The 57,671-nt window shown below is 61.8% G+C and carries 47 protein-coding genes and 1 pseudogene (1 of these 48 running past the window's edge); 26 read left to right on the forward strand and 22 right to left on the reverse strand.

Translation table 11 applies throughout. The features are described 5' to 3' along the window. The 4 genes from uvrA to metG all read left to right on the forward strand — a co-directional run. On the forward strand, nucleotides 1-1,743 hold a 1,743-nt coding region (gene uvrA, locus Q0K02_RS06775; RefSeq protein WP_294486487.1), incomplete at its 5' end, for an excinuclease ABC subunit UvrA. A 2-nt stretch (nucleotides 1,744-1,745) separates the two neighbouring features. Continuing rightward, nucleotides 1,746-3,197, forward strand: coding sequence for a DUF4139 domain-containing protein (locus Q0K02_RS06780; RefSeq protein WP_294486490.1), 1,452 nt, complete (start codon nucleotides 1,746-1,748; stop codon nucleotides 3,195-3,197). Between the two features lie 619 nt (nucleotides 3,198-3,816). Next, on the forward strand, nucleotides 3,817-5,007 hold the full coding sequence (gene ricT, locus Q0K02_RS06785) for a regulatory iron-sulfur-containing complex subunit RicT (protein ID WP_294486493.1): 1,191 nt from the start codon (nucleotides 3,817-3,819) through the stop codon (nucleotides 5,005-5,007). A gap of 77 nt (nucleotides 5,008-5,084) precedes the next feature. Beyond that, nucleotides 5,085-7,037, forward strand: coding sequence for a methionine--tRNA ligase (gene metG, locus Q0K02_RS06790; RefSeq protein WP_294486495.1), 1,953 nt, complete (start codon nucleotides 5,085-5,087; stop codon nucleotides 7,035-7,037). A gap of 199 nt (nucleotides 7,038-7,236) precedes the next feature. Here metG and Q0K02_RS06795 read toward each other — a convergent pair whose 3' ends face one another. The 11 genes from Q0K02_RS06795 to Q0K02_RS06845 all read right to left on the reverse strand — a co-directional run bounded on the left by Q0K02_RS06795 (nucleotide 7,237) and on the right by Q0K02_RS06845 (nucleotide 19,181). Continuing rightward, complete coding sequence (locus tag Q0K02_RS06795) at nucleotides 7,237-8,400, reverse strand: iron-containing alcohol dehydrogenase (protein WP_294486497.1); 1,164 nt, start codon at nucleotides 8,398-8,400, stop codon at nucleotides 7,237-7,239. Between the two features lie 547 nt (nucleotides 8,401-8,947). Next, the gene (locus Q0K02_RS06800) at nucleotides 8,948-9,709 is read right to left on the reverse strand and encodes an SDR family oxidoreductase (RefSeq protein ID WP_294486501.1); all 762 of its coding nucleotides are present in this window, start codon (nucleotides 9,707-9,709) and stop codon (nucleotides 8,948-8,950) included. Between the two features lie 45 nt (nucleotides 9,710-9,754). Then, complete coding sequence (locus Q0K02_RS06805) at nucleotides 9,755-10,567, reverse strand: sugar phosphate isomerase/epimerase family protein (protein WP_294486504.1); 813 nt, start codon at nucleotides 10,565-10,567, stop codon at nucleotides 9,755-9,757. After that, nucleotides 10,564-11,607, reverse strand: coding sequence for an L-idonate 5-dehydrogenase (locus Q0K02_RS06810; RefSeq protein WP_294486508.1), 1,044 nt, complete (start codon nucleotides 11,605-11,607; stop codon nucleotides 10,564-10,566). Before Q0K02_RS06810 ends, Q0K02_RS06805 begins: the two co-directional genes overlap by 4 nt. Before the next feature lie 78 nt (nucleotides 11,608-11,685). Further along, nucleotides 11,686-13,590: a 5-dehydro-2-deoxygluconokinase gene (gene iolC, locus Q0K02_RS06815; protein WP_294486511.1), complete on the reverse strand. Its 1,905-nt coding sequence runs from the start codon at nucleotides 13,588-13,590 to the stop codon at nucleotides 11,686-11,688. A gap of 154 nt (nucleotides 13,591-13,744) precedes the next feature. Next, on the reverse strand, nucleotides 13,745-15,025 hold the full coding sequence (locus tag Q0K02_RS06820) for a TRAP transporter large permease (RefSeq protein ID WP_294486514.1): 1,281 nt from the start codon (nucleotides 15,023-15,025) through the stop codon (nucleotides 13,745-13,747). 3 nt (nucleotides 15,026-15,028) lie between these two features. Then, complete coding sequence (locus tag Q0K02_RS06825; protein ID WP_294486517.1) at nucleotides 15,029-15,535, reverse strand: TRAP transporter small permease; 507 nt, start codon at nucleotides 15,533-15,535, stop codon at nucleotides 15,029-15,031. Nucleotides 15,536-15,589: 54 nt separating this feature from the next. Continuing rightward, the gene (locus Q0K02_RS06830; RefSeq protein WP_294486519.1) at nucleotides 15,590-16,603 is read right to left on the reverse strand and encodes a TRAP transporter substrate-binding protein; all 1,014 of its coding nucleotides are present in this window, start codon (nucleotides 16,601-16,603) and stop codon (nucleotides 15,590-15,592) included. 484 nt (nucleotides 16,604-17,087) lie between these two features. Beyond that, nucleotides 17,088-17,849: a DeoR/GlpR family DNA-binding transcription regulator gene (locus tag Q0K02_RS06835; protein ID WP_294486522.1), complete on the reverse strand. Its 762-nt coding sequence runs from the start codon at nucleotides 17,847-17,849 to the stop codon at nucleotides 17,088-17,090. Then, nucleotides 17,846-18,532 carry an HAD hydrolase-like protein gene (locus tag Q0K02_RS06840; RefSeq protein ID WP_294486525.1) on the reverse strand — a complete coding sequence of 229 codons (687 nt, stop codon included), beginning with the start codon at nucleotides 18,530-18,532 and terminating at the stop codon, nucleotides 17,846-17,848. Before Q0K02_RS06840 ends, Q0K02_RS06835 begins: the two co-directional genes overlap by 4 nt. A 235-nt stretch (nucleotides 18,533-18,767) precedes the next feature. Next, nucleotides 18,768-19,181, reverse strand: a complete 414-nt coding sequence (locus Q0K02_RS06845; RefSeq protein ID WP_294486528.1) for a DsrE family protein — start codon at nucleotides 19,179-19,181, stop codon at nucleotides 18,768-18,770. 1,045 nt (nucleotides 19,182-20,226) lie between these two features. On the opposite strand from Q0K02_RS06845, the gene Q0K02_RS06850 reads away from it, so the two are divergent. Continuing rightward, complete coding sequence (locus tag Q0K02_RS06850) at nucleotides 20,227-21,699, forward strand: carbon starvation CstA family protein (RefSeq protein WP_294486531.1); 1,473 nt, start codon at nucleotides 20,227-20,229, stop codon at nucleotides 21,697-21,699. 130 nt (nucleotides 21,700-21,829) lie between these two features. On the opposite strand, the gene Q0K02_RS06855 is transcribed toward Q0K02_RS06850, so the two are convergent. The 5 genes and pseudogenes from Q0K02_RS06855 to asnS all read right to left on the reverse strand — a co-directional run bounded on the left by Q0K02_RS06855 (nucleotide 21,830) and on the right by asnS (nucleotide 25,754). Further along, nucleotides 21,830-22,501 carry an adenylate kinase gene (locus Q0K02_RS06855; RefSeq protein WP_294486535.1) on the reverse strand — a complete coding sequence of 224 codons (672 nt, stop codon included), beginning with the start codon at nucleotides 22,499-22,501 and terminating at the stop codon, nucleotides 21,830-21,832. A 215-nt stretch (nucleotides 22,502-22,716) separates the two neighbouring features. Next, entirely contained in the window at nucleotides 22,717-23,241 is a 525-nt protein-coding gene (locus tag Q0K02_RS06860; RefSeq protein WP_294486652.1) for a YkgJ family cysteine cluster protein, read from the reverse strand. Continuing rightward, nucleotides 23,215-23,601, reverse strand: a pseudogene (locus tag Q0K02_RS06865) (CoA-binding protein); the annotation flags it as partial. The gene Q0K02_RS06860 and the pseudogene Q0K02_RS06865, both read right to left, overlap by 27 nt. Nucleotides 23,602-23,778: 177 nt before the next feature. Then, nucleotides 23,779-24,372 (reverse strand): TrmH family RNA methyltransferase, encoded by a 594-nt coding sequence (locus tag Q0K02_RS06870; protein WP_294486655.1) that lies wholly within the window; start codon nucleotides 24,370-24,372, stop codon nucleotides 23,779-23,781. Then, nucleotides 24,369-25,754 carry an asparagine--tRNA ligase gene (gene asnS / locus Q0K02_RS06875; RefSeq protein ID WP_294486538.1) on the reverse strand — a complete coding sequence of 462 codons (1,386 nt, stop codon included), beginning with the start codon at nucleotides 25,752-25,754 and terminating at the stop codon, nucleotides 24,369-24,371. The genes Q0K02_RS06870 and asnS overlap by 4 nt, the downstream gene beginning before the upstream one ends. A gap of 473 nt (nucleotides 25,755-26,227) precedes the next feature. Here asnS and Q0K02_RS06880 point away from each other — a divergent pair, with 473 nt between their 5' ends. Further along, the gene (locus tag Q0K02_RS06880; protein ID WP_294486541.1) at nucleotides 26,228-26,689 is read left to right on the forward strand and encodes a YccF domain-containing protein; all 462 of its coding nucleotides are present in this window, start codon (nucleotides 26,228-26,230) and stop codon (nucleotides 26,687-26,689) included. Further along, nucleotides 26,686-27,156: a metal-dependent hydrolase gene (locus Q0K02_RS06885; RefSeq protein WP_294486544.1), complete on the forward strand. Its 471-nt coding sequence runs from the start codon at nucleotides 26,686-26,688 to the stop codon at nucleotides 27,154-27,156. Before Q0K02_RS06880 ends, Q0K02_RS06885 begins: the two co-directional genes overlap by 4 nt. A 55-nt stretch (nucleotides 27,157-27,211) precedes the next feature. Here the strand turns inward: Q0K02_RS06885 and Q0K02_RS06890 are convergent, their stop codons facing one another. Both Q0K02_RS06890 and Q0K02_RS06895 read right to left on the reverse strand, forming a co-directional pair. Then, nucleotides 27,212-27,634 carry a hypothetical protein gene (locus Q0K02_RS06890; RefSeq protein ID WP_294486547.1) on the reverse strand — a complete coding sequence of 141 codons (423 nt, stop codon included), beginning with the start codon at nucleotides 27,632-27,634 and terminating at the stop codon, nucleotides 27,212-27,214. 44 nt (nucleotides 27,635-27,678) lie between these two features. Beyond that, complete coding sequence (locus Q0K02_RS06895; protein ID WP_294486552.1) at nucleotides 27,679-28,281, reverse strand: TetR/AcrR family transcriptional regulator; 603 nt, start codon at nucleotides 28,279-28,281, stop codon at nucleotides 27,679-27,681. 142 nt (nucleotides 28,282-28,423) lie between these two features. Between Q0K02_RS06895 and Q0K02_RS06900 the strand changes: the two genes are divergently transcribed. Further along, complete coding sequence (locus Q0K02_RS06900; RefSeq protein ID WP_294486554.1) at nucleotides 28,424-29,167, forward strand: MipA/OmpV family protein; 744 nt, start codon at nucleotides 28,424-28,426, stop codon at nucleotides 29,165-29,167. 385 nt (nucleotides 29,168-29,552) lie between these two features. Here Q0K02_RS06900 and Q0K02_RS06905 read toward each other — a convergent pair whose 3' ends face one another. Together Q0K02_RS06905 and Q0K02_RS06910 are read right to left on the reverse strand one after the other, a co-directional pair. Then, entirely contained in the window at nucleotides 29,553-33,209 is a 3,657-nt protein-coding gene (locus Q0K02_RS06905; RefSeq protein WP_294486559.1) for an FAD-binding and (Fe-S)-binding domain-containing protein, read from the reverse strand. A gap of 98 nt (nucleotides 33,210-33,307) precedes the next feature. Then, nucleotides 33,308-34,681 (reverse strand): M23 family metallopeptidase, encoded by a 1,374-nt coding sequence (locus Q0K02_RS06910; RefSeq protein WP_294486561.1) that lies wholly within the window; start codon nucleotides 34,679-34,681, stop codon nucleotides 33,308-33,310. A gap of 256 nt (nucleotides 34,682-34,937) precedes the next feature. Here Q0K02_RS06910 and pgsA point away from each other — a divergent pair, with 256 nt between their 5' ends. From pgsA to Q0K02_RS06960, 10 genes are all read left to right on the forward strand, one after another. Next, the gene (gene pgsA / locus Q0K02_RS06915) at nucleotides 34,938-35,528 is read left to right on the forward strand and encodes a CDP-diacylglycerol--glycerol-3-phosphate 3-phosphatidyltransferase (RefSeq protein WP_294486564.1); all 591 of its coding nucleotides are present in this window, start codon (nucleotides 34,938-34,940) and stop codon (nucleotides 35,526-35,528) included. A gap of 24 nt (nucleotides 35,529-35,552) precedes the next feature. Further along, complete coding sequence (locus Q0K02_RS06920) at nucleotides 35,553-35,909, forward strand: septum formation initiator family protein (RefSeq protein WP_294486657.1); 357 nt, start codon at nucleotides 35,553-35,555, stop codon at nucleotides 35,907-35,909. Between the two features lie 13 nt (nucleotides 35,910-35,922). Next, entirely contained in the window at nucleotides 35,923-37,269 is a 1,347-nt protein-coding gene (locus tag Q0K02_RS06925) for a hypothetical protein (RefSeq protein ID WP_294486566.1), read from the forward strand. Nucleotides 37,270-37,287: 18 nt separating this feature from the next. After that, nucleotides 37,288-38,055 carry a hypothetical protein gene (locus Q0K02_RS06930; protein ID WP_294486569.1) on the forward strand — a complete coding sequence of 256 codons (768 nt, stop codon included), beginning with the start codon at nucleotides 37,288-37,290 and terminating at the stop codon, nucleotides 38,053-38,055. 156 nt (nucleotides 38,056-38,211) lie between these two features. After that, entirely contained in the window at nucleotides 38,212-39,219 is a 1,008-nt protein-coding gene (gene fbp / locus Q0K02_RS06935) for a class 1 fructose-bisphosphatase (RefSeq protein ID WP_294486572.1), read from the forward strand. A 280-nt stretch (nucleotides 39,220-39,499) separates the two neighbouring features. After that, nucleotides 39,500-40,585 carry a tRNA (adenosine(37)-N6)-threonylcarbamoyltransferase complex transferase subunit TsaD gene (gene tsaD, locus Q0K02_RS06940; RefSeq protein WP_294486574.1) on the forward strand — a complete coding sequence of 362 codons (1,086 nt, stop codon included), beginning with the start codon at nucleotides 39,500-39,502 and terminating at the stop codon, nucleotides 40,583-40,585. A gap of 115 nt (nucleotides 40,586-40,700) precedes the next feature. Next, a complete protein-coding gene (gene trxA, locus Q0K02_RS06945; RefSeq protein WP_294486576.1) occupies nucleotides 40,701-41,018 on the forward strand; it encodes a thioredoxin in 318 nt (105 codons plus the stop codon). Then, a complete protein-coding gene (gene trxB / locus Q0K02_RS06950) occupies nucleotides 41,015-41,947 on the forward strand; it encodes a thioredoxin-disulfide reductase (protein WP_294486661.1) in 933 nt (310 codons plus the stop codon). The genes trxA and trxB overlap by 4 nt, the downstream gene beginning before the upstream one ends. Next, complete coding sequence (locus Q0K02_RS06955) at nucleotides 41,940-42,665, forward strand: outer membrane protein assembly factor BamD (protein WP_294486579.1); 726 nt, start codon at nucleotides 41,940-41,942, stop codon at nucleotides 42,663-42,665. Before trxB ends, Q0K02_RS06955 begins: the two co-directional genes overlap by 8 nt. 389 nt (nucleotides 42,666-43,054) lie before the next feature. After that, nucleotides 43,055-43,834, forward strand: a complete 780-nt coding sequence (locus tag Q0K02_RS06960) for a transporter substrate-binding domain-containing protein (RefSeq protein WP_294486582.1) — start codon at nucleotides 43,055-43,057, stop codon at nucleotides 43,832-43,834. Between the two features lie 714 nt (nucleotides 43,835-44,548). Here Q0K02_RS06960 and Q0K02_RS06965 read toward each other — a convergent pair. Then, nucleotides 44,549-46,501 (reverse strand): transporter substrate-binding domain-containing protein, encoded by a 1,953-nt coding sequence (locus Q0K02_RS06965; protein ID WP_294486585.1) that lies wholly within the window; start codon nucleotides 46,499-46,501, stop codon nucleotides 44,549-44,551. 220 nt (nucleotides 46,502-46,721) lie between these two features. Here Q0K02_RS06965 and Q0K02_RS06970 point away from each other — a divergent pair, with 220 nt between their 5' ends. From Q0K02_RS06970 to Q0K02_RS07005, 8 genes are all read left to right on the forward strand, one after another. After that, nucleotides 46,722-48,188 (forward strand): aryl-sulfate sulfotransferase, encoded by a 1,467-nt coding sequence (locus Q0K02_RS06970; RefSeq protein ID WP_294486589.1) that lies wholly within the window; start codon nucleotides 46,722-46,724, stop codon nucleotides 48,186-48,188. Between the two features lie 11 nt (nucleotides 48,189-48,199). After that, on the forward strand, nucleotides 48,200-48,535 hold the full coding sequence (locus tag Q0K02_RS06975) for a helix-hairpin-helix domain-containing protein (RefSeq protein ID WP_294486592.1): 336 nt from the start codon (nucleotides 48,200-48,202) through the stop codon (nucleotides 48,533-48,535). A gap of 16 nt (nucleotides 48,536-48,551) precedes the next feature. Further along, complete coding sequence (locus Q0K02_RS06980) at nucleotides 48,552-48,869, forward strand: hypothetical protein (RefSeq protein WP_294486595.1); 318 nt, start codon at nucleotides 48,552-48,554, stop codon at nucleotides 48,867-48,869. Nucleotides 48,870-49,068: 199 nt separating this feature from the next. Next, nucleotides 49,069-49,392: a helix-hairpin-helix domain-containing protein gene (locus Q0K02_RS06985; protein WP_294486597.1), complete on the forward strand. Its 324-nt coding sequence runs from the start codon at nucleotides 49,069-49,071 to the stop codon at nucleotides 49,390-49,392. Nucleotides 49,393-49,411: 19 nt separating this feature from the next. Beyond that, on the forward strand, nucleotides 49,412-50,770 hold the full coding sequence (locus Q0K02_RS06990) for an aryl-sulfate sulfotransferase (protein WP_294486599.1): 1,359 nt from the start codon (nucleotides 49,412-49,414) through the stop codon (nucleotides 50,768-50,770). A gap of 325 nt (nucleotides 50,771-51,095) precedes the next feature. Next, nucleotides 51,096-52,532, forward strand: coding sequence for an aryl-sulfate sulfotransferase (locus Q0K02_RS06995; protein ID WP_294486601.1), 1,437 nt, complete (start codon nucleotides 51,096-51,098; stop codon nucleotides 52,530-52,532). Between the two features lie 376 nt (nucleotides 52,533-52,908). Beyond that, nucleotides 52,909-54,492: an aryl-sulfate sulfotransferase gene (locus Q0K02_RS07000; RefSeq protein WP_294486603.1), complete on the forward strand. Its 1,584-nt coding sequence runs from the start codon at nucleotides 52,909-52,911 to the stop codon at nucleotides 54,490-54,492. Between the two features lie 686 nt (nucleotides 54,493-55,178). Further along, nucleotides 55,179-56,591: an aryl-sulfate sulfotransferase gene (locus Q0K02_RS07005; protein WP_294486604.1), complete on the forward strand. Its 1,413-nt coding sequence runs from the start codon at nucleotides 55,179-55,181 to the stop codon at nucleotides 56,589-56,591. A 57-nt stretch (nucleotides 56,592-56,648) separates the two neighbouring features. Here Q0K02_RS07005 and Q0K02_RS07010 read toward each other — a convergent pair whose 3' ends face one another. After that, nucleotides 56,649-57,671: the 3' portion of a sigma-54 dependent transcriptional regulator gene (locus tag Q0K02_RS07010; protein ID WP_294486606.1), read on the reverse strand. Its footprint extends 366 nt past the window's final position; the window shows 1,023 of its 1,389 coding nt (coding positions 367-1,389); its start codon lies beyond the right edge, outside the window — the gene reads right to left on this strand; the stop codon is at nucleotides 56,649-56,651.

Raw genomic sequence — 57,671 nt, forward strand, 5'->3', positions numbered from 1 at the left:
TCCACCTCGCACTGGCCGGGCGTCATGTACCTGCTTGAGCAGCGCATGAAGCGCGGCGACGCCTGGAGCGACATTCTCAGCCGCTACAGCTACGAAGTGGAGTGCCCCACCTGCCACGGCACGCGTCTGCGCAAGGAAGCCCTCTCCGTGCGCGTGAACGATCTCAACATCGAGGACTTCTGCAACCTTTCCATCGAACGCGCCCTCGAATGGGTGAAGGGACTCTCCTTCACCGGGCGTCACGCCATCATCGCCGAGCCGCTCATCAAGGAACTCACCTTCCGCCTCGGCTTCATGGTCAACGTGGGCCTCGAATACCTCACCCTCGGCCGCTCCATGGTCACGCTCTCCGGCGGCGAAGCCCAGCGCATACGCCTCGCCTCGCAGCTCGGCTCCGGCCTCGTGGGCGTCACCTACGTGCTCGACGAACCGTCCATCGGCCTGCATCCGCGCGACAACGAACGGCTCATCCGCACCCTGCGCAGCCTCCAGAAGCGCGGCAACACCGTGCTCGTGGTGGAACACGACGAAGCCACCATCTGCGAGGCCGACACCGTGCTCGAAATGGGCCCGGGTTCCGGTTCGCAGGGCGGCGAGCTCGTGTTCGCAGGCACGGTGAAGGAACTGCTCCGGCATTCCGATTCGCTCACCGCGCGCTACCTGCGCGGCGACCTCACCATTCCCGTGCCGGAAACCAGACGCCGCTCCGACAAGTTCCTCACCCTGCGCGGCGTGACCACCAACAACCTCAAGAACATCGACTGCGCCATTCCCCTCGGCGCGCTCACCTGCGTCACCGGCGTGTCGGGCTCGGGTAAGAGCTCGCTCGTCATCGACACGCTCTACCGCCGCGTGGCGCGTCACTGCGGCCTGCGCACCGAACAGCCCGGCCCCATGAAGGGCGTGGAGGGCCTCGAGCAGATAGAGCGCATCGTGTCCATCGATCAGACGCCCATCGGCCGCACGCCGCGTTCCAATCCCGCCACCTACACCAAGGTGTTCGACGACATACGCAAAATCTTCGCCATGACCCCCGACGCCAAAAAGCGCGGCTACACCGCCAGCCGATTCAGCTTCAACGTGTCCGGCGGTCGCTGCGAAACCTGCAAGGGCGACGGACAGATACGCGTGGAAATGCACTTTCTGCCCGACATCTTCGTCACCTGCGACGTGTGCAAGGGCCGTCGCTTCAATCACGAAACCCTCGAAGTGCGCTACAAGGATCTGAACATCTCCGAAGTGCTCGACCTCACCGTGCATGAAGCAAGGGAATTCTTCTCAAGCTACCCCGCCCTTGAGCGCCGCCTCGGCGTGCTCGAAGACGTGGGCCTCGGCTACCTGCGCCTCGGACAGGCGGCCACCACGCTTTCCGGCGGCGAAGCGCAGCGCATCAAGATATCGCGCGAGCTCGGCAAGAAGTCCCTGCCGCGCACCCTCTACATTCTCGACGAGCCCACCACCGGCCTGCACATGCACGAAGTGGGCAAGCTCATCAACGTGCTGCATCGTCTGGTGGATCGCGGCGCCACCGTGGTGGTCATCGAGCACAACACCGACGTCATTCTCTCCGCCGATCACATCGTGGACCTCGGCCCCGGCGGCGGCGAAAACGGCGGCACCATCATCGCGTCCGGCACGCCCGAGGAAATCATGGAAAATCCCGCCTCCATCACCGGCGCCTTTCTTGTGGAAGAACGCAAAAAACGACGCGACTTTCTGAACGCCATACTCAGCGAGGACTGATCATGAAACTCCGTCTCCTTCTTCTTGCGGCGCTGCTTCTCGCCCCTGCCCACGCGCAGGCGAAACCCGTTTCCGTGGTGCTGTACCCCGCGGGCGCGCTCGTCGCGGAAGAGGAGACCGTCAATCCCGAAGGCCGCGTCGTCCTCACCCTTCCGGCGGGAGCGGATGCGGAAAGCCTTTCCGTGTCGCTGTCCTCCGGCGTCGTGCGGGAATCGAGGCTCAGCGTCAGGCAGACGCCCTCTCCGGCCATGGCGGCGCTTCAGCGCGAGCTTGAGGACCTGCGCGGCGAGCTCTCCCGCGCTGCTGCCGAGCGAAAAAGCGTGTCCGCCGAGCGCCTCTTCTGGGCCGATCCGCCGACGGCTCCCGCCGACAACGCCCAGGCGCTCGAAGCGCTGGCGCAGGAAACGCGCCTTCGCCTTGCCGCGCTCGCGCAGAAGGAAACGGAACTTGGCGCGCGCGAAAGAGCGCTGGAAAAGGACATTCAGAGCCTGAACGCGCGCATGAAGGCGCTCGGCAGTCACAACGCCGCCGTGCAGGAATGCGAGCTCGTCATCGACGGAAAGGGCCCGGCAACCGCGCGCTGGACCTACTTTCTGCCCGGCGCGTTCTGGAAGCCGAGCTACCGCGTGTCGGCCGAGGAAAAGACGGGGCTTGTGCGCATCGTCATGAACGCCGTGCTTCGTCAGGACAGCGGCGCGGACTGGAAGGACGTGGACGTGACCCTCGCCTCCGCCGAGGACGCGCGCAGCGTGGAGCCGCCAGCCCTGCCGATATGGACGGAAGGCGACGAACGCCCCCTGCTGCGCTCCGCAAACATCATGGCCGCCAAGGCCGCGGGCGCAGCAGACGCGCTAAGTCACGCCACGGGCGTTTACTGGCCGCTCGGCCGCCTGAACGTTCCCGCGGAGGGAGAGATCACGCGCCTTGCCGCAACCTGCGAGCTTCCGGCCGAATTCTGCCGTCTCGTGCGTCCGCTCCAGGATACGCGGGCCTACTTCACGGCAACTCCCGCCTCGGAAACGCTGCCGCTTCTGCCTGCGGGACAGGCCGTCTTCGTGGTGAACGGCATGGAAAACGCGCGCGGCACGTTCCGCCTGAACGCGGCCCGGAAGGAAATCTTCTTCGGCGTGGATCAGCTTGTTTCCGCCGCGGCGCAGGAACTCTCCGCCACGGACGCCGACGTTCCGGCCTCCATGAAGGCGCGGCAGCGGCGCTGGAAGGCGGATATTCTCAACAGACACGACCGCGCCGTGGAAGTGCGCGTGGAAAGCTCCGCCCCCGTTCTGCGCGACGCGCGCATGAGCGCCAGGGTCAAAAGCCGCCCCGCGCCCGAGCTCAACGAAGAAAGGGCCTGCTACGAATGGAAGCTGGAAGTGCCTGCGCACGGAACGTCGAGCATCGTGCATGAAGTGACCGTCGCCGCTCCGGCGGAACCCTCCCCGGCGCTTCGCTGACGACTTTTCCGGCGGAGGCTTTAGCCCGGCGCATCCTTTCTCCCGGCGTGTCTTTCCGCAGGGCTTGCCGCCTTCCGACGAATCTCACCCGGCCCGGGGAAGCTGCGGGCACAAACCGGCTCCCGGGCGGGCAGCGCTTTCCCGTCGGCAGCCCTGCCCGGCGCTGCGAACATGCCGCGCGCTGCTCGCTGCTGCCCCGACCTTCCAGCCGGGCTGACGGCTCCCCCGCGCCCGCCTCGGACTTCGCCACCCGGTGCAGCGCGCAGGCCACAACGCCGACCTCTCTCCTTCGCAGAGGCAACATTCCCGCCCCGCGCAGGGGCTCTCCGATACGCGGTGATCCTGCCGGGCGAAGGGAAAAGGATTGCCCCCGGCATCAGGGCTTTGCCCGTCTCTTTGCCGCGAGCCTCTCCCCCTGCGGCGTTCACCTTCCCCGCCGTCCCGGGCGAAGACGAACACCCCGCGTCCGCGACACTCCCGCGCCGCGCTCCCCGACCCGGGAACGGCGCGGCAGCGCGCCTTCGGGCATTGACAAGTGTTTTCCCGGAAGGGTATCCTTCCCAAGATTCCCCGCGGGCCATGCCCGCCTTTTTTCATCCTAAAAATTTTCTCGGTCATTATGAAGCAAACGATAGGCATACGTTTCAGCCGCTACGGACAGGTGCTCGCCTGCCTGCACGACACCGGAGACGACGCTCCCCTCGCCGTGGGCGAAAGCGCCATGGTCATGACGGAACGCGGTCTGAACTGCGGTCAGGTAGTCTGGCAGAGACCCTGGCAGGAAGACTTGGAACACGTGCTCAAGGCGGCCAACGTGGCCGTGCAGAGCATGAGCGGCCCGGACTCCGACGAGAACGGACAGGACGACGATCACGCCGCTCCCATGCCCTCGGCCCGACGCGCCACCGAAGAGGAAAAGCTCGCCGCTCAGGACAACGCCGTGCTTTCCCGCGAAGCCTATCAGTTCTGCCGCCGCTGCATCGCCGACCGCAAGCTCGACATGAAGCTCGTGGACGTGGAAATTCTCTTCGACCGCAGCAAGATGGTCTTTTTCTTCACCGCTCCCACGCGCATCGACTTCCGCGATCTGGTCAAGGATCTCGTGCGGCAGTACCGCACCCGCATCGAACTGCGTCAGATAGGCGTGCGCCACGAAACCCAGATGCTCGGCGCGCTCGGCAACTGCGGCATGGTGTGCTGCTGCCGCCGCTACCTGCACAAGTTTGCGCCGGTCACCATCAAGATGGCCAAGGAGCAGAATCTCTTCCTCAATCCGGCAAAGATTTCGGGCATCTGCGGCAGACTTCTGTGCTGCCTGAGCTACGAACAGGAAAATTACGACGCCTTTCACAGAAGCTGCCCGCGCCTCGGCAAGCGCTATCAGACCACCGAAGGCCCCATGCGCGTGCTTCGCAGCAACATGTTCCGCAATTCCGTGGTGGTTCTGCCCGACGGCGGTCAGGAAACGGAAATGAGCCTCGAAGAGTGGCAGGCCCTCAAGCCCACGCGCGCCGAAGTGCCCCCCGCGCCTTCCGCCAAGGAACAGAAGCCCCAGAACGGCAACGGCATGATGGTGGTTTCCGCCGCGCCCGAAACCCTCGACGACGACCTTGCCGGTCTCGAACCCGTGGACGGCGCGCAGCCCGTGTCCCACGAGCCCAGCATGATGAATTCCGAAGAGGCCACGCATCGCAGGAAGCGTCCGCATCACCATCAGGAGCAGCACGACAAAAACCGCCGTTCCCGCCCCGCGCGCGAGCCGAAGGAGCACGCCTCGAACGACGACGCCTCCGGTCAGAGCGCGCAGTAGCAAACGCCCTGCGGCCCCTTTTCCGGCGAAGCCAGCCGGCACGACAAAGAAACAACGCTCTTTCAGCAGGAGTTCCCGTGAAAACCTACTACATCACCACGCCCATCTACTATGTCAACGCCCGCCCTCATCTGGGCCATGCGTACTCCACCATTGTGGCCGACACGCTCAAGAGATTTCACCGCATGCTCGGCGAAGACGCCCGCATGCAGACCGGCACCGACGAACACGGGGACAAGATAGTCAAGGCTGCCACCGCCGCCGGCGTGACCCCGCAGGCCTTCGTGGACGACATTTCCGGCGTGTTCCGCAATCTGTGGCCCAAGCTCGGCATTGAAAACGACGGCTTCATCCGCACCACCGATCCCGATCACATGAAGGCCGTGCAGGTGCTGCTCCAGCGCCTCTACGACAAGGGCGACATCTATTTCGGCGAATACGGCGGCCACTACTGCTACGGCTGCGAGCGCTTCTACACCGAAAAGGAACTGGAAAACGGCCTCTGCCCCCAGCACCTGACCAAGCCCGAATACATCAGCGAGAAGAACTACTTCTTCAAGATGTCCAAGTATCAGGATCAGCTTCGTCAGTACATTCTCGATCATCCCGACTTCATCCGTCCCGAGCGCTACCGCAACGAAGCCCTCGCCATGCTCGAAGGCGGCGTGCTGGAAGATCTGTGCATTTCGCGTCCCAAGTCGCGCCTCACCTGGGGCATCGAGCTGCCCTTCGACAAGAACTACGTGAGCTACGTGTGGTTCGACGCGCTCGCCAACTACATCACGGCCCTCGGCTGGCCCGACAACGAAAACGACGAATCCGGCAACTACAGAAAATACTGGCCCGGCGAACATCTCGTGGCCAAGGACATTCTGAAGCCCCACGGCATCTTCTGGCCCACCATGCTCATGGCCGCGGGCCTGCCCCTCTACAAGCATCTCAACGTCCACGGCTACTGGCTCGTCAAGGACACCAAGATGTCCAAGTCGCTGGGCAACGTGGTCGATCCGCTCAAGGCCGCCGAGCACTTCGGCCTCGACGCGTTCCGCTATTTCCTGCTGCGCGAGATGAACTTCGGCTCCGACGCCTCCTATTCCCCGGAAGCCATCATCACCCGCGTGAACGCCGACCTCGCCAACGACCTCGGCAACCTGTTCAGCCGCGTGCTCTCCATGAACGCCAAGTACTTTGCGAGCAAGGTTCCCGCGCTCGGCAATCAGCTCGAAGCCGACGACATTCTCTCCGAAACCACGGACAACGCCGCCGCCAACTTCGTGCAGCTCTTCGGCGAACTGCGCTTCTCGCAGGCTCTCGACGCCCTGTGGACCGCCGTGCGCGCCATGAACAAGTACGTGGACGAACAGGCCCCCTGGACCCTCGCCAAGAACGGCGACACCGAACGCCTCGGCACCGTGATCCGCACGCTGCTGGAAAACATGTACAAGGTGGCCTACCTCATCTGGCCCGTCATGCCCGCCTCTTCCGCCACCATGCAGGCGCAGCTCGGCCGTCCGCAGGGCCCGCTTTCCGAAGCCGCCCTGAACGACGTGCTGCACTACCGCATGCACCTGCGCACCGGTCTTGAAATTGCGGCCTCCTCCAACCTCTTCCCCCGCCTCGAAATGGAAAAGGAAGAGGCTCCCGCCAAGCCCAGGAAGGAAAAGAAGGCCCCCGCGCCCAAGCCTGCGCCCACGGAAACCGGCCCCAAGGCTCCCATCGAATTTGCCGACTTCCAGAAGCTCGACCTTCGCGTGGGCACCATTCTCGCCGCGGAACAGCATCCCAACGCCGACAAGCTGCTGCGCTTCGACGTGGACCTCGGCGAAGACAAGCCCCGGCAGATCGTGTCCGGCATCGCCGCGCACTTCAAGCCCGAAGACCTCGTGGGCAAGAAGGTCGTGGTGGTGGCCAATCTGCCTCCGCGCAAGCTGCGCGGCCTTGAATCGCAGGGCATGATTCTCACCGCCGAATTCGACGGCGGCCTCTCCCTGCTCACGGCCGACGCGCCGAGCGGATCCTCCATCGCCTGAGCCTGAACAGCAAGCACGACAAAGGGCGTCGTTCCCCGAAAGGGAGCGACGCCCTTTTTGCACGCCGAAATGGCCAAGATGACGGCAGCGCGGCCTGCGAGAAGGCTTGCCGCGCGTTCTGCGCGCGCTCAGAGCGCAGCCCCAGCGAAGCCTTCGCCCCGACCGGAACGGCAAAACGACGTCTGCGCGCTTTTTGCTTCTAGCGCTCGAAGCCGAGTTCCAAGAGCGCCAGAATCTGATCGCGTCCGGCGCGGCGCGGATTGTTGTTCAGAAGACGCCTGGCGGCAAAGGCCCGGTCCGCACAGCCCGGCAGATCCCCGCGGGTCACGCCGTAATGCGAAAGACCGGTCTGAATGTCCAGATCGGCCAGCCACTGCCGAAACGCCCCTTCCGCGTCCGCGGCGCGAGCGTCCACGGACATGCTGCGGGAACGGTCCTCGCCGCGGAGGATGTCCGCCACCAGCGCGTAGCGTTCGGGCGCGGCAATGTGGTTGAAACCCACGCAGAACGGCGCGCAGATGGCCATGGCCAGTCCGTGGGGAATGTGGCAGGAGAGCGGCAGCGTGGTGCCGATGGCGTGAATGATGCCGTTTTGCGTGTTCACGAAGCCCATCCCCGCCAGCGCGGAGCCGTAGAGCATGGCCTTGCGCGCCTCGCGGTTGGATCCGTTGGCGTAGGCGCGGCGCAGATTGCCGGCAATGAGCTTCATGGCCTGAATGTTGAGGGCGTCGGTGAACGGCGTGGCCGCCAGCCCGCAGTAGGATTCCATGGCGTGAACAAAGGCGTCCACGCCCGTCATGGCCGTCACTCTGGGGGGCAGGCCCATGGTCATGTCAGGGTCAAGAATCACCGTGTCGGCGTACATGTATTCCGAAACCACGCCCTGCTTGCCGCCGTTGACCGTGTCGGCCAGCACCGCAATGTTGGTCATTTCCGAACCGGTTCCCGCCGTGGTGGGCACGAGAATGGTCGGCAGCGAAGGATTGGGCACGAGATCCATGCCGAAATACTTCTCAATGGGGCCGTCGTTGCCGAGCAGCACGGCCGTGGCCTTGGCGGTGTCCAGCGCGCTGCCGCCGCCAACGCCTATGAGCACGTCGGCGTCGAAGGCCGAGGCTTCATCGGCGCAGCGCCGGATGGATTCCGCACTCGGCTCAAGCTCGGCCCCGGCGTACAGCTTCCAGGGAATGCCCGCCGCATCAAGCGATTCCTCCACCGGCTTCTGCACGCCGATCTTCGCCAGACCGGGATCGGTGATGAGGAGAACCCTGGTTCCTCCGAGCTTCTTCACTTCGTCGGAAGTCCCGGCTATGGAACCGAAACCATGCACTATTCTCTTGACCGTAGCGTGTTGGAACACCATTCTGAACACTCCTGTGCAGAGGGCGGACCGGACAGGGGTTCCGGTCCGCCCGGCTGAGACGGCTTTCATCCGGAAAAAGAAAAGCCGTCGGTCCGAGTCCCCCAAGGCGGAAAGAACACCGGCAGGACAATTCCGGGGGACAAGCTGTTGCGCCTGCCGGCGAGGAGGAAGGCTCCGCAGCCTGCGTGCCTTTCGGCTGGTCGGGGAAAGTCTCCAGCCGAAAGCGCATAACGGTTGCAGAGGGCGTCCGCAATGAAGGGGCCCCGAAGCACGCCGATGAGACCGGCTCCCATGACCGGGGCCGGAAACGCCGGTTCCGCGCAGGCGTGAACGCAAAAGCCCGAAACCTTCACGTCCGCCTCCGGCGGCAGCGCCTCCTTCATGATGCGGACAGGAAAAAGAATCGGCGCTCCGTCGCGCCCGGTGGAGGTTCCGGGAAAATCCACGCCCGCTTCCGCAGCGCGAGGCGCGCAGTGCCTTTCAGGCAACGGAGCCCGGCCCTGCTGAGTGCGACGAAACGCGGCCGCCGAACGCCGCGTCCCTAGCCCTACAACGAAACGATGAAGCCGCCGTCGATGAAGATCATCTGACCGGTGACGAAATCCGCCGCAGGCGACACGAGAAAAGCCACCACGGAAGCCACTTCCGAAGGCCTGCCCCAGCGCTTTGCCGGCGTGTGACGCATGATGTAGTCGTTGAGTTCCCTGTCGTTCATGAGCGGAATGTTCATGTCCGTGGCAATGAAGCCCGGCGCAATGCCGTTGACCTGAATGTTGTATTCGGCCCATTCCGTGGCGAGCGCGCGGGTGAACTGACGCACCGCGCCCTTGGTGCTGGCGTACGGCGACACCGTAGGACGCGCGATTTCGGACATGAGCGAGCAGAGATTCACCACCTTGCCCGCGCCCCGGGCGCGCAGAAGCGGCAGCGCCGCGCGGGAAACGCGGAACACGCTGGTGAGATTGGTGTCGAGCATGCGCTGCCACACCTCGTCCTCCAGATTCTCCACCCGCTCGCGCAGGTTGATGCCCGCATTGTTGACCAGAATATCCAGGCCGCCGTCCTCCTTCATGAGGGTTGCCATGGCCGCCTCTATCTGCCCTCTGTCCGTCACGTCGAACAGCAGCGAACGAACACGGACGGAGGAATATTTCTTCTGAAGAGCGGCCGCAGCCTCGCTCACAAGCTCCGCATTGATGTCGGAAATGGTCACGTTCGCGCCCTGGCTCGCCAGCGCTTCCGCAATGGCATAGCCTATGCCCCGTCCGGAACCGGTCACCAGCGCCGTCTTTCCCTGAATGGAAAACATGCTCTCTCTCCTGTGGCTGTGGGTTCGTAGAAGATTCGGCAGCGCTCAGCGCCCGCCGTGTCCGTAAAGCAGCGCCCGGGTATAGGCGAGTCCGGCGCGGGCTTCCTGTTCGGGATCGGGGCCGGGCACGGCCTCCAGTCCGAGAAAGCCCTCGTAGCCTGCGCGCGCCAGGCAGTCCACCACGTCGCCGAGGGCCTGGCAGCCCAGCCCGGGCACGGCGCGCGTGTTCTCCACAAAATGCACGTGTCCTATGCGTCCGGCGGCCGCGCTCACGGCTCCGCACAGCGAGGCCTCCTCCATGTTCATGTGAAAGAGGTCGAGCAGCAGCGTGAGATTGGCGGGTTCCCCCGCCGCCTTCCACAGCTCCAGCGCCTGCGCCGTGGTGAGCACGGAATCGATTTCATAGCGGCAGATGGGCTCAAGCAGCACGTTCACGCCCATGCCCGCCGCAAGATCGCAGTAGCGGGCAAGCCCTTCGGCCATGTGCCGGAAGCTGTCCGGGCGCGCGTCGTGCCTGCCGCGCAGAAACCCCACGTTGGGCATGGTGTTCAGCACCGCGCACTGCTCCAGATGATACAGGGATCGCTCCAGAAGCTCGGGCAGGCGCTCCGGCACGTTGAGAAACAGCCCGTCCGCCATGAGATCGCCCTGCGAAGCCAGCATGGCGGCCTTCAGTCCGTTTTCGTCCAGCAGGCGACGCACCTTGACGGCGTCCGTGCCGCGCGGGTCGGGAAAGAAAAGATCCACGCCGTCGAAACCCATTTCCCCCAGCATGGGCAGATCGCGTTCCAATCCGCCGCTGAACATGATCTGCGGCATGGGCGAAGGCGTTGCCGCCACGGAAATGCTTATCTTCATGACTGTTCTCCCGGGGCGACAAGCACCACCTTCATGGAACGGGTCTTGTCGGACGCAGTTAATATGGCCTCTTCCGCCCTCTCCAGCGGGAACACGGCGGTGACCAGCGGACGAATGTCCAGGCGGCCGCTTTCCACAAGACGCGCGGCCAGAGGAAATTCCTGATAGGCCCGCAGCGAGCCTTTGATCGTCACTTCCCGGCGTATGACCAGCGCGTTGATCGGATAGGGAACCTCGTTGTCGAGCTGAAAGCCCACGTGAACCACGCATCCGCCCGTGCCCACGGCTTCAAGGCAGGACTGCATGCCGCCGCGCGAGCCCGACGCCTCGAAGCACACGCCGCAGCGGCCCCGCAGCGCCCGCATGCCTTCTGCGTCGGTCGCCTTCACGGTGCAATCGGCGCCGAGACGGCGCGCCACTTTCAGCGGAAAATCCTCCATGTCGCTGATGGAAACGCTCGACGCGCCGTTCAGCCGGGCCACGGCCGCAATGAGGCAGCCCACGGGCCCCGCGCCGCTGATGAACACGTCCTTCCCGAACACGTTGCCCGCCCGGGAAAGCGCATGCAGCGCAATGGCGAGAGGCTCCACGCACGCGCCTATCTCAAAGGGCATGTCGCCTCCCACGACCACGCACTGCCTGGCCTGCACCAGCGGATATTCCGTCATCACGCCCTGCACGTGGGGCGTGCGCGCCGCCGAACCGTAGTAGCGCAGCGACGGGCAGAGATTCCTGCGCCCGGAACGGCAGTATTCGCACTCGCCGCATTCGTCCGTGGGGTTCACGATGACCCGGTCGCCGGGCCTCAGACCGATCACCCCGGGGCCGACCTTATCCACCACGCCGCAGATCTCGTGCCCCAGCACCATGGGTTCCTTCACCACGGCGTCGCCCACGCGGCCGATGTGGTAGTAGTGAAGATCGCTGCCGCATATGCCCACGCCGCCCATTTTCAGGCGGACCATGCCCTCGCCGGGTTCCGGCACCGGGCGCTCCTCCACGCGCAGATCCTTAGCCGCATACAGCACGCATGCTTTCATGACCACTCCTTTCCGCTCCCTTCTCAGCGGACAGAACGTCGTGCGGGGAGGGGACTCCCCCTCCCGGTTCATGAGGTCTTATCGGTGATTCCAGCTTTCAATCAGACGGCTGAACGCGTCCTTCATGGCCTGCACGGCTTCGTCGTCGCCGATTTCGCCGGCAAGCCAGCGCTGCGCAGGCGCGCGGAAGATGCTGCGGCCGATGGCAAAGCCCAGCACGCGCTCGTCGCGGGGAATGTGGGCAAAGGCCTGACGCAGTTCCTGTTCCGAAGCGTTGTTGCCGAGAATGAGTATGCCGCGGCAGTAGGGATCGTGACGCATGATGAGCTCTTCCATGCGGGCCCAGGTCTCTTCCCGTTCCGGAGGCAGAATCTTCCAGTAGTCGGGATACACGCCCATGACGTAGCACTGCTCCATCCAGGCCAGCAGATCCGTGTCCCTGTCGCCGCCTTCGGGAATGAATTCCAGAAGCAGTTCGTGCCCCGTGCCGCGGGACGCGGAAAAGAGACGGCGAAGCTGCTTTTCGTTCTCTTCCCGCACGGCCTGCGCGTCGGAGGCCTGCGGACGGAACAGGCATTTCACCACATGGTTCTCCGGCCAGCTCTGCAGCGTGGAGCCCACGTCGGGCAGGCCCTCGAAGGCCAGCGGAGAAACGTTGGTGCGCTCAATGCAACGCCCCACCCACACCGGATGGTGATTACTCTCCAAAAGCACGTCCAGCCCGTAGGTGTCGTCGGCAAGAATGCCTATCTGATTGCCCGAAGACACGGGATCTCCGGCCACTTCCAGCGCCGCCTTGTAGATGAGCTGCTTGAAGGCGGCAATATCCTTGTCGGAACGGCCGTACTCGTCCGCAAGCTGACGGAACACCAGACGATGATCGAAGGCCAGCACGGCCAGATCGTGCCACTTGACGCGCCGGTTCGTGGACCAGTGAATCTGTTCCAGCATGGCGTCGTGCCGCAGCCATTTTTCCTTGCTGCCGTGCTCCAGGAAGTACTGCATTTCCGTCCAGCTCGGATAGGCCGAAGAGCAGCCCAGGCGGGAAACCGCAAACGCGCCCGCGGCGTTGGCGTAGCGGCAGCAGGTGGCAAGATCCTCGCCGCGCAGCCAGCCGCGCAGAAAGCCCGACATGAAGCCGTCGCCCGCGCCGATGGAGTTGAACACCTTGACGGGGAAGCCGGGCTGCACCACGTCGTCGGTGAAGCTGTCGGGAATGTCGCCGTCAAGCGCGGCGCATCCGCGATCGCCGAGCTTGTGGATGAGCACGGCCTTTGTCATGCGACGCACTTCGCGCAGGGCGGCGATGGCTTCCGTCTTGCCGCTCGCAATGAAGTATTCCTCTTCCGTGCCCACGATGAGGTCAAAATACGGCAGAACCTTGCGGTATTCACTGGTCACGCGCTCCGAAGCCTGGGCCCAGCGGCTGGAACCGGCGTCGTGGCCCTGCAGTCCCCAGAGGTTGGGGCGGAAGTCGATGTCCAGAATGCAGCGCAGCCCCAGCGACCTGGCCGTTTCCAGAATCTTCATGGTGGCGGCGCGCACGCCTTCCTGCGAGAGATGAATGCCGGTCACGAGCACGGCCTTGGCCTGCGCCAGATAGTCGGGATCAATGTCTTCCGGCCGGAGTCCCATGTCGGCGCAGTTTTCCCGGTACTGGATGAGCGGAAAGTCGTCCTTGCCGCGTATGCTGAGCAGCACCATGGCCGTGAGTCTGGCCGGATCGGTCTTGATGCGGCTGACGTCCACGCCTTCGCAGGCGAGCTGCCACTTGATGTAGTCGCCGTTGCCTTCCTTGCCCACGGCCGTGATGGCGCCCACCTTCAGGCCCAGACGGGACGTGCCTATGGCGATGTTCATGGGGCTGCCCCCCACGGACTTGGAGAAAGTCATGGCTCTCTCCAGCGGCACGCCGAACTCGCCGCTGTACATATCCACACAGGATCGACCGATGCAGATCAAATCAAACTTTTTCTCTACCATGTCCGACAACTCCGGAATTGAAAATGATGCAATATGACACAGTTATACATGATGGTCCCGTTTTTTGAGGACAAAGGTCCCCTGCGGCGGTCCGCCGGAAGGCAGCCGGCAGACCCCGAAGACAAGGGCCGAAGACCCGAGGATGAAGCGTGAATTACATTCCCAGCAGACGGGGAAGGATGAGCGGAATGTCCTGGAAGATGATGAGCAGAATGATGAAGGCGATGATGAGCAGCATGTACGGGAACGCGCCCCTGGCCACGCGCTCGAACGTGATTCCCGACAGTTTTTGCGCAATGAACAGGTTTACCCCGAGCGGCGGCGAAAGCAGCGCGACTTCGTTGGTGATGACCCAGAAGATGCCGAAGAACACGGGATCGATGCCCACACGCAGCACGAGCGGCAGGAAGATGGGCGCCAGAATGACGATGGTGGCCAGCGTTTCCATGAACATGCCGAGGAAGAGCAGCAGCAGGCCGATGAGGATGAGGATGACGTAGGGATTGTCGGTGAGGGTGATCATCCAGTTCGCAAGCAGGTGCGGAATGCGCTGCATGGTGAGGATGCGGCCGAACAGCGTGGACACGCCGAGCACGATGATGATGCTGCCCGCCGAGGCGTTGGTCATCTTGATGGCGTCCCAGATCTCGGCGATCTTCAGCTCGCGGGTGATGAACATGCCGACGAACAGAGAGTAGAAAATGGCGATGACCGAGGCTTCCACGGGAGTGCAGATGCCCGCGTAGATGCCGCCGAGAATGATGACCGGCGCCATGAGGGAGAAGAAGCTCTTGCGAAGCTGCGGCCAGAACTTGAGTTCGCCGTCGGTGGCAATGGTGCCGCGGAAGCCGGCGCGTCTGGCCAGCACGTAGGCCATGACCATCATGAAGAAACCCAGAAGGAAGCCGGGCACGAAGCCTGCGGTGAAGAGCTTGGAAATGGAGGTGCTGGCAATGATGCCGTAAATGATCATGGGGTTGCTCGGCGGAATGAGAATGCCGAGCGTGCCGCCCGTGGCGCAGACGCCCGCCGCGTATTCGGGAGAGTAGCCGCGGCGCACCATGGTGGGAATCATGATGGAGCCCATGGCGGCCACGGTGCCGGGACCGGAACCGATCATGGCGGCGAAGAAGAGGCAGCCGAGAATGGTGGTGATGCCGAGACCGCCCTGAATGCGGCCCACGAAAATCTGCGCCATGTCAACGATCTGCCGGGCCATGCCGCCCTTTTCCATGAGCGCGCCGGCAAAGATGAAGCCCACCACCGCAAGCAGCGGGAACATGTCCATGACCTTGCACATGTCCAGCGCGATGATGCTCATGGGAATGTTGCTGAAGAAGAGCACCGCCACCGAGGCCACGCCGAGAGAAACGAAGATGGGGCAGCCCACGATGAGGCATGCGGCCATGACTATCCACAGAAGAAGGTCGGTCATAGGCTAGCCCTCCTCAACGACCTGGGTATCCAGAATGGAAATTTCGCCGCGGAAATGACGCACCCAGCGCTGAATGATGCGGAACGTCAGCAGGCAGAAGGCCAGCGGCACGGCAACGTACACATAGCGCATGTCGAGGAGCATGGCGCCGGAATACATGGGACGGGCAGCCATGCCGTCGATGAGCTTGATCCCTTCCCAGATGACCATGATATTGAAACCTATCCAGAGCAGATCCGACACCATGAGCAGCGCAAGCCTGGCTTTGGTCGAAAGGTACTGGAGGTGAGCTGTCACGCGGATGTGGCCGCCCTTGAGAGCCACGAGGCTGGCGGCAAAGTACACAAGATACAGAAACATGAATCGGCACAGTTCTTCGGAAACGGTCAGGCCGTACCCGAACACGAAACGAACCACCACCTGCGCCATGAGCATGGTCACGATGCTGACAAGAAGAATGGCGCACACAACATCTTCAAAATTCCTGTCGAGCCACTTCAACACTTTCATAGTTGCCTCCGAAAAATCCCGGAGAGCTCGCCGCACTCCGGGACTCGCTGATCTCTACCGGGGAAGCTCGCGACCGAGGGTCTTCATGAAGGCTTCCACAATGGCCATGTTCTTGATCTGAGGATAGAACTGCGGCCAGATGGCCATGGCGCGCGACATCCACTGGTCTTCATCGGTGGGCACGCCGCAGAAGACCATGCCCTTGTCCTTCAGGAACTGACGGGACATGGCTTCCTGCTTCTTGAGCTCTTCGCGCATTTCCACGGTGACTTCATGACCGGACTTGACGAGCACGTCCTGCACGTCCTTGGGGAGGGAACGCAGCCAGGAGGCGTTCACCACCAGCGGACCGGTCCACAGCTTGTAGTGCGGTTCGGTGATGTACTTCTGAATTTCATAGAAGCGGTTGGTGGCAATGGACACCAGCGGATTATCCTGACCATCGACAACGCGCTGCTGCACGGCGTTGAAGGTTTCGTCCCAGGCGAGCGGCACGGGTTCGGTGCCCCAGGCGCGATACACGCCGATCATCTGCGGGTTGTTGGGCACGCGGATCTTCACCTTGGCAAGATCGGCCAGAGTGGTGATGGGCATCTTGCTGTTGGTGATGTAGCGGAAGCCCTGGGAATGCCACACCAGCGCGATGTTGCCGCATTCCTTTTCCATGTTTTCGTTGATGACGTCCCAGTTTTCGTCAACGCACTTGTCGAACTCTTCCACGCTCTTGAAAATGTAGGGCAGATCGAAGGCGCCGAGAGAGGGAGCAAACACGGAGGCATTGTTCACCGCGAGAATGGCCATCTGCACGATGCCCTGCTGCACGTCCTGGAAGGCTCTGTCTTCGGAGCCGAGCTGTCCGGCGGGATATTCCTGAATTTCGATGCGGTCCGTGCCGAGAGCGCCTTCCACCTTGCTTTTCAGCTTGGTCACTATGGTGTGGTAGGGATCCATGTCCGACGGCGTGTTGCTGTGGCTGAGCCGGACGATGATCTTGTCCGAAGCCTCAGCGTGCGCGGATATGCCGGTCACCAAACAGCAGGCCAGTAACAATACGGTTAAAGCACGCATAGAAAACCTCTCTGGTTATTTGTTGGCAAACAAATCCACCTCTGACTTTTCAAGGTTAATCAAGCAATTACAAAAAAAATAATTCGTGTCAATAAACAATAAAAAAATTGATTGCAACTTAACAAACTTTTTTTCATGTTCATAGGGTAACAATAATGAAATTCAATAATTTCAATAAAATATAAAAATTACCCATGTTACAGATGATTACAGAATGTAATATTTTTTACATTTTTTCGCGTAAAAATCCGGCCCGACCTTCCCTCCGATTTTTCTGTAAAATTCTGCAATAAAAAAGGGCTTTGCCGAAAGTAGCGACAAAGCCCTCAACTGTTCTTCAAAAATATCGTCTTATACAATACGAAACGCGTTCATTTCCCTGCAAAAAATGTTTACTGGTGTACAAAACAAACAAATAACATATTTTTTATGCGAAAAAAATCGACAATATGCGTGTAAACGGACAATTTTTGCATTTCAAAGCTCAGCAGGTAACAATATTGACCCCTGATTTTTCAGCCAGCTCCGACAGTCTTGCCGGTATGGGCTCGCAGGTAAAGAGCATGTCCACGCTCTTCATGGGCGCAAACCGTATCACGGCATGACGCCCGAACTTGCCCGGACTCACGGCCAGCAGCACCTTGCCCGAATGCCGCATCATGGCCTGCGCCACGCTCACGTCCGCGGTGTGAAAGTCCACCAGGCAGCCGTCGCTCTCGTTGATGCCGCCCGCGCTGGTGATGAGGTAGTCGCACTGAAAGCCGTTCACGAAGTCAATGGTGGATTCCCCCACCAGCCCGTGACTGCTCTTGCGCATGTAGCCCGACGTGAGCACCACCTCGAAGTCCGACTTCTTGTTCAGCGTCAGCGCCGCCACGGTGTTGTTGGTGATGATCATGAGGCCCGAACGGCACAAAAGCGCGTTGGCTATCACTTCCGTCGTGGTTCCCAGCGTCAGGAAGATGGAGCAGTTGTCCGGAATGTATTCGGCAATGGCGCGGGCAATGCGCTCCTTGTCCTTCAAATCTTCCACCTGCCGCTTCTCGTAGGAACTGTTCAGGATGGTCGTGCGGTAGCTGGCCCCGCCGGGACGACGTTCCAGCATGCCCTGTCTGTCCATGACGGCGAGATCGCGCCGGATGGTCTGCGACGACACGCCGAGCTCCTCGGCCAGCGAGTCAATAGACACGTAGCCGCTGCGCATCACGGCGTAGAGAATGATTTCCTGTCTTTTTTCCTGTTTCATGGCTGCATTCCCGCCGGACGCATTTCCGGCCACGCGAACATCCGTTCCCAGCCCTCGTCTTCCACCACGAAGTCGGGCTTTTCCCCGAGCAGCACATCCTTCCGGCCGTAGCCGTACAGCGCCGCCGCGGTGCGCGCCCCCGCCTCACGGCCGCCGGAAATGTCGAGCCTGGAATCCCCCACCATCAGGGCCGAGGATGCGCTCAGTCCGTGCCGCTCCATGAGCATGTCCAGCATCTCGCGCTTGGAAAGGCTGCGGCCGGCCACGGAATCGCGGCTGGCCACGTCGGTGAACAGGGGCAGCAGGCCCTTGCGCTCCAGAAGACGCCGCGTCACCTTTTCCGGCTTGTTCGTGGCCACAAAGGCGGGCACGCCCTGTTCCCTGAGTGAGTGCAGCAGGCCGGGAATGCCGGAAAACACGCGGCTGCGGGCGTAGTCGTCCACACGGTAGAGCGCGCGATAGGCCAGCACCAGCTCCGCCCGGAATTCGGGAGACACCGAAGGCGCCACGGCTTCAAAAATCTCTTCGAGCGGCGGTCCGATGAGGTGAAAATCCATGGGGGGCACGTCAAGTCCCGCATCCATGAGCACCTGACGAATCAGATGGAGAATGTCCGGCGCGGAATCAACAAGCGTTCCGTCCAGGTCGAAAAATACGGCGGAAAAGCGGAGGGTCGGCGTCATGGCAGAAGCGGGAGTTGAATGACAACTATTTTTAATAGTTAGAAAAAATGGAATATATAATTCCCTATTGTCTTTTGCTATAGAACGCTTTTTCTGCCCTGTCAACGGAGCACGGCAACTTGTTCCGCTTCTTTTCCGGCCGCTCTGCCGTCGAAATTCCGCCTCGGCGCACAAAAAAGGAGCGGCAGCGCCAAAACGCCCCGCTCCATGAAAAAATATTTTTAAATCAGATGGATTACACCTTCATGTAGGCAAAGCCGGAATTCTGAAGCTGCACAAGATCCAGCGTGGCGGAAGGCACGACTTCCACGAACGACCAGAGCATGTCCTTTTCCACATGATAGGAGTTCATGGCGCACTGACCCACATGAATCTTCAGGCCGTTGGCCACGGCTTCCTGAGCCTTGCCCAGCAGCTCGACGTTTTCCTTCACGAGCTGCTGCACGGCAGGGCCGTTCACCACCATGATGAGCTTGAACGTATCCGGTTCGTCCAGCGCCATGAAACCGGCCTTGGCGGCAATGTCCAGAGGGGAAATCTTATGACGCTTGAGCAGCGCTTCCTTCTTGTAGTTGGCAGCCTGGCTGAACGCCAGTCTGAACACGTTGGGATCGTTGGTGTTCACATGAATGACCAGATCAAACTTCATAATATTCTCCTTGAACCAGTACTGTTTCAGTCCGCGGCCGGCTTGCGCGCCGGAAGGCACGGTCGGCCGTCGGAACCGTCCCGCACCCTTGCAGCACAAGGGGCTCTCCAAAAGAATTTCATTGGCCGTGTGTTCTGTCAATCCATTTTTCCGCCTCAATGCCGAAGAAACAGGAAAAAATGCTTCTTGTTCCGTCGTTTCCGCGTCGGACAAGGCCCCGGCAGGCGCTCTTCCCGCGGCGTCGATCCACCAGAGCAAGCCTGTTTCTTCCGACGCTCCGCCGAGGTGAGCCCCGACCTCTCCGCTCCCGCTCTGCCGCCGGGCGCGGAACATGGAACAGGTTTCGGACGACGGCATCATTTCACTGCCTCGCGGTTTTGAACTTGCGCCTCCCGTGACGGCGAGAAAAAAACAAAGCGACAAAAGGGCGCGTCGGTCCGACTTCCGGGGTTTTCCCGCGACGGCAAACTGCGCCCGGACCTGTCCGCCCTTGCCCCTTTCCCATGCTCACTTTTCCCCCGCACAAGAAGTTCCGCTCCAACGTCCCGCTCAAAGGCCCCCTCCCCGAAGTTGCGCCGAAACGCCGCCCTGCCCGCAAACGAGCCGCACGCCGCTCCGCCGAGGGGCATCCCCCGGCAGCCAGCATTCCGGAACCATCTGAAAATACACGATGAAATTGCCCCGGTTCCGTTCTGTTCCGACGCCTCGCGCTCCCGGCTCCCTTTTGTTTCACGCCTCTCCTTTTGGTACAAAAAAGTTTTATTAAAATGACGGCTTGACAATCCCCCCGGGCGGGAGCACTTTCCATTACCTACCGCGCCGCAGGGAATTGCGGTTCTCCCTGCGCCCGGCAGAACGGCAAGACTGCGACAGCCTGTTCGACGCTTCCGAGGCGAAAAAGTATCGCCCGCATCCGATCCTTCGACTGCCGGTTCCGTTTTTCCCCGAAACGGAACACGTTCACCTTCCCCGGCCGCACACGACCGGGGAACAGACACGCCCTGTTGGAGAGGGCACTGGAGGGCCGGCGAAAGCCGGATCTGTTATGTTTGGCACCCTTTATTTCTTTGGCTGCTGTGCGCTGCTCATCGCAGGTTATGTCGTGTACGGCGCCTTTGTGGAACACGTGTTCGGGGCCGACGCGTCCCGGAAAACTCCCGTCATGACCAAAAGGGACGGTGTGGACTTTGAACCCATGCCCCTCTGGAAGCTCTATATGAGCCAGATGATCAACATCGCCGGACTCGGCCCCGTCATCGGCACCATTCTCGGCGCTCTGTACGGCCCCGTGGCCCTGCTGTGGGTGGTCTTCGGCTCCATTTTCGCCGGCGCGGTTCACGACTACATCGCCGGCATGATTTCCATTCGCGAAGACGGCATCAGCTATCCCGAGATCATCGGCCGCAACCTTGGCTCGGGCGCGCGAATTTTCATGGAATGCTTCACCATCATCTTCATGGTCATGGTGGGAGCCACCTTCGTGCTGGCGCCTGCCGCCCTGCTGGCCAACCTGTTCCCGCATTTTCTGACCAATCTGTTCCCGACCGCCCCCACGCTGGCGTGGAGCGTCATCATTTTCGCCTACTATTTCGTCGCCACCATCATTCCCTTTGACCGCATCGTCAGCCGCTTCTATCCCATCGTGGGCGTCATGCTCATCTTCATGGCTCTGGGTCTCATCGTGGCGCTGTTCGCCAAGGGCTACACCATTCTGCCCAACACGGACTTCTTCACCAACGTTCACCCCGCCCACACTCCCGTGTGGCCCATTCTGTTCATCACCATCGCCTGCGGCGCCATTTCCGGCTTCCACGCCACGCAGTCGCCCCTGCGCGCCCGCTGCATGACCAATGAAAAGCAGGGCCGCCGCGTCTTCTACGGCGCCATGATCACCGAAGGCGTTCTCGGCCTCATCTGGGCCACGCTCGCCCTTTCCTTCTATCCCGACGCGGCCTCGCTTTCCGCGTCCATGGGTCCCAAGGGCGCTCCCACCGTGGTCGTGCAGCAGATAGCCATCACCCTGCTCGGACCGGTAGGCGGTCTGCTGGCCATTCTCGGCGTGGTGCTTCTGCCCATCAGCACCGGCGACACCGCCTTCCGCGCCGCCCGCGGCATGCTGGCCGACCGTTTCCACATCGATCAGAAGAACGTGACCAAGCGCATTCTCACCGCCGTTCCGCTGTTCTGCGGCGGCGTGGCCCTCACCCTGCTGGACTTCCCCATCATCTGGAGATATTTCGGCTGGGCCAACCAGACCATGTCCTGCGTGAGCCTCTGGGCCTTCTCCGTGTGGCTCGCCAGGCACGGACGCCTGCACTGGATCACCAGCATTCCCGCCGTGTTCATGACCACGGTCTGCACGGCCTACATCTGCTATGCGCCCATCGGCTTCCGTCTTTCCATGGAAGCGTCCACCATCATCGGCATCATCGTTTCCCTTTCCTGCCTTGCGCTGTTCCTGCACTTCTGCCGCAGCGGCAGCGTGAGCACCGCAAAGCCCGCCGCCTGCGTGAAGTAGGCGCGTAAGATTGCAGCATGAAAGGCCTCCCCGCCCGTCGGAGAGGCCTTTTTTTTGCGCCCCCAAAGACACGACAAAGCCCCGGAACGCATGCGCCCGGGGCCTTTCGGAAAGCGACGGAAAATTCCCGCTACTTCAGCTTGGAAAGCAGATCCTCGCGGATGGACTCAATGGTGCCGCTGCCGTCGAGGGTGATGTAGGTGGTTTCGCCCCTGGCGGCGAGATCCTTGAAGTAGTGCGCCGCGGCAAGGGTGCCGTTCTTTTCGTCGTAGTAGATGTCGTGACGCTTGTTGATGGCGGCCTCGTCCTGATCGTCGGGACGGGTCTTGAGCGCGCCGCCGCACACGCGGCAGACGTCGCCGTTGGGCTTGATGGCGTCGATGAAGATGTTGTTGGGATGATTGTTGTTGTTCACGCAGAGGCGGCGGCCCATGATGCGTTCGCGGGCCGTCTTGCGGGGCAGCAGAATTTCCACCACGTAGTCGAGCTTCATGCCGGCGGCCTTGAGGGCTTCGTCAAGCTTGCGGGCCTGCTCCATGTTGCGGGGGAAGCCGTCGAGCAGCCAGCCCTTGTCGCCCTGATTCTTGAGGATGTCCAGCACCATGGGAATGGTGATGTCGTCGGGCACGAGCTCGCCCTTGTCGATGTAGGCCTTGGCCTTCTTGCCGAGCTCCGTGCCGTTGCCGATGTGCTGACGGAAAACGGCGCCGGATTCAATGTGCTGAATGCCGTATTTTTCCATGAGAAGAGCACCCTGCGTGCCCTTGCCGCTGCCGTTGGGGCCAAAAATCAGAATATTCATCAGAATCCTCTGGCGCGTTTGCGCGTGAACGCCCGGGGAATCTCCTCCCCGCGGGCTTCCTGCGTGGATGCCTGCGGCATGCACGCAGAGCGGAATCATCCTGTCGATGCCGCCATTGTCATTAACAACCTCTGTCGCCGCGCCCTCAGGACGCCGCGGCAACCCCATCCGTACCGCCTTTCGGCGGCCCTTTCCGCTCCGCGGAAAGGGAAATATCAGCGCCTCGCTCCGGACGGCAGTTCGCTCTCGTCCACGATGAGGGCGCGGCCCTCATGCAGAATGTCCCGCGCGCGCAGCTTGTAGTCGTTCAGATAGCGGAATCCCTCGCGGGCGAAATCCTCGTGCGAGGCCTCGCGGCGTATGCCGGGGCAGTCTTCCTTTGCCATGTCGAAGCTCACCCTGTCCACGAGATTGCCCCGGAAAAAAGGCCAGGCGCGGCACACGTCCGGCCGGGCCGGATGCACGGCGCAGCCCTTTCCGGCCTCGAAGAACAGGCAGAAGCCGTCGTCGCCGCATTTGAGCGCGGGCTTGCCGCCGATGTTTTCCGTGTAGCGCGCGAGCACCTCTTCGGCCGGAAGACCGAAATAGGCGCACAGGCGCGGCAGATCGTGCGGCCCCACAACGATGCCCCCGCGCCCTTCGCAGCACTTGCCGCAGCGCGTGCAGGAAAAGGTTTCGGTGGTATCGTCGAAGAGTGCGGCATGCACGGTTTCCAGGCAGCGGTCCTCCACCACCTTCACGCCGGCTTCGGCCATGAGACGCCCCGCCTCGGGGCTGCGTATGCCTTCCTGCATCCAGAAGATCATGGGCAGGCGGGGCAGCGCGAGGGTTTCGCGGGCGTGGGCCTCGCAGTACTGCGGAGCGCGGAAAAGACAGATGATGTCCGGCTCGAAGCCTATGCCGGGAAGATCGGCGATGCTGCGCACCGCGGGAATGCCCCAGGCCTGACGCCGCACGGGATGCACGGGCTGAATGTTGAATCCGGCATTGAGCAGGTAGCGGCCCACGTGATCCACGGGCGAACCGGGCTTGTCCTTGGCTCCTATGATGGCAATGTTTCTGGCACGGGCGAGAAGAGACCGCATGTCGTCGAACAGCATGAACACTCCGCAAAAAGGCATTCGTCACAAAACGAACATATTCTATCCCGCACCCGCGCCCTTGGCAATGGCCTGCGGGAGGGAAAGAACGGAAAAGCGCGTCCGTACGGAGAAAAGGCCCGTCTTCCCCTGCGGAAGCGGGCCTTTTCTCGCGCCGAAAACGGCGTGCGCCACACGCTAGGCCTTTTCCAGCCAGGCGTTCAGGCGCGTTTCATATTCTTCGTCGGACCAGAGTCTGTGTTCGTACATGCCGGCCGCCGCGCGCTGACGCGAGGCTTCCGCCAGCATGAGCGCCGAGGCCACGGACACGTTGAAGCTCTGCACCATGCCGTACATGGGAATGTACACCTCGCCGTCCGCGAGCGGCACGAGTTCCGGGGAAACGCCCGCGTGCTCGTTGCCCATGACGATGGCCGTGGGACGGGTGAAATCGTACGCGGTGAGCGGACGCGACGCCGGAGAGCAGCTCGTGACGAGCACCTGCATGTTCTGCGCGCGCAGGCACGCCATGAGTTCCTCCTTGCTGGAGTGGCGCACGGTGTTCACCCACTTGAAGGCCGAAGCCGACGTCTTGCGGCTCAGCTGCGGAAACGCGCACTGGGTGTAGTAAAGATGCACCTCCGGCACGCCGAAGGCATCGCAGCTGCGGTATATGGCCGACACGTTGTGCGGATCCCACACGTTGTCCATGACAAGGGTGAGTCCCTTCTGGCGCTGCGCGAGCACCTTTTCAATCTTCGCCCTGCGGCGTTCGGTCATGACTCTCATCAGAACTCCAGAGACCCCGTGGTGCGGGGGAACGGCAGCACGTCGCGAATGTTGGAAATGCCGGTCAGCAGCATGATCATGCGCTCAAAGCCCATGCCGAATCCGGAATGGGGCACGCTGCCGAAACGGCGCAGATCAAGATACCACCAGTAGTCTTCGGGCTTCTGCCCGAGTTCCGTGATGCGCGCGGAAAGCCTGTCGAGACGCTCTTCGCGCTGGCTGCCGCCGATGAGCTCGCCTATGCGGGGCACGAGCAGATCCATGGCGGCCACGGTTTCGTTGTCGTCGTTCATGCGCATGTAGAACGCCTTGATGTCCTTGGGATAGTCGTACACCGTCACCGGGGAGCGGAAATACTCTTCCGCGAGGAAGCGTTCGTGTTCGGTCTGCAGATCGGTGCCGAACGACACGGGATATTCAAACTTCTTTCCGCTTTCCTGAAGGAGCTTCACGGCGTCGCGGTAGGCAATGCGGGCGTACTTCTTTTCCGCCATGTCGCGCAGGCCGTCGATGAGGCCGGGAGCAACGAACTTGTCGAACAGGGCCACGTCGTCGGCGCAGTGATCCAGCGTGTGGCGCACCACGTGACGGATGAGACCTTCGGCGAGCTCCATGTTGTCCCAGATGTCGTTGAAGGCGGCTTCGGGTTCGACCATCCAGAATTCGGCGGCGTGGCGCGGCGTGTAGGAATGTTCGGCGCGGAAGGTGGGGCCGAAGTTGTACACGCGGCCGAGCGCGCAGGCCAGCGCTTCCGCCTCAAGCTGGCCGGACACCGTGAGGCTCGCCTGCTTGCCGAAGAAGTCGTTTTCAAACACGTTGCCGGATTCGGGCTTCGGGCCGCCGTCCACGGGGAGCGTGGTCACGCGGAACATTTCGCCCGCGCCCTCGCAGTCGGAACCGGTGAGGATGGGCGCATGCACGTAGTAGAAGCCGAGGCCGCGGAAATAGTCATGCACGGCAAGCGCCGCCTCGGAGCGGATGCGGAACGCCGCGCCGTACTTGTTGGTGCGCGGACGCAGATGCGCGATGGTGCGGAGAAATTCGTCGGAATGACGCTTCTTCTGAAGCGGATAGGTGGCCGGATCGGCCAGACCGAACACCGTCATGGAGTCGGCGTGAACTTCCCATTTCTGTCCCTTGCCGGGCGATTCCACAAGATCGCCGGTCACGCTGACGGCCGCGCCGGTGTTCACGCCTTCGAGGCTGTTCCAGGCCTGCGTGCCCTCGTCGACAATGCACTGCAGGTTCTTGAGGCAGGAGCCGTCGTTGAGTTCAAGAAAGGCAAAGCCCTTGGAATCGCGGCGGGTTCTCACCCATCCGCACACAGTCACGCCGTTGCGCGGCCCGGTGGAGGCCAGAGCTTCACGTATGCTGATACGCTGCATAGGAAATCTCTCCGGAAAGGAAGGTTGAAAAGAACGTGAGGCAGCATACGCCATAGAGGCCCGCTCTGCAACCGGCGAAAACGCCCGCCGGACGCGCGGAACCTGCGCGCGTTCGGCCCGGCTTCGTCCGACGGCCTGCTGCGAAAAGGCGTCGGGCATGACGGCCCCTCCCCTTCGACTCGCTCCTGCCCCGGCGGCTCATCCCGACGCACGCGGCGGAGCCGCCCTTCGGCGCTGCCCGGGATCGGAAGGCGTTCGACTGCCGCAAACGTTCCTCGGCGTGATGCTCACGACCGGCGGCCCGCTTCGGCTGCAACGGCCCCGGCTTCCGAGGCGACGCGTTTTGAGGCAGCCTGTTCCGCGGGAAATTTTCCTTGCGGAACTTCCCTGCGTCGGCTAAAATGCTTCTTCCGCTCCGGCGGCGACACGTGCGGCATCATGCCGCTCTTTGCCCCGGAATCATTGAGGAAAACATGAGCGTCATAGGCAACATTCTCTGGATAGTCTGCGGCGGCTGGTTTGCGGCTCTGGTGTGGCTGCTGTTCGGCGTGCTGGCCTGCCTGAGCATCGTGGGCCTGCCGTGGGGGCGCGCCTGCTTCGTCATGGCGGGCTTCGTCTTCATGCCTTTCGGCTACGAATCCGTCTCCCGCGAGCTCGTGTACGGCAAAAGCGATCTGGGCACGGGCCTGCCCGGCATGCTGGGCAACGCCCTGTGGTTCATTTTTGCCGGATTCTGGATAGCGCTCGCCCATGTGGCCAACGCCGCCGCGCTCGCCGTCACCATTGTGGGACTGCCCTTTGCCTGGCAGCACATCAAACTTGCGGAGCTCGCCCTCTTTCCCATCGGCAAAACCGTCGTGCCCTGCGCGGTGGCCGCCGAGGCAAGACGACGCCGCGCCGCCGAAGACCTGAACCGGAGAAGAAACGACGCATGAAATGGACCACTCATCAGGCCATGGCTCTCATGGCCTCCTTTGCCGCGGGATTTCCCCTGGCGGGCATGGCTGCCGCCTGGTTCGGCTCCGTCGCGCCGGACATGCTGGATCAGCACGCGGCCAGACGCGCCTTTTTCCGGCAGAAGAAATTCAATCAGGTACACCGCCGCTCTTCGCACTGGTTCGGCTGGTGGCTGGCCATCTGGGCATGGTCGCTCACCGGCCAGCTCGGCCCTCTGCCCGACGCCCTCGTGGGAGGATTCGGCTTCGGCGCGCTCACCCACGTACTGCTCGACATGTGCACCACGCACGGCGTGCCGCTGCTGCCCTTCCTGAAAAAACGCTTTTCCCTCCGCCTGTGCAGCACCGGGAGCTTCGGCGAATACGCGCTGCTTGTCATGTGCGCGCTGGTCTTCTGGATCATGGAAAAGCCGGAACTTCTGCACTTCAACGTGCCGCTGTACTGAGCCCTTCCCGGAAAAGCTCCCGCAAGACGCCTCGACGCTCCCCGCGTCCGAGCGGTCAGTCGTCCGAACGGCTCCGGGCCGAAGATGCCGCCGCTCGCCGCAGAGGGATGAGACCGCCTTGCGCGCGGGACGCCTCCAGCGCCCGGCCCGTGGACGGAGAGACAAGCACCAGTCGCGAGCAGTCCAGCCCCGCGGCAAGCGGATCGTTCCCGGGAATGCCCATGCGGCAGAACACCTCCACGTCCGCCTCGCCGCCTTCCGGGGGCAGGCCGAGCGCTTCGCGCTCCGCCCTCGTGACGCCGGAGGAAAAATCCGAAAGCAGCCGCGCCGGACAGCCGAGCAGCAGCGGAGGACATTCGCCCTCCAGACTCAGAAGCAGCACGGCCGAAGCTTCACCGGCAAGGCGCAGCACCCGGCACGAGCGCGCGCCCTCCAGAGCCTCCACCGCCGCGGCAAAAGTGACGTCGTATTCTTTCATGCCTGAAATACCTCATACGCGGCGCGCAACGCCGACCGCAACCATCAGCGCGTTTCCCCGGTCAGAGCGTTCTGCAGCATCTGCAACGCCTTCCGCATGTCTGCGGCGGATACGCGGAGCGGATAGTCCTCGGGCAGAAGCCTCCGGAGCATGAGCACGCCCAGCGTACACGACGTGAGCACGAACCCCGCAGGCACGCTCGATTCCCCATCCGTTGCGGCCAAGTCGGTGAAAAAGCCCTTCACCCGATCCTGAATCACGGGCATGGCCTCTCTGGACTGCGAAGAAAGCATGAGAATGTTCAGCAGCGCCAGCTGACTGTCGTCCTCATGCCCGGTTTCAAGCGCGCGAACCGTTCTGTCCGCCAGATCGCCCAGCTTGTCCTTCGGCCGAAGCGGCAGCCGATCTGAGGAAAGACTGTCGAGCACGGCGCAGAACAGCTCCTTCTTGGATCCGTAGTATCGGCCTATGAGCGCAACATTGACGGACGACTGAGCGGCTATTTCGCGCAGCGTCACCATTTCGTACGGATACCTGGTGAAAAGCCTTTCGGCGTTTTTCCGTATCCTTTCCTTCGTCTGCGCGGCGTTCCGCCCCGGTTTTGCGCGCTGTCCGCTGTCTGAAAACCTGCTGCTTCCGTCTTCCATCCGGCTCCGCCTTCACATGTCCTGTGCTGATTGCATTTTCGTTGTATCCTGCGGCATTGGCAAAAGCAAGTAAACAAGTGTTGACTTAATAGTGAAACAGCTATAACTCCCTCTGCAGCAATACTCAGGAGGATCTCCCATCATGCGATTTCGCACCCTGCTTCTCGTGGCGGCCGCCGTGCTGCTGCTCGGCAAACCGGCGCTGGCACAGCGCGTGTCGCTGAGCGCCGGCGTTTTTTCCGTACAGTCGGAATACCGGGGCTCCGACGCCCGCGTCCTGCCCATGCCCGTCGTTCACTATGAAGGCGACAGATTTTTCCTGAAGAATACGGAAGCCGGCGTGTGGCTCTGGAACGACGGCGTGCAGAAAATTTCTCTGGGCGCAACGCTTCTTCCGCAGTATTTCCGCGCCTCCAAAAGCGACGATCCGGCCATGAAGCGGCTCGACAACCGCAACATCATCGTTCTCGGCACGCTGGGCTACGAGCTGAACACGAGCTTCGGCTCCCTGCGAGCGAAGGCCTCCGGCGACATTACCGGCACAAGCGACGGATTTCTGGCCAGCATCGACTATGCCTATCCGCTGAACGCAGGCCCGCTCACCGTCATTCCCACCGGGGGCGTTCTCTTTTCCAGCGCCAACTTCAACGACTACTATTACGGCATCAGCCGGGGAGAATCGGCGCGCAGCGGTCTTTCCCGCTACTCTCCCGACGCGTCGGCAACGCCCTTTCTCGGCGTCAGCGCCGACTACGCCCTTTCCGATCACTGGAGTCTGTTTGCCAGCTGGAAAATCACCTTCCTCGGCAAGGAAATAAAGGACAGCCCCATGGTGGACAGGAGCACGCAGCACATTTTCGGCGGCGGACTCACGTATTCCTTCTAGTCCTGCCCGCATGAAGGCGGAACAGCGAAGAACAGCGCCCGGGCGCTCGGGCCGAACGCCGGGCCGACACGATTCCGCCCCGGTCTGAGCAGAAAACGCAACGTTTCTTCCGCGCCGCACGAGCCGCAACGTCGGCATCCGCGCGCCGCGTTTCCGCAGATGCGCGGCAACCCCTTATCCGAGCCGACCGGATATTCCGAAACCCGCCTTCCCCCGGCAGGTTTCCCATCCCGCCGTCCGCCATGACTCTCCCGACGGACAAAAGACCGCCTGCGTCGGCAAACCCGGAAGCCTCCTCCGTTCTGCGCGGGCGGTCTTTCTCAAAAGCAAAGGCGGAGCCGACCGTACCGGCTCCGCCTTTGTTCACTTCTTTCGCCGCAGCAGACTAACGCTTTCTCGGCTCCATGCACACCACGCGCACGCCGGGATGTCCTTCCGTGCGGGAGGCCTGCGCCTTGAAGGTGGAAAGCCAGTTCTTGCCGAGCAGGGTTTCCGCCAGCCATTCGGCATTGTGCAGCACCGGACGATGCGTGTCGATCACGGGCGTGTCTTCAACGCTTTTATCCTTGCCGCGCGCGGGATGCTTCACGTCCATGGTCATGAGCGTGCGCGCAATGCCTATCTTGCACGACGGGCAGCCCACCAGAATGGGCGCATCGGGCGTGTACCCGGCAAGGGCGCTTTCCAGGCGCTCGCGCTTGCGGGCGCGCAGGGTGTTGTAGATGTCCGGGCAGGTGTAGGCGCCCGCGCCGGATTCGCCGCAGCAGCCGGGGTTCAGCAGAATGGACGCGCCGGTAATGCGTTCCAGGGCTCTTGCCACCTTGCCGCCGTCCTTGGTGGCCTTCACGCCGGACCACGCCGGATGGCAGGAGGAATGATAGATGATGCGCTCGCTGCTCACGGCCACGTCGTGGGGCAGGCGATCCACCAGAAGCTGCACGATGTCGTTGTGCGGCAGCACGTTGCCGTCCACGCCGGTGATGCCGTGACGCATGAGGGACTCGCGGCACGAACCGCAGGCCGTGACCAGCATGTTCACGTCGAAACCGGCTTCGGCGGCAGCCTGAAGCGTGGAGGCAATGACCTGCCGGTTGCGCTGGAGGTTGACTTCGTACTGTTCGGCGGAACCGGCGGCCAGCAGCGGATAGCCGCAGCAAAGGTGCCGTCCGGGAATGACCACGGGCACGCCCGCGTACATCATGAGCGCAATGGAGGCCAGCGCGATGCGGCGGTAGAACAGGCTTCCGCCGCAGCCGGGGAAGTACAGCACCGCGGGCACGCGGCCTTCAAGCACGCCCTGAGCGGAGATGTCGCCGCTCACGGGCAGGAAAAGATGCGCGGCCGCGTTCTTTTCAAGGTGCAGGCTCTCGTACATGCTCACCATGCCGAGCGCGGGCCCCCTGCCGGAAAAGAGCGGGCTGCTCATGCGTTTGCGCCACACGCGGGGCACCAGCGGCAAAAACTGATTCATCACGTTCTGACCGAGGGCCGCCATTTTGGCGAAGGCGGGCACGCGGGCCGAAGGATCGGAAGAGAGCACGTTGAGCACCTGCGACTTGATGGGATGCCCGCCCTGCCCTTCGCGCTTCACGTAGGCCAAAGAGCTCAGCGCCACTTCCGACGATTCTATCTTCACCGGGCACACCGAGGTGCAGCGGCCGCAGCCCGTGCAGTGCTCCACGAGGTGGCGCAGTTCGGCGAGCAGTTCCGGCGAAGGATGTCCCGTGGTGACCTGAGAATAGTAGATGGCCTCGGTGAGCGCGCCGAGAATGATGTTCTTGTTGCGCGGATTGTACTGGAAGGAGCGCTCGGGGTACACCATGGGGCACACCTGCTTGCACTTGCCGCAGCGGGTGCAGGTCTGCACCTGGGAGAGCAGACGGATGAGACATTCCTTGTCCGGCAGGCCGGATTCGCGGATGTCCGCAATGAGCCGGTTGAACGAGAACGTGAACGGACGCACCGGAAGATTGCGGGTCACGAGCTTGCCGGGATTGAACAGATCGCGCGGATCCACGCGCATCTTGAACTCGCGCAGGCTCTCCATCTGCTTGGGATCAAGGAAGGATATCTTGGTGATGCCGATGCCGTGCTCGCCCGAGACCGCGCCGCCGAGCTCCTGGGTTCTGGCCATGACCTGCATGGCCACGTCTTCGGCGTGCTCCATCATGCGCGGATCGTTGGAGTTCACGGGAATGTTCACATGGCAGTTGCCGTCGCCGGCGTGCATGTGGCTTGCCACCACGATGCGGCTGCTCTTCATGTACGCCACGATGCCGTCGATGCGGGAAGCGAGCCGCGGGAAGCGCTCCTTCTGCGCGAGCAGCCACGTTTCGGCGCGTTTCGCCACCTCTTCGTCCACGAGCTCGGGGTCGAGATTGGATTCATCGCTCGCGGCCACGTGGGAGGCGAAGGCGAACTCTTCGTTGAAGGCCGGATCTTCCAGCGGGAAGCCCTGGAGACGGGAAAGTTCCTGAAGGGCAAAGCGGTAGGCGTCTGCGGCGGCCACGACGTTGAGCGTTTCCAGATAGTGGGCGAATTCCGGAATCTGCGCCATGGGCAGCACCACGTCCTCGTTCATCTTGAAGCCGGACGTGCGCTTGGCGATGGCCGAAAGACGATGCCTGTCCTCCCAGAATTCGGCGGCCTGCTTGTCGTCCTTGGCGATGGCGGCGAACACGTGGGGATCGTCTCCGGCAAGGGCGTAGATGGCCTGCACGGTGTCGTCGAGCACATAGGCGTCGTTGCCGTCCACCTGCACGATGATGACGGAAATGGGGCTGCCCTTGTGCCGGTCGGACTTGGGCTGATAGTTGATGGCCTGCACGTACTTGGAATTGAATTCCTCCAGCGCGGACACATGCACGTCGCCGCCCTGTTCGCGGATCTTGTCGCGCAGATTCACGATCTTGCGCACGAGCTCGGCCGCGGGAACCATGGATTTTCCGTAGAATTCCAGCACCATCACGCGGGAGAGCGACGGCTTGGGATGCAGCACGAAGGTCGCCTCGGTGATGATGCCGTCAATGCCTTCCTTCTGCATGCCGGGCAGGCCGTCGAGCAGCTTGTTGGTCACGTCCTTGCCGAGGCCCGCGTGACGCACTTCGTTGCCCTTGAGGCGCACCACGTTGCGCATGCCGCCGGAAAGATCCTTGACCTCGAAGACCACGTCCTCGTCGGGCATGATCTTGTGACCGGGATGATTGACGCGCTCGATGCGGATGATTTCGCCCGTGGGCGTGACCATGCTCCAGGAGAGCAGGTTGTCGATGGTGGTGCCGTACTCGAAGCAGAAGGGCCCGCCGGAGTTTTCCGACACGTTGCCGCCGATGGTGGACGCCGTTTTGGAGGCCGGATCCACGGTGAAGAGCAGCCCCTTGGACGCGGCGAAGTCGATGGCGTCCTGCGTGATGACGCCGGCCTGACAGGTCATGGTGCGCGCGGCCTTGTTGACCGACTTGGCCGTGAGGCGCGTGGTGCTCACCATGACGGTGCGCTTGCGCGCGGGCACGGCGCCGCCCGTGAGGCCGGACGCGCCGCCGCGGGGAATGATGGCGAACTTCATTTCGTTGGCGAGACGCACGAGGGCGCTGATCTGCTCGGGGGTGTCGGGCTCCACCACGAGCAGGGGCAGTTCCATGCGCAGGTCGGTGGCGTCGGTGGCGGCGGCGACCAGCGCGCCGCGGCGGCGCAGGATGCAGTCGTCGGGCATGACGGACGAAAGCCGCCCCTCAAGTTCGCGGCAGAATTCCAGCTCGGCCTCGTGCGCGCTCCAGAACATGGTGATGCCTTCGCTGATGGCCGTGGCGTACTGATGGGCGAGAGAAGGAGACTCGGCCTGATAATGTTCGTTGACGCTCTTCTTCACTTCCGAGGCGGAAATGAAGGGATTGTACGCCACGAGAAACAGCTCTTCGGCGATGTCGATGGCCAGCTGCCGGACGCTCTGAGGCCAGCGCTCGAACTCATCGAGATTGATGCGCAGGATGCGGTTGACCACATACTCAGCCGATATGGAAATATGGGGCCCTTTGTGGGGCATGGCGGTCTCCTTGGAAGCGGAAAAAAGGGAGGCCCGCCGGAGCGGGGGCTCCGGGCAGGCCCGTAATCATCGTCGCCGCAACGGATCGCGACGTATTCCTACAGGTTAAGATTGATGTTGATGCGCGAGGTGATGTTGTTCTTCACCCATGAGGAGTCGAGCCATTCCAGGGGCTGCACGGGCACGCCGCCCACAAGCACGCCGAAATGCAGGTGATCGCCGCCGGCAAGGCCGCTGGTTCCCGTGCGGCCGATGATCTGTCCGGTCTTGACGGTGTCGCCCACCTTCACGTCGTACTCGCTGAGGTGGGAATACTGCGTCATGAGGCCGAGGCCGTGCTCGATGAGGATCATGTTGCCGTGAATGCCGAGATAGTCCACCCACACCACGCGGCCGCTCTGCGCGGCGGGCACTTCGGCGTGCGCCACGGAAGCGAGATCGAGGCCCATGTGGGTCTGCTCGTCGATTTTCTGCCGGTTGCCGTCCACGTAGGTGCGGAAGTCGCCGAAGTTGGCCTTCACGGCCGAACGGGGAAGACGGCGGAACGCGCCGCTCCACAGGAAGCGCGGCGACACGTTGGCCGGATCGGCGGCCACCCTGATGAGGGTTTCGTCGTTGCCCTCGCGCACCTTGTTGTTGGAACACAGATACTGGGCAAGCGGCGTGCTCTCTTCGGGGCAGAGCTGGGCGAGCTCGCTGGCCTTGAAGTTGAGGAACGCTTCGGGAATGTTCAGGGTGTCCGAACGATAATTGCGGTTGAGCGCATGCACGAGCAGACGGCTGGAGGTTTCGTTGCCCGCAAGATCCCGCGCCATGATTTCCGGCAGGAAGTCGCCGGTCTTCAGGGCGATGGGGAAGGGAAACAGACAGGCATAGGCGCCGTTGTCCTGCTTGTAGCCGGGGAAGAAGAGCTTGCCCACACGCACGCCGCTCTGCGAAACTTCTTCGGAAACGGTATAGACGATGAGGCCGCTGCCGCCGCGGTACATGGCGGGCGGGCCGGTGCGCACGGCGATGCGCGGCGGCTGGGAATCGAGCACGAGGGGCAGATTCACCGTGGTGGTGTTGCCGCGGCCGAATCCGGCATAGGAGCCGTCCACGGCCCGGATTTCCAGCTCGAACGCGCCTTCGGGCAGGCGGGTTTCCTTGAGATTGAACGACGTCTTCTGCGTTTTTTCCAGCGTGCCGAACGTCTGCTGCAGCACGGTCATGCTCTGATCGCCGCGCTTCACCGTCACGGTCACGGACTGCACGCCGGACTTGTCGGCCAGATTCAGTTCCACGTTCTGCACAAGGCCGATGCGGCCGGAAAGTTCGGGATTCATGGTCACGGAAGGCCCGCTCAGATCGCGCATGAGGAAATACGCCCCCACTCCGGCAAGCGCCAGGATCAACAGCATGGCGATGACGGAAAGCCCGGACGTCGAGCGTCGGGACGAAGATCGGTAGGAAATTTGTCTTCTGCTAAACAAGGCTGCATCCTTTCGGGGCGAAAGGCCCATGGTATGGCCGGGCCATGCGCTGGCACGGCAGAACGTATTTTTTCGCATACTCGGCCCACAAGTCAAGAAGCGGCGAAAAACATTTTTCTTTCCGACGGCGGCTTTCTTTATATTCTCAAGGAAACGGGAACTTTTTCCCGGCATGCGGCCGCCTTCCGCCTTGCCGCGCCGCCCCTCTTTATGATAAGCCCTACACATTGATATGTCCTTTCGGGGGAGAAGAGATATGTTTGTGTCAGACGTCATGCAGATATTCAGCAACATGGGCTGGGCCAACCGCATCACCATGATGCGCATCGGGGCCGTGCTGCCCATTCTTCTGCTCATCCACTTTCCCAACGTCTATACCTGCTGGATAGCCATGTTTCTCTTCGTGGCCGCCGCCGTCACCGACTTTCTCGACGGCTACATCGCCCGCCGCGAAAAGCAGGTGACCAATTTCGGCAAATTCCTCGATCCGCTGGCCGACAAGCTGCTCATCTGCTCCATCCTCATCGAAATGGTGGGACTCGGCTGGGTTCCCGCGTGGATAGTCATCATCATTATTATCCGCGAACTCGCCGTCACCGGTCTGCGCGCCGTGGCCGCAGACAAGGGCGTGGTCATCGCGGCCGACTGGTACGGCAAATGGAAGACCGTGTTCCAGATCATCGCCATGGTGCCGCTGCTCATCCACTTCCCGGTCATGGGCCTGCCCGTGCATCTCATCGGCACCGTGGTGCTGTACATTGCGCTGGTGCTCACCATCTTCTCGGGCTGCAACTATTTCTATCTGTTCTATCGCCAGTGGCGCGATCATCTGGCGGAAAACAACTAGCCTGCCTGGCGTGTCGCCGTGTCCATGAATCATCGCACAACAAACAAGGCCTTCTGGTGGAAGCTCTCCCTGCTCGTGCTTGCCGTGCTGCTCAACTTTGCGCTGGCAAGCCGCATCGTGTGGGGTTCCCACAGCCTCTACACCTGGCGCGTGCTCAAGGAAAAACAGCAGGAACTCTCGCAGGAGCTCTCCGCGCTCGATGAAAAGCGCGCCGCCCTGAGCCGGGAGATCCGTCTGCTCAAAACCGACCCGGCCTACGTGGAAAAAGTGATTCGGCAGCGCCTCAACTATGTGAGAAAAAACGAGATCCTCTACCTCTTCGACAAGAACAGGGAAGACTCGGAGTGGCTTGGCGCAGGAGCTGACGACAGGCATGACTGAAGGCTCATCGTCCATGAATTCACCTCTTGCGGAACACGAGAGCCCGGAAAAGGCTCTCTGGTATCAGGAAGTTCTCTCCCTCGACCCCGCCTCCCGCATCTTTCTGCCCTATGCCCGCCTTCTGGCCGAAAGCGGACGCCGCATGGAGGCCATTGAAGTGCTGCGGGCGGGGCTCTCCCGTCATCCCGAATTTCTCGACGCGCGTCTTCTGCTCATCGAAGAGCTCCACGCCGCAGGGCAGGACGCCGCCGCAGGACTGGAAGCGGCGGGCGTCATCGAATCGCTCTCGCAATGCTCCGCCCTCTGGGACATCTGGAGCCGTCTGCCCGGCGTGCGGCCCGATCAGGCCGCCATGCTCCGCTTTTTCGGGGCCACCTTCAAAAAGAACGGCCCCACTCTGGCCGACGTGTTTGAAGCGGGCATGAAGGCGCTCGGCGCAGGAACCTCAACGACCGCCGAAACGAAGATCCGGCCCGCCGAAGGCGAAGACGCCCCGGGCGCTTCCGCCCGGAACGTCCCCGACTCTTCCGCACAAGCCTTTGCGTCCGCGGCGTCTGCCTGCGCCTGTGCCCCGTCGGATTCCGCCGCGGTCTGCGCAGCCTCGTCCGCCGCGACCGGCCCCGCCTCCGTTGCCGAAACTCTCCTCGCCCGCGCCTGCGAAGCGCAGAGTGCCGCCGCAAACGCCGCTGCGGCTGCGGAACCCTCTCTCGAAGAAACTCCGGCGCAGGCTCCGGCGTCACAGCCCTCCGCCGATGCGGCAAACGCCGCGCTCCGCGAGACGCCGGACGCCGAACACGCCGCTTCCGACAGCGCCCCGACGAGCGCCGAAGCCTCTGCGTCTGACGAAACCCCTGAAAGCGCCGAAACGCCTGCGTCCGCCGACGCGCCGTCCTCCGGCCGCTGCTTCGTCATGGACGAGCGCTCCCCCTGGTTCAGCCTGGACGCCGTGCCCGACGATGACGACATCTACGGCGACGAGGACGACGAGCCCTCTCCCGCCCCGGCGATTTCCGCGCCCGGCGTGACGGAGCTCCTTTTCCCGGACAAGCCCGCCGCGGCGCAGGCCGACCGGATTCCGACTCCCCGCCCTCAGGCCGTCATGGAAGGCAAAAGCTCGCTGTGTACGCGCTCCATGGCCCGCATTCTGGAAGAACAGGGAGCCACGGGCGAAGCCGCCAGCATTTACAGAGAACTTCTCGAAGTGAGCTCCTCTCCCGAAGAGAGGGCTGAACTGAACGCAAAACTGGACAGCCTCATGCAGGGCGCGGAGCCTCCCGCCCCGGAACAGCCTGCCGATTCCGGCCTTCTGAACATGCTGGAAACGCTGGCCGCCAGGCTGGAAAACAAGTCCCGCGCCTGACGCGCGACAGGAGATACCATGCGCAGTCGCCATTTTGCTCTCGTTGTCTGTCTGCTCTGCCTCTGCCTGCCCGCCCTTTCCGGCTGCATGCAGGTGAAGAGCGCCTACAAGGAAACGAAAACCTTCTATCATACGCACATCAACCGCCCCTCCACCCTGAACACGGAAGAGCGCACCGTGCTGGAAAAATCCCAGCGCGACCTCGTGCAGAGCGTCATGCCCATCGACGAAGAGCTGACCAGGCTGGAAAAGGCCCTCGACGCCATGGCCACCCCGCCCGACGCCGAAGCCGCGGCCAGCTTCCTGCGGCGTTTCCCGTGGCTTTCGGGCCTCAGCATGGTGGCTCCCGACGGCACGCTCGGCGCATCCATTCCCGGCACGCCCCTCAAGCAGCTTGACTACGCGCCTCTGCTGGAACTTGCGCCCAAGGCCCTGCCCCGCGACCTGCGCGCCTCCATTCAGGACACCCCCCTCGGACCGGAAATTCTCATTGCCCGTCCCTTCCTTCAGGAAGACCGGCTTCAGGTGCTGCTCGTGGCCACCTTCGACTTCCGCGCGCTGCTGCCCTTCGCGTCCTCTCCGGGCGACTTCATCGTCCGTTCCGGCGACGTGCTCATCTGGAGCGGCGACATGGATTATGCCTCCACGCCTCTCGCTTCCATCAACTGGACCGAATATCTCAAGGAACATTCCGACGGTATTTTGAGCAACGAGAACGGTTCCATGATGTGGATCTCCCGCTATATAGGTGGAAAGCCTATTGTTTTCGCCGCGCCCGTCAAGTGATGTCCGGTATGGACGGCTTTCAATTCACATATTGATCCATATTGCACATTCATCCATGTTTATGGTATAGGTAGTGTCAAGTAACAGAAGCTCCGCTGCCTTCGCAGAACCTACGTCCCACGCGATCCCCCGGAGCCGACACCAAGGAGCCTGGATATGTCTGAAGTCACTGCAATTGAACACCTTATAGCATCGCAACGCAGATGGTCTCCTCACGCGACGGGACAATTCACCTCGCTGATGCACGACCTTATTCTTTCGGCCAAGATTATTTCCAGAAACGTCAACCAGGCTGGTCTGGTGGATATTCTGGGCGCGACCGGTGCCGTCAATGTGCAGGGCGAACAGGTGCAGAAGCTTGACACCTTCGCCAACAATACGCTGGTTTACAGAATGCAGAGTTCGGGCGCGGTCTGCGCCGTCGGTTCCGAAGAAATGGCCGAACCCTTCTTCGTGCCCGAAAACGAACCCCACGGGCACTACGTCATCTTCTTCGATCCGCTGGACGGCTCGTCGAACATCGACGTGGGCGTGAGCATCGGCACCATTTTCTCCATCTATCGCCGCTCCGACACGCAGAACTACTGGGAGCTCACCAGCGAATCCCTCATGCGTCCCGGCGTCGAGCAGGTGGCCGCAGGCTACTTCCTCTACGGCTCCTCCACCATGCTCGTGTACTCCACCGGGCACGGCGTCAACGGCTTTACCCTCGACTCCTCCATCGGCGAATTCCTGCTCACGCATCCCAACATTCAGATTCCGCGCGTGGGCAAGTACTATTCCGCCAACCACGGCTACTACAACTACTGGGACGAAGCCACGCAGAAGGCCGTGCATTCCTTCTCCCGGCCCGACGGCATGCCGCCCCGCTCCACACGCTACGTGGGCTCGCTCGTGGCCGACTTCCACCGCACCCTGCTCAAGGGCGGCATCTTCTTCTACACCGAAGATTCCAAGCATCCGAGCGGCAAGCTGCGCCTGATGTACGAAGCCGCGCCCATGGCCTTCCTGGCCGAACAGGCCGGCGGCAAGGCCACCGACGGCAAAATGCGCATTCTGGAAAAGGTGCCTACCGCCATCCATGAACGCACGCCGCTCATCATCGGCTCCGCCGACGACGTGGATCAGGTTCTGGAAGTGTACAAGGAAAACGGCAAGGTCTGATCAGGCCGCGCGGCCGTCCGCAAGCCCCCGCAGAAGCGGCCCTCCGCTTCGCCGGGGCCGAAAGCGCGGGCCGCGACTTCGCCCGCCGCGCCGATCCAACATCGTCATGCAGCCGCGCGCCGGAATGACCGGCGCGCGGCCTGTTCGTCCCTGAGGCTCCTTTGTCAGCGCTCCGCAGCCTTCCCCTGCCAAAGCGCACTCCCCCGCATCCGCCGCCATGCGCGGCGCTTCGCTTCAACCCTTCCGGCGCAAAAACCGCCGAAGCCCGCACAGGTCAACCATGCTCGTTCTGGGAATAGAAAGTTCTTGTGATGAAACCGCCCTCGCCCTCGTGGACGATAGCGGCGTCCGCGCGGCCGTCATTTCGAGTCAGGCCGACATCCACGCTCTTTTCGGCGGCGTCGTGCCCGAGCTCGCCTCCCGCGAGCACGCGAGACTCATCGGCCCCCTGCTCGACAGCCTCTTCCGGCAGGCCGATCTCGGCGACGACCCGTGGAAGGCCATCGACCGCATCGCCGTCACGCGCGGGCCCGGCCTCATGGGCAGCCTGCTCGTGGGCGTGGCCTTCGCCAAGTCGCTGGCGCTCGCCCACGACATTCCGCTCATCGGCGTCGATCATCTTCAGGGACATCTGCTCGCCGCAGACCTCGAAAACAGCATCGTCTGGCCCGCGCTCGGCGTGCTTATTTCCGGCGGCCACACCCACCTCTACCGCATGGACGGCCCCGTGGACATGACCGTGCTCGGCAAAACCATCGACGACGCGGCGGGCGAAGCCTGCGACAAGTTCGCCAAGGCCGCGGGCCTGCCCTATCCCGGCGGCGCGCTGCTCGACGCCCTCGGCAAGAAGGGCACGGCCGATCCGCATCTCTTCCCCCGGCCCTACACACACAACGACAATCTCGACTTCAGCTTCAGCGGACTCAAGACCGCGGGCGCGCTCTGGCTCTCCCAGCATCCGCACGCCCATTTTCCCGCCGGAGACACCCCGGCCCGCGAACGGCTCGACCTTGCAAGTCAGGAACTGTGCGACGCCGCGGCCTCCTACCTTCTGGCCATTGCGGAAACCCTGACCATCAAGGCCGAGCGAGCCATGCACCTGTTCACGCCGAAGAGCATCGTGGTGGCCGGAGGCGTGGCCGCCAACAGCGTGGTGCGCAAGACATTCGCCGACCTTGCGGAAAAGAAGCACATTCCGCTGTTCATTCCCCGCCTGTCGCTGTGCGGCGACAACGCCGTCATGATAGCCCGGGCGGGCTGGCACATGGCAAAGGCCGGACGCGTCCACGATCTTTCCCTTTCCGCCATCCCCCGCGGACAGGTCATTCCGCAGGACTGGAAGCCCTTCGGACACGCTCTGCCTTGACAGAGACATACCCCGTACCTACAATCATTCCGCATCATTTTTTTTCGTGATAAGACGGAGACGCGCCGGATGCGTTCCGGCGCTCGCCACAAGCCATTTATGAAGGAGTTCACCAATGTCCACCGCCGTTACTGATGCCACTTTTGAAAGCGTCGTCATCAAATCCTCCATTCCGGTTCTCGTTGACTTCTGGGCTCCCTGGTGCGGCCCCTGCCGCGGCATCGGCCCCATCGTGGAAGAGCTCGCCGCCGAATACGACGGCAAGGTGCTCGTCTGCAAGGTCAACGTGGATGAAAACACCCGCGTGCCCAGCCTGTTCGGCATCCGCGCCATTCCTACCCTCATCGTCTTCAAGGACGGCGAAGTCGTCGATCAGGTGACCGGCGCCGTGGCCAAGTCCCACCTCGTGGGCATGATCGAAAAGGCTCTCTGATGCTGTACGACGCCGTAGTCATCGGCGCAGGGCCTGCGGGCATCACCGCGGCCCTGTATCTTGTCCGCTCCGGCGTGAGCGTGGCTCTCGTCGAGAACGCCGCCCCGGGCGGACAGATACTCAGCACCGCCGAAATCGAAAATTATCCCGGCTTTCCCAAGAGCATCAAGGGATGGGAACTGGCCGACCTCTTTGACGCGCATCTCGCCTCCTATCCGGTGGAACGCGTGCGCGGTCAGGTGCTCTCCATGGAGCAGACCGAAGGCCGCACCTTCCTCCTCCATCTGGCCGAGGGCAAGACGCTGGAAGCCAAAAGCGTGGTGGCCTGCACGGGCGCGCATCACCGCAAGCTCGGCGCTCCGGGCGAAGATGCGTTCAGCGGAAAGGGCGTCTCCTACTGCGCCGTGTGCGACGGCAACTTCTATCGCGGCCGCGACGTGGCCGTGGTGGGCGGCGGCAACTCCGCCCTTGAGGAAGCGCTGTACCTTTCCCGCATCGTCAACAAGGTCTATCTCATTCACCGCCGCGACGCCTTCCGCGGGGCGATGATCTATCAGAACAAAGTTCGCGAAGCCGAAAACATCGAGCTCGTCACGGGCAGCGTCGTGGATGAAATCCGCGGCGGCACCGCGGGCGTGGACTCGGTGGCCGTCCGCCGTCTGGACAGCGGGGAAACCCGCGTGATCCCCGTGGAGGGCGTGTTCATCTACGTGGGCATGGAGCCCGTCAGCGGCTATCTGCCCGAGGGCGTCAACCGCGACGCCGCAGGCTTCGTGCTGACGGATGCCGAAATGTGCACGAACATTCCCGGCATTTTCGCCGCGGGCGACATTCGCGCCAAGCGCTGCCGACAGGTCAGCAGCGCCGTGGGCGACGGAGCGACGGCGGCAACGGCCGCTTCGTCTTATCTGGAGCAATGGAATGCGTAAACTGCTTCTTATGGGAATGCTTGCCTGCACCATCTTCCTGAGCGGCTGTTCCCTTGTGGACGAATACTTCCTGCCCCCGGCGGACGACACCGTGCAGGAAATATTCGAGGCCGGCAACGACGCCATGCGTGAAAAGAACTATTCGCAGGCCATCGTCTACTACACCCGCATCAAGGATGACTTCCCCTTCAGCCCCTACGTCATAGAAGCTGAACTGGCGCTGGCCGACGCGCACTACCTTGACGGCGAATATCCGCTCGCCGCGGAAGCCTACAAGGACTTTGAAACGCTGCATCCCCGCCATGAAGCCATCCCCTATGTGCTGTATCAGACCGGCATGTCGCTGAAGAATTCCTACACGTCCATCGATCATTCGGCCACGCCCGTGAACGAGGCTCTGGAATACTTCACCAGGCTCCATCAGGAATACCCCGACACCGAATACGGCAAGAACGCCGTGGAACAGATTGCCGCCTGCCGCAAGACGCTGGCCCAGCGCGAACTGTTCATCGCCAACGTGTTCTGGGGCATGGAAAACTATCAGGCCGCCTGGACGCGCTATCAGTACGTGGTGCGCAACTTCCCCGACGTGAAGGAAGAAGCGGAATACGCAAAAACCAAGGGCGAAGCCGCCTTCCTGAAATACCGCAAGGAAGAGGCCCAGAGCATGCGCGAGCATCAGCAGGGCTCCTGGAAGGACTGGTTCCGCTGGCTGTAGAACCCCGCCGTTCCGGCAGCAAAACATCTCATGAAAGAGCGTCGATTCGCAGGAATCGGCGCTCTTTCTGCATGTGGACGCTCTCTTCCGTGCAAGTGTCGGCGCACGGCCTCATGCGCCCACCCCCGCAGCGGGCGCAACCACGTTCCCGCCTCCGGGCGCGCGCCTGCCCCCGCCTTTTCGGCAAATGCCGGGCTCTCCCGCCCCTCTTTTGGCGATATTAATATGTTTTTTTTCTTTACTGCGCGTCAATATGGTTCCTGATACGCGAAATCATGAAGAAAAAAATGTTCCGGACAGGCCGTCACGCATTCCGGGAGCACTGGACAGCGTCCTTCAATGCCTCTACTCTAAGCAGGCTACCATTCATCTTTCAGGAGGATGATCCCATGTTCAAGAAAATTCTTATGACCTCCCTGCTCATCGCCGCCGCCACCGGCCTCGTCGCTCAGAGCGCCGATGCCCGCAGCCTTGCGGAAATCAAGTCCAGCGGCAAGCTGCTCGTCGGCACCACCGGCGACTACAAGCCCATGAGCTATCTCAACAAGGAGACCGGCAAGTATGAAGGCTTCGACGCCGAAATGGCCGCCTCTCTGGCCAAGAAGCTCGGCGTGAAGCTCGAATACGTGCCCACAACCTGGAAGACCCTGCAGGCCGACACCCTCGCCGGCAAGTTCGACGTGGCCATGTGCGGCATCACCGTCACCGACGCCCGCAAGCAGGTCATGGCCATGTCCGAGCCGTACCTCACCTTCGGCAAGACCATTCTGGTCACCAAGACCAAGGCCGGTCAGTTCAAGTCCCTCGCCGACGTGAACAAGCCTTCCGTGCGCGTCATGTACAACCCCGGCGGCACCAACGAAAAGTTCGCCAAGGAATCCACGCCCAAGGCTCAGCTCATCATGCACGAACAGAACGCCGAAATCCCCGGCCTCGTGGGTGAAGGCAAGGCCGACGTCATGATCACCGAAACCATGGAAGCCGTCCGCTACGTCAAGGACAACCCCAAGGTTGCCGCTCCTCTGGTGGACAAGCCCTTCACCGAAAATCACTTCGGCGTGCTCATGACCAAGGATCATCCCGATCTGCTCAAGGCCGTGAACGACTGGATGGCCGGCATCAAGGCCGACGGCACCATGACCAAGTGGGAAAACCAGTACATCAAGTAGTCGGCGCGCTCGCAGCTCCGGCGGGAAGGCCTCGACACGCGGCGCAAAACATGCGCGCAGCGTGAGTCCGACGTCCCGCCGGATCGGCAGAAATCGCGGTCGGAGCGAGGGGCGACGCTCCGAAAATTCCGACCGCAACGCCGACGGACGCCGTTCATCAAACAGGGCCGGAAAGCCAGTCTTTCCGGCCTTTTTTGATGCTCCTGAATCCGCCTTCGCCGCAAGCACGCAGGCGCTCCGTCGCAGGGCGCGCCGCCCTCTCTGCGGCATCGAACAAGGGACGGAAGACAAGCCGAAGCTTCCGGGGGAGAAGAGCACCGGGAGCGGCCAGGAACGGTCAGGAGAGCAAATCAGACTGATCTTGCCGCCCTCCCCTGTGCGGCGCGGAAACGTACCCCGCGCCACCCCGGCGGGCGAGACGACGCCGCCGGACAAGCGCGACGCGGGACGCAAAGAAAACAACCGGTTTGCAAGCAGCAACGCCGGGCAGAGGACAAGCAGGCAAAGCGCTTCAACGCAAGACATTTCCGCAGGCGCGCAGCGAAGGCGGCAAAAACAACGAGGCACGGCGGCATTCGGGCAGAAAAACACGGGGGCAAGACTTCCGCACCGCCCCGCAGCGCGGTTCGACTCCCCCGCACGGAATTTTCCGCGTCGCAAAACAAGCGGCCCGCACATTGACCCGCCTTTCCGGTCGCCGCGCTGCGCCCCGCGTCAGCATCCGCTCTTCTGGACAACGGCAAACGAGAGCGACATGGTGGAACCGGCGTCCAGTTCCGAGCTCACGTCGATGTCGCCTTCATGCAGCTCCACAATGTGCCGGGAAATGTACAGCCCGAGGCCGAAGCCCTTGTTGCCCTTGGTGGAGAAAAACGGATCGAAAATCTTCTTCCGGTTCTCTTCGCTGATGCCGCTGCCCGTGTCGGAAATGTCCAGCACCGCGCGCCCTTCCCGGCACCGACCTTCAATGACCAGCGCCCGCGCCTGTTCCGCACGGCCATCCATGCTGTCCAGCGCGTTGATGAGCAGATTCAGCACGAGCTGTTCCAGCAGGATGCGGTTGCCCCGGATGCACAGCTCTGCGGGCAGCATGACGGCGTCCACCTTCACGGCGCGAAGACGGGGCTTCAGAAAGAACAGCGCTTCCCGCACGATCTGCGCAAGATTCTGCGTTTCGTACTCCACGGAGCTCGGCAACGCCATGTTCAACAGCCGCCGCGTGGTGTTCACCGCGCGCTCGCCGTTGCGATAGATGGCCTTCAGCATGGGCCGCAGCGGACTGTCTTCCGGGCAGTCCTCCAGCGCAATTTCCGCATGCGCCATCACTATCCCTATGGGATTGTTGATCTCATGCGCCACCCCGGCGGCCAGCTTGCCGAGCACGGCAAGACGCTCCATTTCCATGACCTGCGCATCGAGCCTGCGCCTCTCCGTCATGTCGCGGCCTATCAGGCATACGGCGTAGGGCGAACTTTCCATGTCCGCCATGAACAGATTGACTTCCAGCACCAGCTCTTCATCCGTGCCCGCCGCCAGCGTGATTTCCCTGCGCAGCGCGCCCTGCCGCGGAATGAGCTGCACAAAGCGCTCAAGACAGCCGTTCACCTCGGTGCAAAGCGCCTCCATGAGCATGGCACTGTAGCCGCTCCCGGCAATGTGAAGCGCGCTTCTCGCCGCCCGGTTGGAAAGCGTGATGCGCCCGTTTTCATCGAGCAGAAGAATGATGTCGGGCGATTCCTCAATGAGATCGCGATATTTACGCTCCGAGCGTATGAGTCTGCGCGAAACCTTGCGCACCTGACGCTTGAGCGCGTAAATCCAGGTGACGGACGCGATGAGTATGCAGGCCAGCAGCGTCACCGCGCACAGAATGTGATACCGGTACAGCTCCCACAAACTGGGCACGTACAGCGAACGCCCCAGCCACTTCGACCGCAGCCGCTCCACTTCGCCGTTCTCCTCAAGGCGCACCAGGGCGCTCGTCAGGCGCTCCAGAAGACCGGACTCCCTGCCCACCATCATCACCATGGGAATGCGCTCCAGCGAGCCGCCCATGACCCGGATGTTCCGATATTCCTTGCTCTGCACGATGTAGAAGGCCATTTCCACAGAACTGGCGACGTAGGCGTCGGCCTGACCGGCCATCAGACGATTCAGCGCGTTGGTGATGGAGTCCGCCTGCACCACGGTGCAGCCCATGTCCAGCATTCTGGGAATGTAGGCGTCACCGCGCTGAAGAATGACCCTGTGCCCCGCAAGATCGCGCTCCATGGAAAACTGATGTTCCTGCCCCGCCACCAGAATGGCGCGGTTCAGCGCCAGCGGCGTGACCAGCACGTCGGAAAAGTCGTTCTTCAGATTCACGGGCAGAAGGCCCACCATGGCGTCTATTTCGCCCCGCTGCAGCTTCTGCTCCAGCTTGCGCGCGTTGCTCTGCACGAATACTATCTTCTTGCCGAGCTCCTCGGCCATCTTCACGCTGAGATCCACGGCCAGCCCGAGAAGGCCGTCCCGCTTTTCGTTGAGAAACGACAGCGGCGCAGAATGCGGAGGAACGCCGATGACAAGACTGTTCTCCCGATCCGGCACGGACGCGGCTTCGCCCGTCCGCACAACTCCCGCAAGCAGAACAAAAAACAACAGTACAAATACGGACCAGCGACGCATGATTCTCTCCTCAGATTCATAAAACATCATGGTCCGCGCCGCCGCAAGAGAAAAAAGCGTGCGGTTTTTCGCACAGACACCGCCCTTTTGTGCGGCATCTCTTACGGTTCGTCATTATTTCAGGCGCAATCCCCTTGATTTTTCAGCAAAAACCATTATGGCATACTCTTTGCTACTGCGTTATTGATTATTTCGCCTTCACCTTCACAAAGGAAGAAACATGAATCGTCGTCAATTCCTCATGGGTCTGTCCGCAGCCGCCGCGGCCACGGCCGCGCCTTCCCTCGGCTGGGCCTTTCCTTCGGTATTCCCCCACGGCACCACCATCTACAAGCCGGAAAAATGCTGGAACGGCTACACCGTCTTCGGCGTGGAAACCGCAGGTCAGGGCTGCGTGCTCATCGACATGAACGGCAACGTCGTTCACGAGTGGAAAAACGTCAGCGAACTGGAACATCCCGCCAAGCTGCTGAAGGGCGGCTACATCATGGGCGCCACCCGTCAGAAGCCGGAAATGAAGGGCCGCACCTTCGGCGATCCCATGTCCGCCGACCTCTCCATCTGCGACTGGAACGGCAAGATCGTGCGCAACATTCCGCTCGCCGGCATGCATCACGACTTCCAGGTGGAAGGCAACCCCACCGGCTACTACAGCCCCACCATGGACGTGAGCTACAAGCCCGACGGCAAAATTCTCGTGCTCTCCCATCTGTTCACCGAGAATCCCGCCATCACCAAGAAAAAGCCCCTCGACGACGACTACCTCTTTGAAGTGGACAAGGACAACAACATCGTCTGGGACTGGAAGGCCTTCGAGCATTTCGACGAGCTCAAGCTCCCCGAAGATCTCAAGAAGACCATGTACCGCTTCCCCACCTGGCAGATGACCCGCACTCCCGGCGTGAAGGCCGCCGACTGGATGCACATGAACGCCGCCTCCTACCTCGGCCCCAACCACTGGTACGACGAGGATCCCGTGAAGTACGCGGCCTTCAATCCCGAAAACATCATCTGCTCCTGCCGCCAGCTCAACACCTGCTTCATCATCGACAAGGCCACCAAGAAGATCGTCTGGCAGATCGGCCCCACCTTCTACCCCGACGACAAGTGGGAATTCGGCGGCAAGGAATACAAGAGAGCCCTGTACCGCCTCGGTCAGTTCGTGGGTCAGCACCACTGCCACATGATTCCCGCGGGCCTGCCCGGCGCGGGCAACATTCTGGTGTACGACAACGGCGGCTTCGCCGGCTACGGCGAACGCAATCCCACCGCCCCCATGGGCTGGAGCAACGCCCGTCGCGACTACTCGCGCGTCATTGAATTCGATCCGGTCACGCTCAAGAAGGTGTGGGAACATTCCGCCGCCACCATGGGCCTGCGCGAAACCTACAAGTTCTACAGCGACTACGTGAGTTCCGCCCAGCGCCTGCCCAACGGCAACACCCTCATCACCAACGGCGCCGTGGGACAGTTCCAGGAAGTCACCCCCGATCACGAAATCGTGTGGGAATACATCAGTCCCTGGTACAATCCCAACGGCAAGTTCAACCTGGTCTATCGCGCCTACCGCGTGCCCTACGACTACGTGCCGCAGCTCAAGAAGCCCCAGGAATTCGCCGTCACCCCGCCGGAAAACGTCACGTTCAAAATCCCTGCCAGCAAAACTCCCTATCAGCCTGGCAAGTAAACGGAGTCAGCATGAAAAAGTCTCTTCTCGCCCTTCTTTTCGGTCTGTTCCTCTGCGCCGCCTCCCCCGCCCTCGCCGAGGACGTGGAACTCGGCCCCGACGCCTTTGATCTGAACAAGGCCACGGTCGAACAGCTCATGGACATTCCCGACGCCAACATCACCCCCGAAATGGCGGCCGCCATCGTGGACATGGCCAAGAAAAAGCCCTTTGAACTGCCCGAAGACTTCCTGAAGGTGCCGGGGCTGGACAACAGCACGCTTCAGGCCATCAATCCCATTGAGCACGGCGGCACCCTGTGGCACGATCCCGACGCCGAGCTCACCCTGGCTCCTTCCAAGTGCTGATTTCACGGAGAACCCCATGCATACGCCCCGCATTGCCATACCGCTCATTGCAGCCTGTCTTGCCGCTGCGCCTGCGTATGCCGGGTCCTTCAGCTTCAACAGGGCCAGCGCGAAGAAAATGGTGCGCGACTGCGCCGAAGAAGGCGTCGTTCTGCCCATGCAGACCGCAAAGGCCATTGTTGAAGCGCGCTCCGGGAGAAGATTCACCCGCATCGAAGACCTGAACGACATCCCCGGCATGACGGAAGAGCTCATCCGTGAACTCGATCCCATCGAGGAAGAAAACGACCTCGTCTTCAATCCCAACGCCCTGCCCGGCATGAAGTCGTACTGAGCCCGCCGTCTTCCGGACGACCTCCTTTCATCATTCAACCTTCCGCCAAAGCGCCTGCCGCCCTTCTCCGGGCGGCAGCGCCAAGGCTCTGCTGCCGCCTTCGCGGCCTGTTTTCAGCCCATAAATCTTCACTTTCTGCCGAGAGCTGTCCTGCCGTGCGAGAACCTGCCCTCGCAGAACAAACGTTCAGGAGGATCTTGTGAACAATTTCTGGAAAACAGGAGCCTGCGCCCTTGCCTTGTCCTTGTTTCTTCCCTGCGCGGCCATGGCCGAGGGAGACACGATCAGCTTCAACAAGGCTCCGGCCGACATCCTTGTGGAAGTCACGGACGGCATCATTGATGAAGACCTCGCCAAGGCCATAGTCGCCTACCGCGAAAAGAACGGTCCGTTCAAGACCGCTTCCGATCTTCGCAACGTGCCCGGCATGACCGCCGTCATCTTCGGCATGCTCGGCCCCACGGAAGAAGGCGGCGACGTGGTGTACGAAACGGAAATTCCCACCGGAATGCACAGCTATTAAACCCTGAGGAGGGAAGGGTATGAAAAAACTGTTTGCCACAGCGGCCATGGGACTTTTTCTGGGCGTGAGCGCCTCCGCGCTGGCGGCTCCCAGCGTTTATCCCACCGGCACCACGGTCTATGATCCTGCGCAGGCTCAGAACGGCTATGTGCTCATCAGCGTGGACTTCAAGGACATCTACGCCAAAGTGGACAACCGCGAAGCCTTCAAGGGCGCTCCCGACTTCAACAGCGTGGCCGACGTGCCCAGAGCCGAAGACAGCGACGTGGTCTTCCTCATGGACATGAACGGCAACGTCGTACACTCCTGGAAGGATCTCGGAAACAACAAAAAGTGCTACCTGCTGCCCGACGGCCATCTGCTGAGCTTCAGTGAAACCCGCAGCGAAGTGACGGAATACGACTGGGACGGCAAGGTGGTGTGGAACTTCGCCACCAAGCTCGGCCCCCATCACGACGGCCGCCGCCTGCCCAACGGCAACACCCTGATTCTCTGCTACGAAACCGTGCCCGACAACGTCATCAAGAAGGTTGAAAACCAGACCACCCAGTGGTGGGGCACTCAGGACCGCAAGAACGCCAAGCTGCGCGGCGACATGCTCATTGAAGTGAATCCCAAGGGCAAGGTCGTGTGGTCGTGGAGCTCTTCCGATCATCTCGACATCAACCGCTACATGCCTCTCACCGGCATGACTGACTGGACGCACGGCAACACCCTTTCCATCATTCCTCCGAACAAGTGGTACGACGCCGGCGACAAGCGCTTCAAGCCCGGCAACATCCTTTACAATCCCCGTCATTTCGATGAATTCGTCATCATCGACAAGGACAGCGGCGACATCGTCTGGTCTCTGAAGGGCTTCAAGGCCATGGGCGGCCTCGGCCAGTGCCATGAGCCCATCATGATCGAAAAGGGCAAGCCCGGCGCCGGCAACATCATGGTGTTCGACAACGGCCTGTTCACCCGCAACGGCGCTCATGCCGCCCAGACCGTGATATGGGAAATCGATCCCACCACCAGCAAGGCCGTGTGGCGCTACATGCCCGCCCTCGCCGGCAACGTGCGTCTCCTGAGCAAGTACAAGGGTTCCGCCTACAAGATGGACAACGGCAACGTGCTCATTTCCGAAGACTACGCCGGCCGCGCCTTCCAGGTGAAGCCCGACGCCACCCATCCCGACGGCGGCTCCATCGTGTGGGAATACATCTATCCTTCCGTGATTTCCCGCACCAGCCTGTACCCCTATGACTACTGCCCGCAGCTCAAGGCCATGAAGAAGCCCACGGAACTCAAGGTTTCTCCGCTTGATCCCGCAGACTGGAAGGTCCTGCCCGACGTGGAACGCAAGGGCGACGTCGTAGTCAAGGTCGGCAAGTAAACAATCATACGCCTTTCCACCAAGAGCGACGCCCACGCTCTTCTCCAAGACCGCTCCTCTTCCCGCCCGTCTCGGGAAAGGAGCGGTCTTTCTGCATATTCCTTCCTCTCTGTGCAAAAACGCATATACAAAAAAGTAATGAAGCCCGCACAGACAAGGCAGGAGCCCAGAAAAAACAGGTACGTCAGGGGAACATGTTCCCGACATCCAAAGAATACCTCCCCTCTTTCTCTGGATGTTGCGTGCTAAATGCTGTATAACCCTGCTGCACTCCCGTATATTGCGACGAGTCTTTCTGCAACACCTCAAACCGTGGAGAAATCCCATGCGCAGCTTTGGAAAAGTACTGCTGGCGTCTCTGCTGGCCCTGGGCTTTACCGCTTCCGCCCAGGCCTATCCCTCCGTGTTTCCCACCGGAGTCACCATCAATAAGCCCGACAAGGCCTACAACGGCTATACCGTCATCGGTCCCATGCGCGCCACGGGTCACGGACTTCCCCTCATCGACATGAACGGCAAGGTCGTCCACAAGTGGATGAACGTGGAAGGTCAGCCGGCCAAGGTTCTCCCCGGCGGACATCTGATGGCCAACCTCGTGTATTACGATCCCGACAACTGGACCGAACGCAAGTCCGAAGGCTTCGCCGTGGTCGAACTCGACTGGGACGGCAAGGAAGTCTGGCGCTTCGACAAGTATGAAAAGAGAAAGCCTTCCGCCGAAATGAAGGTCAAGGGCGACCTCATCTGGAGCGCCAACGCCCATCACGACTTCCAGCGCGAAGGCAACCCCGTGGGCTACTACGTGCCCGGCATGGACTACGTCAAGGACGGCAAGACCCTCATCGCCGGCTTCAAGACCATTGACGGCAAGGAAACCGCTTCCCTCTACATCGTGGACAAGACCGGAAAGATCACCTGGGAATGGGTGTACAAGGACCACGAAAAGGAATGCAAGGAAAAGGGCATCGCCGACTTCCAGAACACCGCTTCCTGGGTCGGCCCCAACAAGTGGTATGATCAGGATCCCGTCAAGTACGCCGCCTTTGATCCGGAAAACATCATCACCGACGACGGTCAGGAAGTCATCTACATCATCGATCACAAGACCGGCTCCATCGTCTGGCAGGTCGGCCCCAAGTACGCCAAGGACGACCCGCTGCGCCTCATGGGCATGCACCTGCCTGAAGGCGGCTTCAAGGCCCTGCCCGCCGGCGGCATGATCCACCACGCCCACATGATACCCAAGGGTCTGCCCGGCGAAGGCAACATCCTCGTGTTCAACAACGGCATGCCCTACTCCCAGGTGCTGGAATTCGACCCCACCACCAAAAAGCTCGTCTGGGAATATTCCGCCACGGCCCTCGGCTACGGCAAGAATCATTCCATAGCGCACAGCTTCTTCAGCGGCACCCTGAGCAGCGCCCAGCGTCTGCCCAACGGCAACACCCTCATCACCGAGGGCAACGACGGCCGCATCTTTGAAGTGACCCCCGAACTCGAAACCGTCTGGGAATACATCGTGCCCTTCATGTGGTACGGCACGGCGAGCGGCTTCGGCGACGCCGAGACCTCCCATCGCGTGAGACCCACCAACTCCATCTATCGCGCCTACCGCATCCCCTACGACTACATTCCCCAGATCAAGCACGACATGGAACGCGAAGTCATTCCGGCTGATCCCTTCCTCTACGACGACGCTCTGAAGAACGCCGGCACCGTGGAAGTGGAAGAAGACGAACCTTCCGCCTTCAAGAGATACTGATCCGGCGTCTCGCCCATCGCGCCCGGACGGCTCCGCCGCCCGGGCTTTTTTTATCCGCGCAGGCTGCCGCGCCTGCCGTCTGCACCACTTTCCTTATCGATCTTTCGGCCGAAACAAGTTCCGCGCCGCCTCTCCCCGCGCCGACACGCCTCCGCGCATCCAGAAAAAACGCTTTCTGCGTCCGGTGCGGCAGCTCCGCCCCCGCAAACCACCTGTTTGCCCAAAACGCTTCTTCTGCTGTGCGAAGCCTCGTACATTCTCCCGGATCGACGCCTCGACGAAAATCTCAACCTTCCGGCATTGCTTCACTTTCCGTGTCTGGCATGCATATTGCATTATTTTTCACGTTTTTGTTTCCAAACAATGCGAGGTTTGCATGCGTTTCAACAAAGTTTCCGTCAGTCTCCTGCTTGCGCTCGGACTCTCCTGCGCCGCGCCCGTCGCTTCTCAGGCCGTGCCCACCACATATCCTACAGGCGTTACCTTCTACAATCCGGAAAAGGCCTACAACGGCTACACCATACTCGCCGGAAGCGCCTGTCTCATCGACATGAACGGCAATCTCGTCAAACGCTGGAACAGCAAGGACGGCATGCCGAACAAAATTCTCCCCGGCGGTCGTCTCATGACCAGCGGCGAGACCTGGAAGGACGGTCAGCAGGACAAAACCTCTCTCGTCACCCTTGATTTCAACGGGAAAAAACTCTGGGAATTCCGCGACTGGCAGAACGTGCCGGCCATTCCCGGTCAGCCGCAGAAAGACGGCAAAACGCCCATAGCCCGTCAGCATCACGACTTCCAGCGCAAGGATACCCCCGTATATTTCACTCCTTCCGCGGGCAGCGCCTCCTCCGATGCCGCGGAAACCACGCTGGTGCTCAGCCATACCAATGAAAAAATCGCGCGGATTCATCCTTCCATGCAGCTCGTCACCGACGTGCTTCTGGAAGTGGACAGCAAGGGCAAAGTCGTCTGGACCTGGAAAATTTCCGATCATGTGGACGAACTCGGATTTACCGACGCCGCGTTCAAGGCCATGAACACCTTCCCGCCCTCGGACAACCGCGCCGCCGGTCGCCACGGAACCAAAATCAAGCCCGGCGCGGGCTACGACTGGATGCACATCAACTGCGCAAGCTACGTGGGCCCGAACAAGTGGTTCGACGCCGGAGACAAGCGCTTCAATCCCGACAACATCATCGTCAACAGCCGCGACTCCAACATGATGTTCATCATCGAACGCGCCACCGGCAAGGTGGTGTGGCGTCTCGGCCCGAACTTCGCCCCCGGCACCGAAGACTTCAAGGTGGGCCAGATCGTGGGCGCGCACGGCATTCACATCATTCCCAGGGGCCTGCCCGGCGAAGGCAACATCCTGTTCTTCGACAACGGCGGTCTCGGCGGCTACGGCGCGCCGACCCCGGATCGTCCGGTTTCCGGCTTCCACAACGTGCAGCGTCCCTACAGCCGCGTGGTGGAATTCAACCCCGTGACCAAGGAAATCGTCTGGGAATACGACTGGCACAAGAATCACAAGGGCCTGCTCGGCCACATGGACTTCAAGTTCTTCAGCCCCTTCGTCAGCTACGCGCAGCGCCTGCCCAACGGCAACACCGTCATCACGGAAGGCGACATGAGCCGCATCTTTGAAATCACCAGCGATTACGAAACGGTCTGGGAATACCTCTCTCCCTACGCCGACGAAAACGCGGGCATTCTCTATCGCTCCTACCGCGTGCCCTACGACTGGGTTCCTCAGGCGACGCACGCCGAAGAAGTAGCCGTGATTCCGCCTGCCAACAGCCTGTTCTCCCTGCCCAACGCCAAGGGCGAGTATCCGAACACCGGCGTGCAGGGCGACATGGTCAAGGCTTCGCTGACCGCCGCCCAGACCCATGCCGAAGAGAGCGACGACGAAGAGTTTGAAGACGAAGCCGCCACCTCCATGCACAACTACTAATCGAGACACAGCCCCGCGTCCGGCTTCTCCCGGAGCCGGACGCAACGCCTCCCCGGCGGACAACGCGCACGACACATTCCCGGCTTTCCGCCCAGCGCAAAGTCGCCGCTCTGACGCCTGTCCGCCGCCTTCGGGCGAGGCCCTGTCAAGCGGGCACGCTCTGCCCGGCCTTCTGCGAAAACATCCCGCCCGGATCCCTGCCCGGGCGGGATGTTTTTTCTTCGTCGGAAAATGATTCTTTTGGGTCCATGCGGCGGCTCCCCCCAGTCGAAGCGCCATTCTCTCCCTGCGCCCGGAATTTACGCAGACGCCTTCTGTTTCCGTTGCCCAGAGAAAGCGCTGCTCACGCTCGGCCTGCGCGACAGGCAAGAGCCCTCCCTCTGCCTCCGGCTTCGGCAACGGTCCTTTCCAGAAAAACTCTTCGCAAAACACATCGCGCCCCCAGTCGAAACGCCCCTGACGGACGGCATCAAAAAAGTTCCCGCTTCCGATGATGAAAAACGTTTTTTCCTCATGCGGCCTTTCATCTTCTCCGTCGCCTCTCGTTCCCTTCACAAAAACACGGCCCGAAAGCTCTTCCCCTGCGTCCTGATTTCTGCAACACTGGGCGCGCTTTCTTTCGACGCGGACGGACCTTTCCGCGCGAGGGCAGGCAGATGTTTCAACTCTTTTTCAGGATGGCACTCATGAGCAGTCTTGTTTTTTCCGCACTCGCGGCCGCATCCTTTCTCGGCACGGCGTTTCTGCTCTTTCCCCGCAGGGCAAAGGCCGCGGAAACCATGTCCACGCCCACCGGCGTTCTGATCTACGACAAGGAAAAGGCGCTGGACGGCTATACGCTGATTTCTCCCATGCAGTCCACGTCCAGCTACCTTCTGGACATGGAAGGCAACATCGTACACGAATGGAAGACCGCCGGACTTCCCGGCCTCTATGCCGAACTTCTGCCGAACGGCAACCTGCTGCGCGGCATACGCTATGAAAAGAAGGTGCCCTTCGGCGGCGTGACCGGCGGACTTCAGGAAATAGACTGGGACGGAAACGTGGTGTGGGAACACCGGATATACGACGACGGCAGACTGAGCCACCACGCCTTCGACCGCATGCCGAACGGCAACACGCTCATCGTGGCCTGGGAACACAAAAGCTGCGAGGAGGCCGAGGCCAGAGGCCGCAAGCCGGGAACCCTGCCCCGGCCCGGCGAGGATACCGGACACAGCCCCGCCTACGACGGTCTGTGGGCCGACTACATCGTGGAAGTGGACAAGGAAGGACGCGAAGTCTGGTCGTGGCACGCCTGGGACCACATCGGCACGGGCAAGGACGAGTTCGACATCAACTACCGCCTGCCCATCAAGAACTACTACGGAGATTCCGACTGGATGCACATCAACAGCGTCCGGTACAATCCCGAGACCGACCAGATTCTCATAAGCTCCCGCAACTTCTGCGAAGCGTTCATCGTCAGTCACGACGCGGAAGGCAGGGTGCTGTGGCGCTTCGGCAACCCCGCAAGTCACGGCGAAGGGGAACGCCCCTCCTTCTGCAACGACGGCAGTCAGCTGCTCTTCGGCAATCACGACGCCACATGGCTCGGCAACGACCGCATCTCCCTGTTCGACAACGGCTGGCAGCGCCCGCAGGCCAACCGCTCCCGCGCCGTGGTCGTGGACATCCCCTCAGGCCGCATCACCTGGGAATATGCGGCCAACAATCTCAATTCCTTCTACAGCGCCTATCAGGGTTCCGCCCAGCATCTGCAAAACGGCAATGTGCTCCTCACGTCCACGGCCACGGGACACATTTTCGAGGTGACGCAGGACAAGCGCGTGGTATGGGAATACGTAAGCCCGTTCATGAGCAACGGCGAAGCCAAGGCCATGCTTACGGAAGAGGACGCCACGGCCGACCCGGACGGCGTGAAGGACATCAATCTCACAAACAACGTGGTGCATCGCGCCTTCCGCTACGCTCCGGACTATCCCGGTCTGGCGGGCAGGGATCTTTCCCGAAAGACGGAAGTGTTCCCCGGCGCGCCGAAATGGCATGAACTCTTCGCGGAAGCGTCCCGCCTCTCGTCGCCCATAAACGACCGGTAAATCTCAGGCCGTCTTTGTCTCCGGGCCTTCCGCCATGCGGCAGAGGGCCCGTTTTTTTTATCCTTTTTTGTCCATGAGGCCGAACTGTTCCAGCTTGTCGTAGAGCGTTCTTCGGCCTATGCCCAGAAGTTCCGCGGCCTGTGTCTTGTTGCCGTTGCACAGGGAAAGCGCCTGCTGAAGCGCCTGAATTTCCGCGTTGCGCACCGCGTCGGACAGCGAAAGCGGCGTTTCGGACATAGCTTCGCCCGAAACAGGCGACGCGAAAACGGCGCCGTCGGCCATGGTGCCCAGCGATTCCGGCATGAGCCTGTCCCCTTCCGTCAGAAGGAAGGCGCGCTCCAGCACGTTTTCCAGCTCGCGGATGTTGCCCTTCCACGGCTGACTGTAGAGAATGTTCATGGCCGCGGGGCTTATCTGCGTCACGTTGCGGCCGTAGCGCTCATTGAAACGGCTGATGAAAAAGCCGATGAGCGCGGCCAGATCCTCCCGGCGCTCGCGAAGCGGCGGCAGGTACAGCGGAATGACGGAAAGACGATAGAAAAGATCTTCGCGGAAGCGGCCCGTCTTCACATCCTCTTCCAGATGGCGGTGCGTGGCCGCAATGAAGCGCACGTTGATGCTCACGCTCTTGTTGCTGCCGACCGGGCGTATTTCGTGCTCCTGAATGGCGCGCAGCAGCTTGGCCTGCGTGGAAGGCGAAAGCTCGCCTATTTCATCGAGGAACACCGTGCCGCCCTGCGCTTCTTCCAGAAGGCCGCGCCGCGTGCTCACCGCGCCGGTGAAGGCCCCCTTCACATGACCGAAAAGCTCGCTCTCCAGCAGCGATTCCGGCAGGGCCGCGCAGTCGATGGTAAGAAAGGGCTTGTCCCGAAGAGAGCTTGCGCGATGCACGTATTCCGCAAGACGGCTCTTGCCCGTACCCGTTTCGCCGGTAATGAGAATGGGCACGCTCGTGCCCGCCACCTTGCCTATGGTCTTCAGCACCTGCTTCATGGACGGGCTGTTGAAAATGAGGGAGACGGGCGTCTTTTCCCCGCCCCTGTCCTGAAGCTGACTGTGTACCCGGGCATGTTCGGCCGC

Source organism: uncultured Mailhella sp. (assembly GCF_944324995.1).
GTDB lineage: Bacteria > Desulfobacterota > Desulfovibrionia > Desulfovibrionales > Desulfovibrionaceae > Mailhella.

Coding starts and splice junctions, on each gene's coding strand:
- Q0K02_RS06980 (WP_294486595.1), top strand. CDS start 48,552: ATGCATACGCCCCGCATTGCCATACCGCTCATTGCAGCCTGTCTTGCC.
- Q0K02_RS06825 (WP_294486517.1), bottom strand. CDS start 15,535: ATGAAAGTGTTGAAGTGGCTCGACAGGAATTTTGAAGATGTTGTGTGC.
- Q0K02_RS06920 (WP_294486657.1), top strand. CDS start 35,553: ATGAATCATCGCACAACAAACAAGGCCTTCTGGTGGAAGCTCTCCCTG.
- Q0K02_RS06810 (WP_294486508.1), bottom strand. CDS start 11,607: ATGAAAGCATGCGTGCTGTATGCGGCTAAGGATCTGCGCGTGGAGGAG.
- Q0K02_RS06955 (WP_294486579.1), top strand. CDS start 41,940: ATGCGTAAACTGCTTCTTATGGGAATGCTTGCCTGCACCATCTTCCTG.
- Q0K02_RS06855 (WP_294486535.1), bottom strand. CDS start 22,501: ATGAATATTCTGATTTTTGGCCCCAACGGCAGCGGCAAGGGCACGCAG.
- Q0K02_RS06850 (WP_294486531.1), top strand. CDS start 20,227: ATGTTTGGCACCCTTTATTTCTTTGGCTGCTGTGCGCTGCTCATCGCA.
- Q0K02_RS06975 (WP_294486592.1), top strand. CDS start 48,200: ATGAAAAAGTCTCTTCTCGCCCTTCTTTTCGGTCTGTTCCTCTGCGCC.
- fbp (WP_294486572.1), top strand. CDS start 38,212: ATGTCTGAAGTCACTGCAATTGAACACCTTATAGCATCGCAACGCAGA.
- Q0K02_RS06925 (WP_294486566.1), top strand. CDS start 35,923: ATGAATTCACCTCTTGCGGAACACGAGAGCCCGGAAAAGGCTCTCTGG.
- asnS (WP_294486538.1), bottom strand. CDS start 25,754: ATGCAGCGTATCAGCATACGTGAAGCTCTGGCCTCCACCGGGCCGCGC.
- ricT (WP_294486493.1), top strand. CDS start 3,817: ATGAAGCAAACGATAGGCATACGTTTCAGCCGCTACGGACAGGTGCTC.
- Q0K02_RS06885 (WP_294486544.1), top strand. CDS start 26,686: ATGAAATGGACCACTCATCAGGCCATGGCTCTCATGGCCTCCTTTGCC.
- Q0K02_RS06795 (WP_294486497.1), bottom strand. CDS start 8,400: ATGGTGTTCCAACACGCTACGGTCAAGAGAATAGTGCATGGTTTCGGT.
- Q0K02_RS07000 (WP_294486603.1), top strand. CDS start 52,909: ATGCGTTTCAACAAAGTTTCCGTCAGTCTCCTGCTTGCGCTCGGACTC.
- iolC (WP_294486511.1), bottom strand. CDS start 13,590: ATGGTAGAGAAAAAGTTTGATTTGATCTGCATCGGTCGATCCTGTGTG.
- Q0K02_RS06970 (WP_294486589.1), top strand. CDS start 46,722: ATGAATCGTCGTCAATTCCTCATGGGTCTGTCCGCAGCCGCCGCGGCC.
- Q0K02_RS06805 (WP_294486504.1), bottom strand. CDS start 10,567: ATGAAGATAAGCATTTCCGTGGCGGCAACGCCTTCGCCCATGCCGCAG.
- Q0K02_RS06830 (WP_294486519.1), bottom strand. CDS start 16,603: ATGCGTGCTTTAACCGTATTGTTACTGGCCTGCTGTTTGGTGACCGGC.
- tsaD (WP_294486574.1), top strand. CDS start 39,500: ATGCTCGTTCTGGGAATAGAAAGTTCTTGTGATGAAACCGCCCTCGCC.
- Q0K02_RS06995 (WP_294486601.1), top strand. CDS start 51,096: ATGCGCAGCTTTGGAAAAGTACTGCTGGCGTCTCTGCTGGCCCTGGGC.
- Q0K02_RS06780 (WP_294486490.1), top strand. CDS start 1,746: ATGAAACTCCGTCTCCTTCTTCTTGCGGCGCTGCTTCTCGCCCCTGCC.
- Q0K02_RS06835 (WP_294486522.1), bottom strand. CDS start 17,849: ATGAAACAGGAAAAAAGACAGGAAATCATTCTCTACGCCGTGATGCGC.
- trxA (WP_294486576.1), top strand. CDS start 40,701: ATGTCCACCGCCGTTACTGATGCCACTTTTGAAAGCGTCGTCATCAAA.
- Q0K02_RS06880 (WP_294486541.1), top strand. CDS start 26,228: ATGAGCGTCATAGGCAACATTCTCTGGATAGTCTGCGGCGGCTGGTTT.
- Q0K02_RS06930 (WP_294486569.1), top strand. CDS start 37,288: ATGCGCAGTCGCCATTTTGCTCTCGTTGTCTGTCTGCTCTGCCTCTGC.
- Q0K02_RS06845 (WP_294486528.1), bottom strand. CDS start 19,181: ATGAAGTTTGATCTGGTCATTCATGTGAACACCAACGATCCCAACGTG.
- Q0K02_RS06965 (WP_294486585.1), bottom strand. CDS start 46,501: ATGCGTCGCTGGTCCGTATTTGTACTGTTGTTTTTTGTTCTGCTTGCG.
- pgsA (WP_294486564.1), top strand. CDS start 34,938: ATGTTTGTGTCAGACGTCATGCAGATATTCAGCAACATGGGCTGGGCC.
- Q0K02_RS07005 (WP_294486604.1), top strand. CDS start 55,179: ATGAGCAGTCTTGTTTTTTCCGCACTCGCGGCCGCATCCTTTCTCGGC.
- Q0K02_RS06990 (WP_294486599.1), top strand. CDS start 49,412: ATGAAAAAACTGTTTGCCACAGCGGCCATGGGACTTTTTCTGGGCGTG.
- Q0K02_RS06895 (WP_294486552.1), bottom strand. CDS start 28,281: ATGGAAGACGGAAGCAGCAGGTTTTCAGACAGCGGACAGCGCGCAAAA.
- Q0K02_RS06890 (WP_294486547.1), bottom strand. CDS start 27,634: ATGAAAGAATACGACGTCACTTTTGCCGCGGCGGTGGAGGCTCTGGAG.
- Q0K02_RS06820 (WP_294486514.1), bottom strand. CDS start 15,025: ATGACCGACCTTCTTCTGTGGATAGTCATGGCCGCATGCCTCATCGTG.
- Q0K02_RS06800 (WP_294486501.1), bottom strand. CDS start 9,709: ATGTTTTCCATTCAGGGAAAGACGGCGCTGGTGACCGGTTCCGGACGG.
- Q0K02_RS06905 (WP_294486559.1), bottom strand. CDS start 33,209: ATGCCCCACAAAGGGCCCCATATTTCCATATCGGCTGAGTATGTGGTC.
- Q0K02_RS06840 (WP_294486525.1), bottom strand. CDS start 18,532: ATGACGCCGACCCTCCGCTTTTCCGCCGTATTTTTCGACCTGGACGGA.
- Q0K02_RS06900 (WP_294486554.1), top strand. CDS start 28,424: ATGCGATTTCGCACCCTGCTTCTCGTGGCGGCCGCCGTGCTGCTGCTC.
- Q0K02_RS06960 (WP_294486582.1), top strand. CDS start 43,055: ATGTTCAAGAAAATTCTTATGACCTCCCTGCTCATCGCCGCCGCCACC.